The 57,671-nt window shown below is 71.7% G+C and carries 47 protein-coding genes (2 of these 47 running past the window's edge); 20 read left to right on the forward strand and 27 right to left on the reverse strand.

Annotation, left to right across the window (positions count from 1 at the left end):
* The 4 genes from ACZ53K_RS31815 to ACZ53K_RS31830 form a co-directional block, all read left to right on the forward strand.
* Positions 1–572 carry the 3' portion of a PD-(D/E)XK motif protein gene (locus ACZ53K_RS31815; RefSeq protein WP_468843440.1) on the forward strand. It extends 451 nt beyond the left edge of the window, so the window shows 572 of its 1,023 coding nt (coding positions 452–1,023); its start codon lies off the left edge, out of view; the stop codon is at positions 570–572.
* Positions 569–2,560, forward strand: a complete 1,992-nt coding sequence (locus ACZ53K_RS31820; RefSeq protein ID WP_468843443.1) for a hypothetical protein — start codon at positions 569–571, stop codon at positions 2,558–2,560. Before ACZ53K_RS31815 ends, ACZ53K_RS31820 begins: the two co-directional genes overlap by 4 nt.
* Positions 2,561–2,625: 65 nt before the next feature.
* Positions 2,626–3,453: a hypothetical protein gene (locus ACZ53K_RS31825; RefSeq protein ID WP_468843446.1), complete on the forward strand. Its 828-nt coding sequence runs from the start codon at positions 2,626–2,628 to the stop codon at positions 3,451–3,453.
* Positions 3,453–5,297, forward strand: coding sequence for a DUF6339 family protein (locus tag ACZ53K_RS31830; protein ID WP_468843449.1), 1,845 nt, complete (start codon positions 3,453–3,455; stop codon positions 5,295–5,297). Before ACZ53K_RS31825 ends, ACZ53K_RS31830 begins: the two co-directional genes overlap by 1 nt.
* A gap of 980 nt (positions 5,298–6,277) precedes the next feature.
* Here the strand turns inward: ACZ53K_RS31830 and glnA are convergent.
* Positions 6,278–7,687: a type I glutamate--ammonia ligase gene (glnA, locus tag ACZ53K_RS31835; protein WP_031004201.1), complete on the reverse strand. Its 1,410-nt coding sequence runs from the start codon at positions 7,685–7,687 to the stop codon at positions 6,278–6,280.
* A gap of 421 nt (positions 7,688–8,108) precedes the next feature.
* On the opposite strand from glnA, the gene ACZ53K_RS31840 reads away from it, so the two are divergent.
* Positions 8,109–8,576 (forward strand): RDD family protein, encoded by a 468-nt coding sequence (locus ACZ53K_RS31840; protein WP_468843452.1) that lies wholly within the window; start codon positions 8,109–8,111, stop codon positions 8,574–8,576.
* Positions 8,577–8,891: 315 nt separating this feature from the next.
* Here the strand turns inward: ACZ53K_RS31840 and ACZ53K_RS31845 are convergent, their stop codons facing one another.
* The 4 genes from ACZ53K_RS31845 to lipB form a co-directional block, all read right to left on the reverse strand.
* Positions 8,892–9,605, reverse strand: coding sequence for a DUF4191 domain-containing protein (locus ACZ53K_RS31845; RefSeq protein ID WP_468843455.1), 714 nt, complete (start codon positions 9,603–9,605; stop codon positions 8,892–8,894).
* Positions 9,606–9,615: 10 nt separating this feature from the next.
* Entirely contained in the window at positions 9,616–9,834 is a 219-nt protein-coding gene (locus ACZ53K_RS31850) for an SCO2195 family GlnR-regulated protein (RefSeq protein ID WP_468843458.1), read from the reverse strand.
* 226 nt (positions 9,835–10,060) lie between these two features.
* The gene (lipA, locus tag ACZ53K_RS31855) at positions 10,061–11,011 is read right to left on the reverse strand and encodes a lipoyl synthase (RefSeq protein ID WP_468843461.1); all 951 of its coding nucleotides are present in this window, start codon (positions 11,009–11,011) and stop codon (positions 10,061–10,063) included.
* A gap of 163 nt (positions 11,012–11,174) precedes the next feature.
* Positions 11,175–11,990 (reverse strand): lipoyl(octanoyl) transferase LipB, encoded by an 816-nt coding sequence (gene lipB / locus ACZ53K_RS31860; RefSeq protein WP_468843464.1) that lies wholly within the window; start codon positions 11,988–11,990, stop codon positions 11,175–11,177.
* Positions 11,991–12,350: 360 nt separating this feature from the next.
* Here lipB and ACZ53K_RS31865 point away from each other — a divergent pair, with 360 nt between their 5' ends.
* Positions 12,351–13,931, forward strand: coding sequence for a regulator (locus ACZ53K_RS31865; RefSeq protein WP_468843466.1), 1,581 nt, complete (start codon positions 12,351–12,353; stop codon positions 13,929–13,931).
* Between the two features lie 199 nt (positions 13,932–14,130).
* Here ACZ53K_RS31865 and ACZ53K_RS31870 read toward each other — a convergent pair whose 3' ends face one another.
* Together ACZ53K_RS31870 and ACZ53K_RS31875 are read right to left on the reverse strand one after the other, a co-directional pair.
* Positions 14,131–15,357, reverse strand: a complete 1,227-nt coding sequence (locus ACZ53K_RS31870) for an FAD-dependent oxidoreductase (protein ID WP_468843469.1) — start codon at positions 15,355–15,357, stop codon at positions 14,131–14,133.
* A gap of 351 nt (positions 15,358–15,708) precedes the next feature.
* A complete protein-coding gene (locus tag ACZ53K_RS31875; protein ID WP_468843472.1) occupies positions 15,709–16,632 on the reverse strand; it encodes a TIGR01777 family oxidoreductase in 924 nt (307 codons plus the stop codon).
* 49 nt (positions 16,633–16,681) lie between these two features.
* Here ACZ53K_RS31875 and ACZ53K_RS31880 point away from each other — a divergent pair, with 49 nt between their 5' ends.
* Complete coding sequence (locus ACZ53K_RS31880) at positions 16,682–17,173, forward strand: GNAT family N-acetyltransferase (RefSeq protein WP_468843475.1); 492 nt, start codon at positions 16,682–16,684, stop codon at positions 17,171–17,173.
* A 15-nt stretch (positions 17,174–17,188) separates the two neighbouring features.
* On the opposite strand, the gene ACZ53K_RS31885 is transcribed toward ACZ53K_RS31880, so the two are convergent.
* From ACZ53K_RS31885 to ACZ53K_RS31895, 3 genes are all read right to left on the reverse strand, one after another.
* On the reverse strand, positions 17,189–18,025 hold the full coding sequence (locus ACZ53K_RS31885) for an alpha/beta fold hydrolase (RefSeq protein ID WP_468843478.1): 837 nt from the start codon (positions 18,023–18,025) through the stop codon (positions 17,189–17,191).
* Entirely contained in the window at positions 18,022–18,615 is a 594-nt protein-coding gene (locus ACZ53K_RS31890) for a TetR/AcrR family transcriptional regulator (protein ID WP_468843481.1), read from the reverse strand. Before ACZ53K_RS31890 ends, ACZ53K_RS31885 begins: the two co-directional genes overlap by 4 nt.
* Before the next feature lie 128 nt (positions 18,616–18,743).
* Positions 18,744–19,262, reverse strand: a complete 519-nt coding sequence (locus ACZ53K_RS31895) for a DUF4240 domain-containing protein (RefSeq protein WP_468843573.1) — start codon at positions 19,260–19,262, stop codon at positions 18,744–18,746.
* 153 nt (positions 19,263–19,415) lie between these two features.
* Between ACZ53K_RS31895 and ACZ53K_RS31900 the strand changes: the two genes are divergently transcribed.
* The gene (locus ACZ53K_RS31900; RefSeq protein WP_468843483.1) at positions 19,416–20,384 is read left to right on the forward strand and encodes an SDR family oxidoreductase; all 969 of its coding nucleotides are present in this window, start codon (positions 19,416–19,418) and stop codon (positions 20,382–20,384) included.
* Positions 20,385–20,404: 20 nt separating this feature from the next.
* Here ACZ53K_RS31900 and ACZ53K_RS31905 read toward each other — a convergent pair whose 3' ends face one another.
* From ACZ53K_RS31905 to ACZ53K_RS31930, 6 genes are all read right to left on the reverse strand, one after another.
* A complete protein-coding gene (locus ACZ53K_RS31905) occupies positions 20,405–21,376 on the reverse strand; it encodes a helix-turn-helix transcriptional regulator (RefSeq protein WP_468843486.1) in 972 nt (323 codons plus the stop codon).
* A 207-nt stretch (positions 21,377–21,583) separates the two neighbouring features.
* Positions 21,584–24,244, reverse strand: coding sequence for a pyruvate dehydrogenase (acetyl-transferring), homodimeric type (gene aceE, locus ACZ53K_RS31910; protein WP_468843488.1), 2,661 nt, complete (start codon positions 24,242–24,244; stop codon positions 21,584–21,586).
* A 282-nt stretch (positions 24,245–24,526) separates the two neighbouring features.
* Positions 24,527–25,150, reverse strand: a complete 624-nt coding sequence (locus tag ACZ53K_RS31915) for a GntR family transcriptional regulator (RefSeq protein WP_365848327.1) — start codon at positions 25,148–25,150, stop codon at positions 24,527–24,529.
* Between the two features lie 177 nt (positions 25,151–25,327).
* The gene (gene sucB / locus ACZ53K_RS31920) at positions 25,328–27,100 is read right to left on the reverse strand and encodes a 2-oxoglutarate dehydrogenase, E2 component, dihydrolipoamide succinyltransferase (protein WP_468843491.1); all 1,773 of its coding nucleotides are present in this window, start codon (positions 27,098–27,100) and stop codon (positions 25,328–25,330) included.
* A gap of 54 nt (positions 27,101–27,154) precedes the next feature.
* Positions 27,155–28,543: a dihydrolipoyl dehydrogenase gene (gene lpdA, locus ACZ53K_RS31925; RefSeq protein WP_468843494.1), complete on the reverse strand. Its 1,389-nt coding sequence runs from the start codon at positions 28,541–28,543 to the stop codon at positions 27,155–27,157.
* A gap of 313 nt (positions 28,544–28,856) precedes the next feature.
* The gene (locus ACZ53K_RS31930) at positions 28,857–30,398 is read right to left on the reverse strand and encodes a leucyl aminopeptidase (RefSeq protein WP_468843497.1); all 1,542 of its coding nucleotides are present in this window, start codon (positions 30,396–30,398) and stop codon (positions 28,857–28,859) included.
* Between the two features lie 366 nt (positions 30,399–30,764).
* Here ACZ53K_RS31930 and ACZ53K_RS31935 point away from each other — a divergent pair, with 366 nt between their 5' ends.
* From ACZ53K_RS31935 to ACZ53K_RS31955, 5 genes are all read left to right on the forward strand, one after another.
* Positions 30,765–32,858 carry a hypothetical protein gene (locus tag ACZ53K_RS31935; protein WP_468843500.1) on the forward strand — a complete coding sequence of 698 codons (2,094 nt, stop codon included), beginning with the start codon at positions 30,765–30,767 and terminating at the stop codon, positions 32,856–32,858.
* Positions 32,859–33,460: 602 nt separating this feature from the next.
* Entirely contained in the window at positions 33,461–35,038 is a 1,578-nt protein-coding gene (pelF, locus tag ACZ53K_RS31940; protein ID WP_468843502.1) for a GT4 family glycosyltransferase PelF, read from the forward strand.
* A complete protein-coding gene (locus tag ACZ53K_RS31945; RefSeq protein WP_468843505.1) occupies positions 35,035–36,507 on the forward strand; it encodes a hypothetical protein in 1,473 nt (490 codons plus the stop codon). The genes pelF and ACZ53K_RS31945 overlap by 4 nt, the downstream gene beginning before the upstream one ends.
* Positions 36,508–36,650: 143 nt before the next feature.
* Entirely contained in the window at positions 36,651–37,346 is a 696-nt protein-coding gene (locus tag ACZ53K_RS31950; protein WP_468843507.1) for a spherulation-specific family 4 protein, read from the forward strand.
* Positions 37,343–38,221, forward strand: coding sequence for an endo alpha-1,4 polygalactosaminidase (locus ACZ53K_RS31955; protein WP_468843509.1), 879 nt, complete (start codon positions 37,343–37,345; stop codon positions 38,219–38,221). The genes ACZ53K_RS31950 and ACZ53K_RS31955 overlap by 4 nt, the downstream gene beginning before the upstream one ends.
* Positions 38,222–38,268: 47 nt before the next feature.
* On the opposite strand, the gene ACZ53K_RS31960 is transcribed toward ACZ53K_RS31955, so the two are convergent.
* A complete protein-coding gene (locus ACZ53K_RS31960; protein ID WP_468843511.1) occupies positions 38,269–39,081 on the reverse strand; it encodes an adenosylcobinamide-GDP ribazoletransferase in 813 nt (270 codons plus the stop codon).
* 78 nt (positions 39,082–39,159) lie between these two features.
* Here ACZ53K_RS31960 and ACZ53K_RS31965 point away from each other — a divergent pair, with 78 nt between their 5' ends.
* On the forward strand, positions 39,160–39,897 hold the full coding sequence (locus tag ACZ53K_RS31965) for a hypothetical protein (RefSeq protein ID WP_468843514.1): 738 nt from the start codon (positions 39,160–39,162) through the stop codon (positions 39,895–39,897).
* A 39-nt stretch (positions 39,898–39,936) separates the two neighbouring features.
* Here the strand turns inward: ACZ53K_RS31965 and ACZ53K_RS31970 are convergent, their stop codons facing one another.
* The 5 genes from ACZ53K_RS31970 to ACZ53K_RS31990 all read right to left on the reverse strand — a co-directional run bounded on the left by ACZ53K_RS31970 (position 39,937) and on the right by ACZ53K_RS31990 (position 45,663).
* Positions 39,937–40,635: a hypothetical protein gene (locus ACZ53K_RS31970; protein WP_468843516.1), complete on the reverse strand. Its 699-nt coding sequence runs from the start codon at positions 40,633–40,635 to the stop codon at positions 39,937–39,939.
* Positions 40,632–42,401, reverse strand: a complete 1,770-nt coding sequence (locus ACZ53K_RS31975) for a phosphatidylglycerol lysyltransferase domain-containing protein (protein ID WP_468843518.1) — start codon at positions 42,399–42,401, stop codon at positions 40,632–40,634. Before ACZ53K_RS31975 ends, ACZ53K_RS31970 begins: the two co-directional genes overlap by 4 nt.
* Before the next feature lie 91 nt (positions 42,402–42,492).
* Complete coding sequence (gene cobT / locus ACZ53K_RS31980) at positions 42,493–43,539, reverse strand: nicotinate-nucleotide--dimethylbenzimidazole phosphoribosyltransferase (RefSeq protein ID WP_468843521.1); 1,047 nt, start codon at positions 43,537–43,539, stop codon at positions 42,493–42,495.
* A 10-nt stretch (positions 43,540–43,549) separates the two neighbouring features.
* On the reverse strand, positions 43,550–44,299 hold the full coding sequence (locus tag ACZ53K_RS31985; RefSeq protein ID WP_468843524.1) for a class I SAM-dependent methyltransferase: 750 nt from the start codon (positions 44,297–44,299) through the stop codon (positions 43,550–43,552).
* Between the two features lie 83 nt (positions 44,300–44,382).
* Entirely contained in the window at positions 44,383–45,663 is a 1,281-nt protein-coding gene (locus ACZ53K_RS31990; RefSeq protein WP_468843527.1) for a bifunctional adenosylcobinamide kinase/adenosylcobinamide-phosphate guanylyltransferase, read from the reverse strand.
* A gap of 229 nt (positions 45,664–45,892) precedes the next feature.
* On the opposite strand from ACZ53K_RS31990, the gene ACZ53K_RS31995 reads away from it, so the two are divergent.
* Positions 45,893–46,099, forward strand: a complete 207-nt coding sequence (locus ACZ53K_RS31995; protein ID WP_468843530.1) for a hypothetical protein — start codon at positions 45,893–45,895, stop codon at positions 46,097–46,099.
* A gap of 106 nt (positions 46,100–46,205) precedes the next feature.
* Here ACZ53K_RS31995 and ACZ53K_RS32000 read toward each other — a convergent pair whose 3' ends face one another.
* The 5 genes from ACZ53K_RS32000 to ACZ53K_RS32020 form a co-directional block, all read right to left on the reverse strand.
* Entirely contained in the window at positions 46,206–46,889 is a 684-nt protein-coding gene (locus ACZ53K_RS32000) for a rhodanese-like domain-containing protein (protein ID WP_468843533.1), read from the reverse strand.
* 162 nt (positions 46,890–47,051) lie between these two features.
* The gene (locus tag ACZ53K_RS32005) at positions 47,052–48,152 is read right to left on the reverse strand and encodes a S1C family serine protease (RefSeq protein WP_468843535.1); all 1,101 of its coding nucleotides are present in this window, start codon (positions 48,150–48,152) and stop codon (positions 47,052–47,054) included.
* A 15-nt stretch (positions 48,153–48,167) separates the two neighbouring features.
* Complete coding sequence (locus tag ACZ53K_RS32010) at positions 48,168–49,979, reverse strand: ABC transporter ATP-binding protein (protein ID WP_468843537.1); 1,812 nt, start codon at positions 49,977–49,979, stop codon at positions 48,168–48,170.
* 112 nt (positions 49,980–50,091) lie between these two features.
* Positions 50,092–50,820, reverse strand: coding sequence for a class I SAM-dependent methyltransferase (locus ACZ53K_RS32015; RefSeq protein WP_468843540.1), 729 nt, complete (start codon positions 50,818–50,820; stop codon positions 50,092–50,094).
* An 86-nt stretch (positions 50,821–50,906) separates the two neighbouring features.
* Positions 50,907–51,503 (reverse strand): DUF3043 domain-containing protein, encoded by a 597-nt coding sequence (locus ACZ53K_RS32020; RefSeq protein WP_468843542.1) that lies wholly within the window; start codon positions 51,501–51,503, stop codon positions 50,907–50,909.
* A gap of 304 nt (positions 51,504–51,807) precedes the next feature.
* On the opposite strand from ACZ53K_RS32020, the gene ACZ53K_RS32025 reads away from it, so the two are divergent.
* The 5 genes from ACZ53K_RS32025 to ACZ53K_RS32045 all read left to right on the forward strand — a co-directional run.
* Complete coding sequence (locus tag ACZ53K_RS32025; RefSeq protein WP_365847161.1) at positions 51,808–52,608, forward strand: PspA/IM30 family protein; 801 nt, start codon at positions 51,808–51,810, stop codon at positions 52,606–52,608.
* A gap of 129 nt (positions 52,609–52,737) precedes the next feature.
* On the forward strand, positions 52,738–53,016 hold the full coding sequence (gene pspAA / locus ACZ53K_RS32030) for a PspA-associated protein PspAA (protein ID WP_468843545.1): 279 nt from the start codon (positions 52,738–52,740) through the stop codon (positions 53,014–53,016).
* A 91-nt stretch (positions 53,017–53,107) separates the two neighbouring features.
* Positions 53,108–54,445: a sensor histidine kinase gene (locus ACZ53K_RS32035; protein WP_468843547.1), complete on the forward strand. Its 1,338-nt coding sequence runs from the start codon at positions 53,108–53,110 to the stop codon at positions 54,443–54,445.
* A complete protein-coding gene (locus ACZ53K_RS32040; RefSeq protein WP_468843550.1) occupies positions 54,442–55,128 on the forward strand; it encodes a response regulator in 687 nt (228 codons plus the stop codon). Before ACZ53K_RS32035 ends, ACZ53K_RS32040 begins: the two co-directional genes overlap by 4 nt.
* A 204-nt stretch (positions 55,129–55,332) precedes the next feature.
* Positions 55,333–57,671 carry the 5' portion of an efflux RND transporter permease subunit gene (locus ACZ53K_RS32045; RefSeq protein WP_468843552.1) on the forward strand. Its footprint extends 826 nt past the window's final position, so the window shows 2,339 of its 3,165 coding nt (coding positions 1–2,339); the start codon lies at positions 55,333–55,335; its stop codon lies off the right edge, out of view.

Raw genomic sequence — 57,671 nt, forward strand, 5'->3', positions numbered from 1 at the left:
TGTTCGGTGAGCTGACGGTGCTCAACCGGCTCTTGGCGAAAGACGCGAGTGCGCACCGGTGCTGGCGTGGCCCTGAGAGGCACCGCCACGACTTCTCCGCCGGCGCCACAGCCGTCGAGGTGAAGGCCGGCACCGCCACCGTGGGCCGGAGACCGCGTATCCATGGCCTGGATCAGCTCGAGGTGCCCGTAGGCGGAAACCTCTGTCTTGCCTGGTTCCGCCTACGACGCAGCAACGGGGGTGACGGCACCGGTCTCGTGGATACCGTCGAGCACGCGTTGAGGCTCTGTGACGACGAAGGCGCGCTTCGCAGGCTCCTCGCCGCTGCCGGTTACCTGCCCTCGGATGCGACCCGCTACCACGACGTGCGCTTCGCGATCGACGAGGAGAAGTGGTACGAGGTCGATGCGACCTTCCCCGCGTTGACAGGACGGGCCCTGGCCGCGGCAGGCATACCTGTTTCGGTCGTGGACGTCGAGTACACCATCGACCTGTCCGGCGAAACCCCTGCGCCCTTGGCGCCCAGAGAGGTGTCCCGGACCATCGACAAGCTCATTCAGGAGTCCGTGTGACGGAGCCCCGGTGGGTCTCCCAGCCCTACCCTCCCGAGGGAGCGAGCGCGGCGGAGGGGATCCGCAACCAATTGGGACGACCGGAACTCGATTTGCTCACCATCCTGGTGCGCGAGTCGGCACAGAACAGCTGGGACGCCCGTGTGACGGTCTCCCCCGCTCCGGTCGACTTCGCCGTCGACATACGGACGGTCGGGCCGGCCCACGCCGGCGCGTGGCGGGAGCTGCTCCTCGAGGGGGCACCCGCACGAACGGAGAACTTCCCGCTGCGTGAGACGCTGCGACGTGGCGCGATCCGGGTCATGGCCGTCTCCGACCGCGGTACGCGAGGCCTCGGAGGCCCCACTCGCGCCGACGATGCCGTGGGCTTCGATCGAGACTTCGTTTCCTTCATCCGCAACATCGGCGAGCCGCGCGACGTTGCGTTGGGCGGCGGTACCTACGGCTTCGGCAAAGGCATCTTCTACCTGTTGTCCCAGTGCGGAACAGCCATTGTGCATTCCCGATGCCGTACTGCAGACGGGGGCCACGAGACCCGGCTCATCGGATGCAGTCTTTGGAACAGCTTCGTGGCCCCCGAAGGCGGGGGACGACGCCGCTACACCGGACGGCACTGGTGGGGCGACGCCTCCGGAGACGTCGTGGAGCCCTTGGTCGGCCGCGACGCGGACATATTTGCCCAACGTCTGGGGCTCAGACCTTTCCGGCCCGAGGAGACCGGCACGACCATCGTCGTCGTCGACCCGCACCTGGACGAGCTCCAGCCGGCTGCAGCCGCCGACTATGTGGCCGAGACCATCACCTGGCACCTCTGGCCCAAGATGCTCGCCACGGACGGCGGTGCTCCGGCCATGCGTTTCTCCGTCACCTGCGACGGCCATGAGCACCGGGTGCCGGATCCGCGGGAGACCCGCCCGCTCGACATGTTCGTTGCCGCCTACGAGAAGATGATCGGCCCGGAGGGCAGCGATCTGCTGTGTCTGAGACCCAAGCGGCATCTGGGACGCTTGGGACTGGTGAAGCGGATCATGCCACCGTTGGAACCGAGCCGTGCATCGCGCATGCTCGATATCGAGGACCTCGTCCATCACGTGTGTCTGATGCGTCCCGCAGAACTCGTCGTGACCTATCGGCCGGGTCCCAAACCACCGAGCACGAGCCAGGGGTACGCCGGGGTCTTCCGGGCCGACGAGGCCATGGACGACATCTACGCGAAGGCCGAACCGCCCACCCACGACGCCTGGAACCCGCAGTCGCTCGAAAGGCCCGGCAGCACGTTCGTGCAGACGACGTTCCGGCGTATCAATGAATCCTTGGAAGGCCTGCTCGCACTCGGAGGCGTCGCCCGTCCGGGCGCGAACAACGTCGCTCTGGGGGCAGCCAGCTCGATGTTCTCCGGGCTGGTGGGCGGCGCTTGGGGGTTCGGAGGGGCCACTGCGTACGCCAAACCGGGCAGTACCGTCACGCGGGCCTCGAAGGACGGCGACGCGGAGGAGAGCACGCCCGGGCCCGGTGGACGGACCGCTCCGTCGCCGGTGCCCACCGGTACGGGTTCGCACGCCTATGACGAGAACGCCGATCCGGCGGATCCCCGCACCGGTCGTCGGAGCTTCGACGAGTCGGGTGGCGACGGTGGTGGTACACCGTACCGTCGGCCACGTGTGCAGTACGTCGGCGACGCCTATTACGACGACCGCGGCGACACCGCGGTGCTCGTCCAGGAATTCCGGCTGCCGGCACCCGGTCCGCAGCGGGTCCGGATCGAACTGGCCGTGACGCTCCCCGGATCGGGTGGTCGCGAGAAGGATCCGCCCATCGGGGCGAGCATGCCCACGCTCGTGGGGTGGGAGGACAGTGGCGGACTCCTGTACGACTCGGAGACATGTGTGATCGAGGGCGGTGACTCCGTCTGGCGGGCTCTGGTCCGTCCTGCCCCGGACACCATGACCGAGATCGGCATCAAGGTCGAGGCGGTGAGGAACCGGTGACTCGGCGCGTTCTGCCCTACCGCAGCCCGTCGGAGGACGTGGTCGCTGCCGAGACTTGGTCGCTGGTGACCGAGGACGGTGAGGTCGTCATGCCCGAGGCACTGCCGGACTGGGACTATCAGATGGATTTGCACCTGCGCAGAGCCGTCCGCGTCGACCTGGACCGGGCGCGTTCGCAATCAGCACTCCCGAACGATGCTGCGCTGATGCTTGCGGTCGTGTGGACGGCCACGGGATCCAACCTCGGTGGGCCGGCTCAACATGTGCGTCTGTCCGCATCCGGCACCGGCACGGTGCAGTTGGACGTACGGTTGCGGGGGGCCGACCTGGGCGGTCTGCTGCTGCTCGACACGGCCCTCGTCCTGGCCGAGCGACGCAAAGATGCTCACCCCTCCTCGCCGCGTAGGGCGGGATCCGTCCTGTGGAGCGATCGGGAGTCACTGCGGCTGCAGGGCGATGCGCCGCAGTTCCCCATGGCCGTGATCGACTTCGCCCGCACCTCCTTCCCGGACGACGCGGCCTGGCACCTGCAGATCAGCGGAAGTCTCGAGAGCGCCACCATGGGATCTCTTCTGTTGCTCGTCAACGAGCGCAACACGGTCACCGCCACCGCGTTCGAGAACGCGGGCCGACCACGACCGGTGGATCGCATCGTGCTCTCGGCGGTCTACGCGGACGCCGCCAGGATCATGATCGAGCACGCACTGGGACATGACGATTTCGCAGAGGACTCCGACTTCCCCGACGGGTCGTTCGGCGCCACCCTGGTCAGTCTGTTCGACCAGCTCTTCCCAGGGCAGAAGATCGAGGACGTTCGCCTGCGCCACCGACAGTCACCTGCCTTGTTCGCCTCGGACCTGCAGGCGGCCGTCAAGATGTTCGAGGTGTCATGATGAGTTTCCTCTACCCTCGGCTGCTTGCCGAACAGGCCAGACCACTGTTCGAGGAGTACCGGCAACTGCCCGTCGCCGAGTTGGCCGGCCGATCGCGCCTGGGCCACGAGTCTGCCGTGTACGTGGCCACCGGAGGCGATCGGGTGCCTGCCGGTCGGCTCCGGGAATTGCGCGCGGGCGTGCTCGACCTCGCCGAACGGGCAGGCTTCCCCGACCGCTCCGACCGGGAGGGCAATGCCGATTTCGACCTTCGGCTCGCCGCCATGTTGCATGCCGAGATGGGGATGGTCCCGGCCGAGGCTGCTTCCCGGGACGTCTGGACCTTCCTCTCGCTGATTCTGCTCCCCGACGTCGCGTTCTGGCGTTACCCGCAACCACCCAGGGATCGTGTCCTCGGCACGGACCTCACCCGGCACGTCTTCGGCAGGCTGTGGTGGCGGGCCCAGCTCGTACGCGCCTCCGACGATCCCCAACCGTACGGTGCACTGAAGATTCTCGGTGAGGCCGCATTCGACCAGATCTACGCGCGCCGGGCCGCCCTCGGCGGAAGCCCACACATGGTCCGGGCCATCCTTCGTGTCTGGAAGGATCTCGATCTGACCGGCCTGAACGAGCGCGATACCCTTCGCGACTTCCTCAAAAGGCTGCTGCGGCTCGCTCCGTTCGTCCTCTTCGACGGCATCGAGGATTGTGCCCTGGACGAAGAGCTGCGCGCGGTCGCCCAGGAGTCCATCGACGTCCAGCGAGGCCCGTCCGCGCCGACTGCGGAGAACGGCGCACAGGCCGGGCACGGGAGGGGCCGAGGCGAGGTGACCGCTGAACCGCCTGTGAAGGTGGTGTCGGGGGACGCCGTGCTGTTTTCCCGCCCCGTTACGCAGGCGCCGGTCGCTCCCTCTGGGTTCCGATCGGTGGAGGTCTGCGCCGGGTCCGGAGCACAGGCACTCGGGCTCGAACGCGCCGGATTCGACCCGGTACTGCTCATCGACAGCAAGGCCGACGCCTGCTTCACCATCGACCTCAACAGACCCGAATGGGACGTGGTCTGCATGGATGTCGTGGAGTTCCGGCCGAGTGCGCGGGCGGATATCCGGGGTGTCGACCTTGTCAGCGGAGGTCTCCCGCGCGTGAAATCCTCCGCGACCGTCGGTCGCGCCGAGGACACTGAAGAGCGCAGAGTACTCAGGGCCGTGGCCCGGCTGGCGTGTGAGATCGGACCCAAAGCCGTGCTCTTGGAGAACGTCGCGGACCTGGTCGAGAACTCGTCCTTCGAAGCCGAGCGTGCGTGGATCGAGTCCGAGTTCCGGGACGCGGGCTACCGCTCGACCTGGCGAGTCCTGAATGCTGCGGATTTCGGTGTGCCGCAAAATCGCAGCAGCGGCTTTCTGGTCGCCTTGCAGGACCCGCACTTCTCCCGGTTCGTCTGGCCCGAACCGGACGACCTGCCGCCTCCGACCGTGGGCGAGGTTCTCGGGGCTTCCATGTCCGCAAACGGGTGGCGTGGTGCGGAGCGTTGGATCAAAGGGGCTGATCGTGTAGCGCCTGCCCTGGTCGGGGGATCCGAGCGGCGGGGCGGCGCAGACCTCGGCCCGACGGGCAGCAAGAAGGCATGGGCGGCTCTCGGAGTGAACGGAAACAGCCTCGGAGACGATGTCCCGGATGAGAGCTTCCCCGCGGATGGCCTGCCCAAGCTGACCGTCGACCAAGCCGCGAGGATCCAGGCGATCCCTTCGGAATGGCGCTTTTTCGGCGGCAAGACCTCCAGGTATCGCCAGATCGGCCATGCCATGCCGCCACCCCTCGCGACAGCTGTGGGGCGTGCCGTCGCAGCAGCTCTTCGAAACTGAGGCCACCTCATGCCCACGTCTGGCCCCTCGTTCCCGAGCCCGTCACGGTCGTCGATCCATTCTCCGGTTGTGGTGGGCTCACCCAGGGGTTCCACGAGCTCCGACGTGAGGGGAAGTGGTGACCTGGTGTTCCGTGGCTTCGCCGCCGTCGAGCAACGCTGCCGCCGCAGGCGTTCGCGCGATGGTGTATCCCGTGGTGACGGTGACCGGCGTCCGAAGAACGGAACCGGCGCCTTCTCCGAGCCGCTCGACGGCGACGATGCGGGAGTGCCGCCCCGGTAAGCCGTCGACAGCGTATTCGACGAGCCATATCCGAGAGTGGGAACCGCAAGAATCTTTCCGGCTAGCGGTACACCAAGGACGGAAACGGGTTCCGATTCTTTGACCCTCCGAACCCGAAAAGCGTGAAGACGCCGATGGGTTACTTCTCCACGGAGAGCTGGGACAATCATCGAACGGGTACGGAGAGGTCAGGGGAGGCCGCGACTGGGCGAGCCTTCTGTCATCATCCGAGCCCGAGTCCTTCGAGCGCGATGCGGGGCGCTACCCCCATCCGACGGAGCCTCGCCTCATCACTCACCACGAGGTCGCTCGCGTCCATGTGGTTTTCCTCGCGATCGTCGCTGGTACGGCTCGAAGACCGAAATCGCCGCGCAGATCGGCAAAGCTGTGCCATCCCGCTCGACAAGGCCATTGTCTCGGCGATCTGCGACTGCCCGTGCGGGCGGCCGGGACGTCCCGGTGAGGGCCGTCGTCAGGGATATCCATTCAGGGCCGGATGAACAGTGAAGGCCGCTACCCCTGCGTGGGTAGCGGCCCTCATGTTGTGCTTGCTTCAGCATCGGGGGATCAGTTTCACCGCGCGCACTCGGTGTGCGACGGCGTGGCTATCCGCCGCGAAGTGCGAGAACTCGGTGACAAGCCTCTGCTCAAACCATGGTGGATCTATCAGGGGCTGTGCAGACCACCCGCCCCGCCCTTTAGAGATCGAAGTACAGCTCGAACTCGTGCGGGTGCGGGCGGAGCTGGATCGGGGCGATTTCGTTGGTGCGCTTGTAGTCGATCCAGGTTTCGATGAGGTCGGAGGTGAAGACGCCGCCCTGCTGGAGGTACTCGTTGTCGGCTTCCAGGGCGTCGAGGACGGCCGGGAGGCTGGTGGGGACCTGGGGGACGCCCGCGTGCTCCTCGGGGGCGAGCTCGTAGAGGTCCTTGTCGATCGGCTCGGCGGGCTCGATCTTGTTCTTGACGCCGTCCAGGCCCGCGAGGAGGAGGGCGGAGAAGGCCAGGTACGGGTTGGAGGACGGGTCCGGGGCGCGGAACTCGACGCGCTTGGCCTTCGGGTTGGAGCCGGTGATCGGGATGCGCATCGCGGCGGAGCGGTTGCGCTGCGAGTAGACCAGGTTGACCGGCGCCTCGAAGCCGGGCACCAGGCGGTGGTACGAGTTCACGGTGGGGTTCGTGAAGGCCAGCAGCGACGGGGCGTGCTTGAGGATGCCGCCGATGTAGTAGCGGGCGGTGTCCGAGAGGCCCGCGTAGCCCTGCTCGTCGTAGAAGAGGGGCTCGCCGCCGGTCCACAGGGACTGGTGGACGTGCATGCCGGAGCCGTTGTCGCCGAAGATCGGCTTGGGCATGAAGGTGGCGGTCTTGCCGTTGCGCCAGGCGACGTTCTTCACGATGTACTTGAAGAGCATCAGGTCGTCGGCGGCGGCCAGCAGGGTGTTGAACTTGTAGTTGATCTCGGCCTGGCCGGCGGTGCCGACCTCGTGGTGCTGGCGCTCGACCTTCAGGCCGGCCGCGTCCAGCTCCAGGGAGATCTCGGCGCGCAGGTCGGCGAAGTGGTCGACCGGGGGAGCCGGGAAGTAGCCGCCCTTGTAGCGGACCTTGTAACCGCGGTTGTTGACCTCGGAGCCGGTGTTCCAGGCGCCGGCCTCGGAGTCGATGTGGTAGAAGGACTGGTTCGCCGACGTCTCGAAGCGGACGTTGTCGAAGACGTAGAACTCCGCCTCCGGGCCGAAGAACGCGGTGTCGGCGATGCCGGTGGACGCGAGGTAGGCCTCGGCCTTCTTCGCCACGTTGCGCGGGTCACGGCTGTACTGCTCGCCGGTGATCGGGTCGTGGATGAAGAAGTTGACGTTGAGCGTCTTGTCGCGGCGGAACGGGTCCACGCGGGCGGTGGAGAGGTCGGCGCGCAGAGCCATGTCGGACTCGTGGATGGCCTGGAAGCCGCGGATCGAGGAGCCGTCGAAGGCAAGCTCCTCGGTCGGGTCGAACGCCTCCGCCGGAACCGTGAAGTGCTGCATCACACCGGGCAGGTCGCAGAACCGGACGTCGACGAACTTGACGTCTTCGTCCGCGATGAACTTCTTGGCCTCATCGGCGTTCTGGAACATCCAACTCCTCCTAGCCCGGTCACCGGCGGTCGGCGGACGCGGGATTGCTACTCGGAGCGCGTCATGTGCGGTGGCGCGCTTGCCCGACCATAGGCAGGCGGGATTTCCCAAGCATGACCCATTTGTTTCGCCGAGGTTAACCGCCGCGCGGCCTGTTTGGGGAGGTGATGTGCGGCGGAGGGGACTGGTGGAATTGATCATTCCGGGGGAGTGGTGGGGAGGTGCCGGGCAGGATGAGGGACGGCCGGGCGCGGGCGGTGCCGGGGCTGAGCGGGGCCGGGCCGGGTTCGGAGCGGAGGCGTGTCCGTACGGTCGCGCCGCGTGGCGGGATCGACGCGCGGCGGCTCCGGGGCGGCCGGCCGAGGCTGTCGGTGGTGCCCCACGAAGGGGGGAACGTATGCGGTCGCAGTACCGTGGACGGGTGGACAACAGGCAAGCAATCGGATCGTGGATCTCCGGGCCCCGCGCGGCAGCCGAGGACATGGGCGTCGAGTTCGGCTACCGCGGGCAGCAGCTCGGGCTGCCCGAGGAAGGGCCGGGCTCGATCGCGCGTCCCGGCCGGCGCTTCGCCGCCCTCTTCATCGACTGGGCCCTGTGCTCGCTCGTCGCGTACGGGCTGCTGAGCCACGGCCGGGCGGAGTCGACGAGCAACTGGGCGCTGGCCGTCTTCGTGGTGCTCAGCGTGCTGACGGTCGGCACGGTGGGCTTCACACCGGGCAAGCGGCTGGTGGGCCTGCGGGTGGTCGCGGAGGGCGGCGGACGGCTGCCGCTGCTGCGCGTGGTCCTGCGGACGGTCCTGCTGGCCGTGGTCATCCCGGCGGTGATCTGGGACCGCGACGGCCGCGGGCTGCACGATCGTCTCTCCCGTGCGGTGCAGGTTCGGATCTGACCGCGACGTAGCCGGCCGAACCGCCTTGATCAGCTGATTCACCTTGATCAGCTGACCGGATCACCTTGCTTACGGGGCTGGGCTCGGGGCTGGTTGGCGGACTGGTTGAGGGGCTGGGTTTCGGTCCGGCTACCGGACTGGTCATGGGGGCTGGCTTCGGGCTGGTTCAGACCTGCCGGACTCAGGCCGCCTCCCGCCCCCGGCCGTATACACCCGTAAAACCCCCGAGGGGCCCGGGACCACAAGGTCCCGGGCCCCTCGGCCGTTCCGGTGACGGGCGCCGGGCGCCGCGTCGTGCTGGGCCGCGGATGCGGCTCAGCGCATCTTGCCGCCGCCGCCCTTCGGCATCCGCATGCCCTTGGGCATCGGGCCCTTCGGGACCGGCATGTTGCTCATGAGGTCGCCGAGCGCGCGGAGGCGGTCGTTGGTGGCGGTGACCTGGGGGCCGGGCAGGGTGCGGGGGAGCTTCAGGAGGGTGGTACGGATCTTCTTGAGCGGGATCTGGCCCTCGCCGTCGCCGACCACGAAGTCGTGGACCGGGGCGTCGGCGATGATGCGGGCCATCCGCTTCTTCTCGGCGGCCAGCAGGCCGCGTACGCGGTTCGGGTTGCCCTCGCCGACGAGGACGATGCCCGCCTTGCCGACGGCGCGGTGCACGACGTCCTGCTGGCGGTTCATCGCCACGGCCGGGGTGACCGTCCAGCCGCGGCCCACGTTGTCCAGTACGGCCGCCGCGGCGCCGGGCTGGCCCTCCATCTGTCCGAAGGCGGCCCGCTCGGCACGGCGGCCGAAGATGATCGCCATCGCGAGGAAGGCCAGGACGAATCCCAGGATGCCCAGGTAGACGGGGTGGCCGATCAGGAAGCCGAGGACGAGGAGTACGCCGAAAACGACGATGCCCACGCCGGCGACGACAAGACCGACCTTGGGGTCGACCCGACGGGTCATCTTGTAGGTCTGGGCGATCTGCTTCAGTCGCCCGGGGTTCGCAGCGCCCTCAGCGCTGTCTGCTTTTGCCTTCCTCGCCATGGGGCGCAGTTTACGTGGCGTTCGGACCCTCGGTCGCCGCGGCCTCCAGTACGTGCTGGGCCTCGCGCCGGTCCTTGGCGCGGCGGCGGTCCTCCAGCACCGATGTCCACGCGTTCCGGCGGGCGGTGCGCTGGCCGCCGCCCATCAGTACGGACTCCACCGCGCGCAGGGCGTCGGTGACCGAAGGGATGGGGAGAGCGGCGGTGGCGCGAGCGGGCGCGGCCTGCATGACGGGTTCCCCTTCTGGAGGAATGATGGATGCGTACTGTGAAGCCATCGTTACAGATCGGTGTTACCAACTGATGACCCACCGGTCAAACACCGATGAAACGTTGACGCGGCCCGCACCGCCCCTGCCTGGGGAGGTACGGGCCGCGTCATGACACTCTGTGCCACGTGTCACATTCCGGTCCATGGGCCGGACGGCCCTGTGCGGGGCAGCCGGCCCTGTGGGGTCAGAGGGCCTGCGCCGACTCCTCGACCTGCCGGCGCTCGATCGCCTGCTGGTACAGGCGGCCGGCGCGGTAGGAGGAGCGGACCAGCGGGCCGGACATGACGCCGGCGTAGCCGATCTCCTCGGCCTCCTCCTTCAGCTCCACGAACTCGGCGGGCTTGACCCAGCGCTCGATGGGATGGTGGCGCACCGACGGCCGCAGGTACTGCGTGATCGTGATCAGTTCGCAGCCCGCGTCGTGCAGGTCCTGGAGCGCCTGGCTGATTTCCGCGCGCTCCTCGCCCATGCCCAGGATCAGGTTGGACTTGGTGACCAGGCCGGCCTCGCGGGCCTTGGTGATGACTTCGAGGGACCGCTCGTAGCGGAAGCCGGGGCGGATGCGCTTGAAGATCCGCGGCACCGTCTCGACGTTGTGCGCGAGCACCTCGGGACGCGAGGAGAAGACCTCGGCGAGCTGCTCGGGGACCGCGTTGAAGTCGGGGATGAGCAGTTCGACGCCGGTGTCGGGCATCGCGGCGTGGATCTGGCGGACGGTCTCCGCGTACAGCCAGGCGCCGCCGTCGTCCAGGTCGTCGCGTGCGACGCCGGTGATCGTGGCGTACTTCAGCCCCATGGTCTGGACGGATTCGGCCACCCGGCGCGGCTCGTCGCGGTCCAGCTCCTGCGGCTTGCCGGTGTCGATCTGGCAGAAGTCGCAGCGGCGGGTGCACTGGTCACCACCGATGAGGAAGGTCGCCTCGCGGTCCTCCCAGCATTCATAGATGTTGGGACAGCCCGCCTCCTGGCAGACCGTGTGCAGGCCCTCCTTCTTGACCAGGCCCTGCAGGTGGTTGTACTCGGGGCCCATCTTCGCCCGGGTCTTGATCCACTCGGGCTTGCGCTCGATGGGGGTCTGGCTGTTCCGGACCTCCAGGCGCAACATCTTGCGTCCGTCGGGTGCGACAGCGGACACGTCCGGCTCCCTACGACTTCGTTTCTTCGGCGTACACCAGGGTACGCCCGTCAATTCGCACGTCTTTACGTGCAGGCCAACCCCGTATGGCAGGGGGGGCATTCCTCGCGGTCGGTTCCGGTGGCCCCGGTGGCCGGCTCGGCCGGTCCGGGAACCGGCCGGTTCAGACCGCCCGCGGGAGCAGTACGGCGTTCTCCAGCACGTCGCGCAGGTGCTTCTCGACGACGGGCAGGACGTCGGCGATGGTGATCTCCCGGCCGAGTTCGTTGGCGAGGGAGGTCACCCCGGCGTCCCGGATGCCGCAGGGGACGATCTTGTCGAACGAGGTGTTGTCCGGGTTCACGTTGATCGCGAAGCCGTGCATCGTGACGCCCTTGGCGACACGGATGCCGATCGCGGCCAGCTTGCGGTCCTCGCGGCGCTGGCCGGCGTTGGACGGAGCGTACTCCGGGCCGTTCAGCCGGGGGTCGAACTCCTCGTCGGCCGTACGGGGATCGAAGTCGAGGGAGAGGCCGCCCAGGGACGGGCGGTCGGCGACCGGGTCGCCCAGCACCCAGACGCCGCTGCGGCCCTCGACCCGGGAGGTCTCCACGCCGAACTCGGTGCAGGTGCGGATGATGGCCTCTTCGAGGCGCCGTACGTGGGCGACAACGTCGACCGGGCGCGGGAGCTTCTGGATCGGGTAGCCGACCAGCTGGCCGGGACCGTGCCAGGTGATCTTGCCGCCGCGGTCGACGTCGATGACCGGGGTGCCGTCCAGGGGGCGCTCGCTGTCGTCCGTGCGCCGGCCCGCCGTGTAGACGGGCGGGTGCTCCAGCAGCAGGCAGGTGTCCGGGACCTCGTCGGCGAACCGGGCGGCGTGCACCCTGCGCTGCTCCTGCCAGGCCGTCTCGTAATCGACGGCGTCGGTGCCGAAGCCCAGCTGGACAAAGCGCAGCCCCTCGGGTGCGGGGGTGTCCCCCCGAGAGATCGCAGTCACGGCAGCTCCTCTTCGAACTTTGATGCATCCTTCGCGCCCACGCCAACTGTACGGCGGGGGCGTACGGCGCCCGCAGGCGCCCGGGGCGGGGGCCTGGTACGCGGGCGCACGGGAGTGCTCCGGGAGCCCCCGGGCCACTCCCGGGGCCGCCGTTACGGCGTCGGGGCGGGAACGGCCGCGGACGCGTGGAGGACAGTGCGAGCCCTGCTCACACGATCGGATGAACGCGTGGCGAAGGCGGCGAGAAAGCCGCTCCAGGCCGTTACATTCACGCCGTTCCACGAGGGCAGGGAGCAGCGCCGGACAGGGTCAGCCGAACCCGGGCAGCTCGGCCCGGAAGGCAGGAGACCGGTAAAGCTGATGACGGAACGACCCCCACAGCGCACGCCCAACCGACAGCTCGCCGCGCTCATCGCGGAGGCGGGATTCTCCAACGCCGGGCTGGCCCGCCGGGTCGACCAGCTCGGCCTGGAGCACGGGCTCGACCTCCGGTACGACAAGACGTCGGTGACGCGCTGGCTGCGCGGGCAGCAGCCCAGAGGCACCACGCCCGCCCTGATCGCCGAGGTCTTCACGCGCAGACTGGGACGCCGCCTGTCGGCCCAGGACCTCGGCCTGGACGCCTGCGCGCCGGTGTACGCCGGGCTGGAGTTCGCGTCCACGCCGAGCGAGGCGGTGGACATCGTCAGCGGCCTGTGGCGCAAGGACTCCGGCAGCCACGCGGAGCTGCGCAAGATCGCTTTCACCCCCGCCGGACTGGTGGTGCCCAGCCGCGACTGGCTGATCGGGCGCGCCGACGAGCGGGTAGCCCACGGTGACGCGGCCGAACCCGCGGGCCGGCTGTCCGCGCCGGGCCGGATGCAGGTGTCGGTGCCCCGGCAGCGGCAGATGGACCGCCCGGGGCAGGAGCGCGCCGGTCATGACCGGCCCGGCCATCCCGAGCGGACGGACCGCGCGGGGACCGCCGAACGCGCCGGGCGCACGGACCGCGCCGAGCGCCCCGAGCGGACGGAACGCGCCGACCGGGCGCACGCCTACCGGGTGTCCGCCGGTGACATCAAGGCGCTCCGGTCGGTCGGCGAACTGTTCCGCGCCCTGGACCACGCGTACGGCGGCGGGCACGCACGCCAGGCCCTGGTGCGCTACCTGGAGCACGAGGTCGAGCCGATGCTCCGCGGCACGTACGGCGAAGCGGCCGGGCGGCGGCTGTTCGCGGCCGCCGCCGACCTGACCCGGCTGGCCGGCTGGACGTCGTACGACATCGCCGCGCACGGCCTGGCGCAGCGCTACTTCGTCCAGGCGCTGCGGCTGGCACAGGCCGCCGGGGACCGCGCGTACGGCGCGTACGTCCTGGTGACGATGAGCCGGCAGGCCGTCTATCTGGGGCACGGCCGGGAGGCCGTCCAGTTGGCGCGGGTCGCCCAGCAGGGCGTCGGCAGCAACGCGCCGCCCGTCGTGCAGGCGCTCCTGCACGCGTCGGAGGCGCGCGGGCACGGCGTACTGACCGAGGTGCGGGCGTGCACGGCCTCGCTCGCGCGGGCGGAACGGGCGCTGGAGACGGCGCGACCCGGGGACGACACGCCCTACTGGGCGCGCTTCTTCGACGAGGCGCAGCTCGCCGACGAGCTGGCGCACTGCCACCGCGACCTCCAGCAGTTCCGGGCGGCGGCACAGCACGCGGAGCGCTCGCTCCAGCTGCGGGGCGCCGGCTTCGCACGCAGCCGGCTGTTCTGCCGGGTGGTGCTGGCGACGGCGCGGCTGGGCCTGGGCGAGCTGGAGCAGGCGTGCGCGCTGGGGGCGGAGGCGGCACTCCAGGCGTCCGAGATGCGGTCCGTACGGGCGCACGAGTACGTCCGCGAATTCGAGCGCCGACTGGAGCCGTACCGGGACGCGGCGGCGGTACGGGGGTACCGGGACCGGGTGGCGGCCATGAAGGGGTGAAGGAGAGGGGGGAGGGGTGGAGGACGGTGGGGGCCGGTGGGGGCCGGTGGGCAGGCCCGGGGCCGGTGGCCGGTGAGGGGTGGTGGGGCGGGGCGCGTGTCGGCGGCCCCGCCCGCTTGGGTGCGCCGGGCCGGACCCGGCCAGGGGGTGTGTGTCCGCGCTGACCGGTCGGTGTGTTCGGTCCGGAGCGGTTGGTGGGTCAGGCGGCCGCGGAGAGTTCGCAGGGCTCGTGGAACGGGGGCAGACGGAGGTCGTCGAGCGCGGCGCGGGCGGCCCGGCGGCCGGAGCGCAGGGCGCCCTGGACGGTGCCGGTGTCCCGGTGGTCGCCGCATACGTACAGCCCGGCCAGCAGCCGGACGGACCGCTCCGGGGCGTGCGGTACGGGCATGGCCGGCACCGCCTCCGGGTCGTGGTGGGCGGCCAGCAGCTCCCAGGCGTCGGTGGACGTGCCGTAGATCCGGTCGAGTTGGGGGCGGACGGTCTTGTCCAGCGCCCGGGCGGGCAGGGTCGCCGGGGCGCCCAGCACGGTCGTGGTGACCAGGGCGCGGCCCGCCGGGGCGCGGGAGGGGTCGGTCTCGCTGGCGACGTAGGTGTGCGCGACCGGGCCTTCGGCGGGCAGGAAGAGCGCCGGTTCGCGGGCCGGGGGACTGTCAGTGGTGTGGTGCACGATGGTGACCGGGTGGAAGTCGGGGACCCGCAGCCCCGGGAGCAGCCCTGCCGCGTCGCGCGCCCCGGTGGCCACCAGCACGGAGCGGCAGGGGAGCTGTCCGTGGTCGGCGGTGCCGACGCTGGTGGTCGAGACGGAGACGGCGCGTACGGAGGTGCGCACAGTGCCGGGGGGAAGGGAGGCGGCGAGGAGTTCGGGCAGGGCCGCGGCCCCGCCGGCGGGCAGACACAGCCGTCCGCGGGCGAAGGCGCGCAGCGCCCGGGCGGCGCTGCGGCCGGAGCCGGTGAGTTCGGGGTCGCACAGCAGGGCGGACAGGAGGGGGCGCAGGAACCCGTCCGGGATGTACGGGGGGAAGGCCGGGCGGGCGGCCAGCGCCTGGGCGATGGGGCGGTCGGCACGCCGTTCGGAGCGCGAAAGGGCGCGCGCGGCTGAAAGTGCGCCCCTTGTGCTCCGGGGCGCACCGACCCGCTGTGTCCGCTGGCCGTTGTGGAGACAGAGCCCGGGGGCGAAGTGACGCAGAACGAGGCCGTTGAGGCCGGGGGTGGTGCGCAGTTCGGGATACGAGGTGACGAGTAGTTGGCCGGTGCGGTCCAGCCGGAAGCCGTCCAGGTGATCGGTGGTGGTCCGGCCGCCGGTGCGCGGGGCGGCCTCCAGCACGGTGACCGTGGCTCCCGCGCTGGTCAGATGGTGGGCGGCGGCGAGACCGGCGAGGCCGGCCCCGACGATGACGACGTCCACGGTCGATGCGGTGCGCAGCACGTGCCCTCCCGAGGTCGGTCCCGGTGCCGGCGCTACGGAGGCTCCTGCCCCGTACCGGCGCGCGGGATGCCGAGTTCGTGAGGTTGGAACCATAAGAAGCGCGGCGGTGGGGGCGCGATCGCGCGTAGACCGCGCACGGGCGCATGCTGCGGCACGGCTGCGGCACGGAGTGCCGCGAAGGGGTGGGATGGTGCTGTCCGTTGCTGTGTGCGGGTCGCCTTCGGCGGGGTGAGGGGGTGGGGCGGGGCCCGCCGCTGGTGTGGGTGGTGCGGGCGGAGCCCCGGCCCCTCGGTCTCGTGGCGGGCCTCGCCCCGGTGGGGGGAAAGAGACAGGACGTGGGCGCCACCCGGGTCAGGACGTGAGGGCCGACCGGATTGCCTCGTCCACGGTGGGGTGGGTGAAGGTGAAGCCGGAGTTCAGGAGGCGTTGGGGGATGATGCGCTGGCTGGCCAGGACGTTGTCGGCGAACTCGCCGAGGGCCAGGCGCAGGGCGGGGGCCGGGACGGGGAAGGGCGTGGGGCGGTGCAGGACGCGGCCCATTGCTGCCGTGACCTCGCGGTTGGTGACCGGTTCGGGGGCGGTGAAGTTGACCGGGCCGCTCAGGTCCTCGGTGTCGATGAGGTGCCGGAGGGCGGCGATGTGGTCGTGCAGGGAGATGAAGCTCCAGTACTGGCCGCCGTTGCCGAGCCGTCCGCCCAGGCCCAGCTTGAACAGGGGGAACAGCCGTCCCCAGGCGCCGCCGTGGCGCCCCACGACCAGCCCGGTGCGGGGGAAGACCGTACGGATGCCGGCTTCGGTGGCGGGGGCGGCGGCCTCTTCCCAGTCGACGCAGACGCGGGCCAGGAAGTCGTCGCCGGGCGGTGCCGACTCGTCCGTCCGCCGGTCGCCGGTGTCGCCGTAGTAGCCGATCGCGCTGCCGCACACGAAGACCCGCGGCGGGGTGTCCAGGGAGGCGATGGCCTCGGCGAGGGCCGCCGTGCCGAGGACGCGGCTGTCCCGGATCTCGCGCCGGTACGCGTCGGTCCAGCGGTGGTCGCCGACGCCCGCGCCCGCGAGGTGGACGACGGCGTCGCAGCCCGCGAGCCCGGCGGCGTCCACCGTCTGGCGTTTGGGGTCCCACTGCACCTCGTCGGCGGCGCGCGGCGGGTGCCGGACGAGCCGGACGATGTCGGGGCGCTCCCCGGTGTCCGACGGGCCGGTGGGGCTCGTCTCGCGCAGGGAGCGCCGGAGTGCCGTTCCGATGAGACCGGCCGAGCCGGTGATCGCGATCCGCATGGGGCCATACTGCCCGTCCCCGGGGCATACGCATGGCACAGTGGCACGCATGTCCGAATCGTTCGTCCGTACCGCCGTTTTTGCCGATGAGGAGCCGCTCGCGGTCATGGACCGCCGTACATGGTCGACGCTGCACTCCGTGACGCCCCGGCCGCAGCCTCCGTACGACCGGTTCTTCGACAACCGGCATCGGCCCGAGGATCTGCTCGTGGCGGAGATCGCGGGGCAGCTGGCGGGGTATCTGCGGCTGGTGCCTCCGACGGGGCTGCCCTGCAACGCCCACGTCCGGCAGATCCGCGGGCTGGCCGTGGACACCTGGGCGCGGGGCCGGGGCGTCGCCCGCACGCTGCTGGAAGCGGCCTGCGCGCAGGCGACGGACGAGGGGGCCCGCCGCATCACGCTGCGCGTCCTCGGGCACAACACCCCGGCGCGCAGGCTCTACGAGTCGGCGGGCTTCGAGGTGGAGGGTGTGCTGCCCGAGGAGTTCCTGCTGGAGGGCGCGTACGTGGACGATGTGTTGATGGGGAAGAAGCTGGTCTGAGCCGCCGGGGGGCCGCTAGGCGGTCAGTGCTTTCAGGAGGACTTCGGCGAACTCGGCCGGGTGTGTGGTCAGGCCGGTGTGGCCGCCGGGGAAGTGCAGGAGTTCCGTGTCGAAGCGCTCGGCCAGGTGGGCGGCCGGACGGTAGGCCAGTTCGCCGCGTGAGTCATGACCGCCGGCCAGTACGAGCCGGTCGGTCAGCTCGGCCAGGCGTCGGGTGTCCGGGGCGTAGGACATGAAGGCGGGGACGATGCGCCCGACGAAGTACGGCAGGTTGGCCATCGTCTGCTCGGCCCGCGCCGCGGCCTGCGGCGGGAGTTTCATCTCGGGTTGCGGCGCGGTGGTGCTGCCGTCCCTCTTCAGCCCCGCGGCGAACACGGCCATCGCCGGCATGAGTCCCTGGGTGTGGAACGTCTCCTGTACGCGGGTGACGAGCGCGCGGTGTTCGGGGGCGTCCGGGAGGACCTCCACCACCGGCGGCTCGTGTGCCACGAGGCGCGCGACGCGTTCGGGGTGGGTGGTGAGCAGGTGGAGGGCGGCGATCGCGCCCGAGCTGATGCCGAGTACCCGGGCGGGCTCGCCGGGCGAGAGCAGTTCCAGCATCCGGAACGCATCATCGGCGTGTCCGGCCACGTGCTGCTCGGCCTCGGGGTCGTCCAGCACGCTCCGGGAGATGCCGCGGGGGTCGTACGTCGCGACGGTGTACGCGGCGGCCAGGTCGTCGGCCATGCCGTCGAAGGAGGCCGCGCCGCCCGCCCCGCCGGGTATCAGCAGCAGGAGTGGGCCCCGGCCGCGTACTGCGTAGTGCAGGGTGGCGCCGTTCACGCGCAGGCTGCCGGTGGTCGGGCCGTTCATGAGGGGTCTCCTTCTGGGGCTGCGGGCCAGTGCTCCAGGGCGGTGTGGAGGGCGTCGAGGACGCGGGCCCACGAGTCCAGCGGCGGACGTCCGTGCTGGAAGCCGCCGGCGGCTTCCAGGGCGGCGAAGCCGTGGAAGGTGCTGCGCAGCAGGCGGACCGCGTCGGTCAGGTCGGGTTCGGCCAGGCCGTAGCCGCGCAGCATGCCGTAGGTCAGTTCGACCGCGCGCCGTGGTCCGGGCGCGTTCGCGGCCAGTTCCGGGTCGATGTTCATCGGTGTCTGCGTCGCCATGTAGCGGCCGGGGTGGCTGCCCGCGTACTCCCGCCAGGCGTTGGCGAATGCGATCAGGGCTTCCCTGCCCGCGAGTCCGGCGGTGGCCTCCGCAATGCGGATGGTCTTCTCGTCCGCCGCCAGCAGCGCGATCCGGCCGCGCAGGTCGTCCAGGCCGCGGACGTGCGTGTACAGGCTGGCGTCCTTCACGCCGAGCCGCCGCGCCACCTGCGACATGGTCACCTGTTCCAGCCCGACCTCGTCCGCCAGCTCGGCGCCCGCGAGCGTCACCCGCTCTGCCGTCAGTCCGGCCCGTGCCATCTGTCCACTTCCCGTGTTCCTGGGTGGCCCCTGGGGATGACGACATCCCTAGGGGCCCTAGGTTTTTCCTAGGGCCCCTAGGTTTAGTTCATGGAGGGCGGGAGCGGCAAGGGGTTTTCGCAGCGCCGTCAGGTGCCGAAGCGCTCCCACAGCCGGGGGAAGCGTTCCGCCAGGACGCGGTCGTCATCGAGGTCGAGATAGGTGCCGAGCGGTTCGCGGGGCTGCGGCGGCAGGCCGAGGTCCGGCATCTCGGCGCCGGTGAGCTGCTCGTACGCCTCGTCCGCCGCGTAGCCCAGTTCCTCCGCGTCGCCGTCCACCTCGTCGTCGAACGCGTCCAGCAGCTCGGCGAGGTGGTCGGGGTCGTGCAGCGCGCCCTCGAAGACCTCCCGGCCCTGGCCGATCAGCCAGCTCCGGAAGCAGTCGAAGGCGTCGTCGCCGGCGCCGCCGAGCAGAATGCCGGCCGCGGCCCACAGGTCCCAGCTGTAGGCGCGGTTGTCCCGGGACTCGAAGTGCCGGGCGAAGTCCACCACCGAGTCCGGGTCGAGTGCCACCAGTCGTTCGACGAGCGCGTCCGCCTGCTCCTCCGGGTCGCCCTCGGCGGCCTCGCGAGAGCTGTCGATCAGCTGCCAGAACTCCGTCTCGTCCATCACGGGTCCAGCATCGTTCCTGGCGCACGGCGCCGCACGCGGAGTACCCCAGATGCGACGGTGTCGTTATCCGCGCTCCTTCGCGCGGAAAAGCGGACACAAGGTGTCGGGTATCCGCGCGAAGGTCGTGCCATGCGAGAAGGAGAACTCACCATGGCCGGAACAACCACCCCCCAGGGGCCGCTGACAGGGAAGGTCGCACTGGTCGCCGGTGCCACGCGAGGCGCCGGCCGGGCGATGGCGGTGGAACTGGGCCGGGCCGGCGCCACGGTCTACGTCACCGGCCGGACGACCCGCGAACACCTCAGCGAGGTCGGCCGGGCCACGGAGACGATCGAGGAGACCGCGGAGCTGGTGACAGCGGCGGGCCAGGCGGCCCGGCAGGACGCGGACCGGGCGGGCGGCACCGGTATCGCGGTGCCGACGGACCATCTGGACCCGGGCGCGGTACGGGCGCTGACCGGGCGGATCGACCGTGAGCAGGGCCGGCTGGACATCCTCGTCAACGACCTGTGGGGCGGGGACGTGCATGTCGAGTGGGGCAAGAAGATGTGGGAGCACGATCTGGAGAAGGGGCTGCGGGTCCTGCGGCTGGGGGTGGAGAGCCACATCATCACCAGCAGTTACGCGCTGCCGCTGCTGATCCGCCGGCCCGGCGGGCTGCTGGTGGAGGTGACGGACGGTACGGAGGAGTCCAACCGGCGCTACCGGGAGCCCTTCTTCTACGACCTGGCCAAGAGCGGGCCGATCAGGATGGCGAAGGGTCTCGCCCAGGAGTTGCCGGAGTACGGGTGTACGGCGGTGTGCCTGACGCCGGGCTGGCTGCGGTCGGAGGCCATGCTGGACACCCACTTCAAGGTCACCGAGGAGAACTGGCGGGCGGGCTGCGCGCAGAACCCGCACTTCGCGATCTCCGAGACGCCGGTGTTCGTGGGGCGGGCGCTGGCGGCGCTGGCCGCCGATCCGGACGTCGCGCGGTTCAACGGGCAGGCGCTCTCCAGCGGCGGCTTGGCGAAGGAGTACGGCTTCACGGATGTGGACGGGTCGGCGCCGGACGCATGGCGCTACATCACCGAGGTCGAGCAGGAGGGGAAGCCGGCGGACACGACCGGATACCGGTAGGCGGCACCGGGAGCCGTCCGTCACGGCTCCCGGTACAGCTCGTACGCACGGGTCGCTGCCGCGGCGAAGCGTTCCCGCAGTTCCGGCGGCGCCAGTACCTCCGCCTCCGGGCCGAGCCCGAGCAGCTGGCCGAAGGCCACGTCCAGGGACTCGACGGGCAGGGTGACGGTGGTCCGGCCCTGCTCGTCGGGTTCGCCCGCCGCGGCCAGCGCCTCCTCGGCACCGGCCCGGTCGGTCACGTGCCGCAGCCGCCGGGCGCCCGCGGGCGTCAGCCGTACGGTCACCTCGTCCCGCAGGAGCGAGCGGGCGAACTGGGCGGCGCGTTCCGCCCAGAAGGCAGGCAGGTCGAAGTCGGCGCTGCGGGTGAAGCGGTCGTCGAGAGGGGTGACGGACGTGAAGCGGTCGATGCGGTAGACGCGCATGTCCGCACCGGCCCGTGCCGTGAGGTACCAGACGCCCGCCTTGAGGACCAGGCCGTACGGTTCCAACTCCCGCTCCACCTCGGTGTCCTTGCGGCGGTAGCGGGTGGTGACGCGCCGGTCGTCCCAGACCGCGTCCGCGACGGCGGGCAGCAGGGCGGGGGTGGCCGGCTCGCGGTACCAGGCGGGCGCGTCGAGGTGGAAGCGCTGGGCGGCGCCGTCCGCGGCGTCCCGCAGCTCGGGCAGCAGCGCGGCGGACACCTTCAGGCGGGCGGCGGACCCGGCGTCCGCGAGTCCCATGTCGCGCAGCGCGGCGGGCACGCCGGACAGGAACAGGGCCTCCGCCTCGCTGCGGCCGAGGCCGGTCAGCCGGGTGCGGTAACCGCCGATGAGACGGTAGCCGCCGGCCCGTCCGCGGTCCGCGTAGACGGGCACTCCGGCCTCGGAGAGGGAGAGTACGTCGCGGGCGACGGTACGTTCCGACACCTCCAGCTCCCGTGCCAGTTCGGCGGCCGTCATCGACGGGCGGGACTGGAGGAGCAGCACCATTCTGATCAGCCGGGCAGCGCGCATGGCTGCATCATGCCGCCCTGAAGAAGATCCCGTGCGGAGACCCCGGGCGCGGATGAGGTGGCCTCCGCACGGGAGCCGGGGGGCGCCGGACCGGGGTCCGGCGCGGGGTGCGGACGCGGCGGGGACGGCCCGCCGCGTCCGGGGTGGTGGCCGTGGAGCCGTACGGCCTACAGGCCGTACCGGTGGTTCGGCGGCCGTACCGCTGTCCTACAGGCCGTACCGCTCCTTGGCCTCCTTGACCGTCTCCGCCTTCACGTCGCCGCGGCGGGACAGCGCGGCCAGGGCCTGCACCACGACCGACTGCGCGTCGACGCCGAAGTGGCGGCGGGCCGCCTCGCGGGTGTCGGAGAGGCCGAAGCCGTCGGTGCCGATGGAGGTCCAGTCCTGCTCGACCCACGGGGCGATCTGGTCGGGCACGGCCCGCATCCAGTCGCTGACCGCGACGACCGGGCCGGGGGCACCGGCCAGCGCGCGGGTCACGTACGGGATGCGGTCCTCGCCGTCCAGGCGGGCGGCGTCGCACTCCAGCGCGTCGCGGCGCAGCTCCGTCCAGGACGGCGCCGACCAGATGTCCGCCGCCACGCCCCAGTCGCGGGCCAGGATCTCCTGGGCCTCCAGAATCCAGTGGATGGCGGTGCCGGAGGCCAGCAGCTGGAGACGGGGTGCGTCGGCGGCGGCGGGCTCGGCCTCCTGGAAGCGGTAGAGGCCCTTGAGGATGCCTTCCTCGACGCCCTCCGGCATGGCGGGCTGCACCTTGGTCTCGTTGTAGACCGTCAGGTAGTAGAAGACGTCTTCCGCGTCCGGACCGTACATCCGGCGCAGGCCGTCCTTGACGATCACCGCGACCTCGTACGCGAACGCCGGGTCGTAGGAGAGCGCCGCCGGGTTGGTGGAGGCGATCAGGTGCGAGTGGCCGTCCGCGTGCTGGAGGCCCTCACCGGTCATCGTCGTACGGCCGGCGGTGGCGCCGATGACGAAGCCGCGGCCCAGCTGGTCGGCGAGCGCCCAGAACTGGTCGGCGGTGCGCTGCCAGCCGAACATCGAGTAGAAGATGTAGAACGGGATCATCGGCTCGCCGTGGGTGGCGTACGAGGTCGCCGCCGCGGTGAAGTCGGCCAGCGAACCGGCCTCCGTGATGCCCTCGTTGAGGATCTGGCCGTCCTTGGCTTCCTTGTAGTACAGGAGCTGGTCGCGGTCGACCGGGTCGTAGGTCTGGCCGACGGGGGAGTAGAGCCCGGCGGACGGGAACAGCGACTCCATGCCGAAGGTACGGGCCTCGTCGGGCACGACCGGCACCCAGCGCTTGCCGGTCTCCTTGTCCCGCATCAGGTCCTTGACCAGGCGGACGAACGCCATGGTGGTGGCTATCTCCTGCGTGCCTGAGCCCTTCTTCAGCGCGTCGAACGCCTTGTCGGCGGGCATCGGCAGTGGCTTGGCGACGACCTTGCGGGCCGGGGCCGGACCGCCGAGGGCGGCGCGCCGCTGGCGCAGGTACTCCATCTCGGGGGAGTTCTCGTCCGGGCGGGCGTAGGGCACCACGTCGGCGTCCAGGGCGCTGTCCGGGATGGGCAGCTCCAACAGGTCGCGCATGGCGCGGAACTGCTCGCCGGTGAGCTTCTTCATCTGGTGGTTGGCGTTGCGGGACTCGAAGCCCTCACCGAGGGTGTAGCCCTTGACGGTCTGCGCCAGGACGACGGTCGGCGCGCCCTTGTGCTCGACGGCGGCCTTGTACGCGGCGTAGACCTTGCGCGGCTCGTGGCCGGCGCGGGAGGTCTGGAACAGCTCCAGCAGCTTGGCGTCCGACAGGCCCTGGGCGATGCGGCCCAGCGACGGGTCCGAGCCGAAGAAGTGGTCGCGCAGGTAGGCGGCGTCGCGGGTGGCGTACGTCTGGAACTGCGCGTCGGGGGTCTCGCGCAGGCGGCGCAGCAGGGCGCCGTCGGTGTCCTGGGCGAAGACCTCGTCCCAGGCCCGGCCCCAGAGGGACTTGATGACGTTCCAGCCGGCGGCGCGGAACTGGGCCTCCAGCTCCTGCACGATCTTGAAGTTGGGGCGGACCGGGCCGTCCAGGCGCTGGAGGTTGCAGTTGATGACGAAGGTCAGGTTGTCCAGGCCCTCGCGGCCGGCCAGTGCCAGTGCGGCGGTCGACTCGGGCTCGTCCATCTCGCCGTCGCCGAGGAATGCCCACACGTGGGAGTCGGCGGTGTCCTTGATGCCGCGGTGCTCCAGGTAGCGGTTGAAGCGCGCCTGGTAGATCGCGGAGAGCGGGCCCAGGCCCATGGAGACGGTGGGGAACTCCCACAGCCAGGGCAGGCGCCGCGGGTGCGGGTAGGAGGGCAGGCCGTCACCGGCCGCCTCCTGGCGGAAGCGGTCGAGCTGGTCCTCGGTGAGGCGGCCTTCGAGGAAGGCGCGGGCGTAGATGCCGGGGGAGGCGTGGCCCTGGATGTAGAGCTGGTCGCCGCTTCCGTCGGCCTCTTTACCGCGGAAGAAGTGCTGGAAGCCGGTCTCGTAGAGCCAGGCCGCCGAGGCGAAGGTGGCGATGTGGCCGCCGAGGCCGAGGCGGGAGCCGCGGGTGACCATGGCGGCCGCGTTCCAGCGGTTCCACGCCGTGATCCGGGCCTCCAGCGCCTCGTCACCCGGGAACTCGGGCTCGGCGGAGGTCGGGATGGTGTTGACGTAGTCGGTTTCGAGCGGCGCGAGGCCCGGGGCACCGGTGTGCTCCACGGCGCGGCGCATCAGGTAGGCGGCGCGGTGCGGACCGGCCGCCTTCGTGACGGCGTCCAGGGACTCGCGCCACTCGGCCGTCTCCTCCGGGTCGCGGTCCGGGACCTGGTCGAGCTGGCTGTACGGCATACGTACGGGATCGGGCATGGGTGGCCCCTTTCCGGACGGAGGAGGGAGGTGCGATGAGTGCTTGGCAGGCAGGGGTGTCGCGCCCCACGCATGACGATACGCCCCTGATCGATGATCGATCAATGCAGGTTGAAAGAAAAACCGCAGGTCGGCACGGGGTGCCAGCCTTTCGGGCACGGGGTGCCAGGCTGTCTGCGGCTCCGAATCGTAGGTGAAAGGGCTGCGGACCTGCGGAATCAGCCTCGGTGCGCGCAGTCGGGTACGCGAGGCCCCGGGCGCGGGGCGCTCACCGGAGAATCCTCAGACCCGGGGTGCGCAGCTGAGCACATGCGTCTTCAGCAGCTCGCCGATCCTGGGGTCCCGCCGCCGGAACGCGTCCACGATCTCCTGGTGGTCCCGGGCGTGCGACCGCGGCTCCGGGCTGAACCAGCGGATCGACAGCGTCGTCCACACCTCGACGCCCAGCGACTCCCAGGTGTGCAGCAGGACGGCGTTACGGGCGGCGCGCACGATCTCCCGGTGGAAGGCCACGGTGTGCCGCACCTGTGCCTCGCCGTCGCCGTGCCGGTCCGCCTCGCACAGCGCGGCGACCTCCCGGTCCAGTGCCGCGGTGTCCTCGGCCAGCCGCCCGGCGGCCAGCTCCGCGGCCACCTGCTCCAGGCCGGCCCGCACCGGATAGCTCTCCTTGAGGTCGTCGGCGGTCAGATTCCGTACGCGTACGCCCTTGTTCGGCGCCGACTCGATCAGCTGGAGCGACTCCAGCTCGCGCAGTGCCTCCCGTACGGGCGTCTGGCTGACCTCCAGCTCGACCGCGATCCGCCGCTCCACGATCCGCTCACCGGGCTGCCAGCGGCCGCTGACGATCCCTTCCAGGATGTGCTCGCGGATCTGCTCGCGGAGCGAATGGACGACGGGCGGGGTCATGACGTGCTCCTTCAGAGCGTGCGGCAGGCGGGCGGCCGGGAGCCCGCACCACGAGGCGGTACGGGAGACCACCGCAGGACGGCCATTATCCGTGCAACGAAAACGGGTCGGCCCCGGTTCGTACGAACTTGTACGAACCGGGGCCGACCCTGCACACCTACGCGGTGGCTGCCGTGCTCAGAGACCGATCTCGGTCTCGAACTCGCCGGCCTCCAGGATCTGCTTGACCGTCGTCAGGTAACGGGCCGCGTCGGCACCGTCCACCAGGCGGTGGTCGTAGGAGAGCGCCAGGTAGGTCATGTTGCGCACGGCGATGGTCTCGCCCAGCTCCGGGTGGTCGATGACCACCGGGCGCTTGACGGTGGCGCCGATGCCCAGGATGCCGACCTGGTTCGGGGGCACGATGACCGTGTCGAACAGCGCACCGCGCGAGCCGGTGTTGCTGATCGTGAAGGTCGCGCCCGACATGTCGTCCGGGCTGATCTTGTTGGTCCGGACCTTGCCGGCCAGCTCCGCGGTCTTACGGGCGATGCCGGCGATGTTCAGGTCGCCCGCACCCTTGATGACCGGGGTCATCAGGCCCTTCTCCGCGTCCACCGCGATACCGACGTTCTCGGTGTCGAAGTAGGTGATCGTGCCCTCGTCCTCGTTGATCCGGGCGTTGACGACCGGGTGGGCCTTCAGCGCCTGGACAGCGGCCTTGACGAAGAACGGCATCGGGGAGAGCTTGACGCCCTCACGCTGCGCGAAGGCGTCCTTGGCCTTGTTGCGCATCCGCATGATCTTGGTGATGTCCACCTCGACCACGGAGGTCAGCTGCGCCTGGCCGTGCAGGGCCTTCATCATGTTGTCGCCGATGACCTTGCGCATCCGCGGCATCTTGACGGTCTGACCGCGCAGCGGGGAGGCCTCGATCGCAGGGGCCTTCGAAGCGGCCGGGGCGGCGGCAGCGGCAGGCGCGGCCTGCTGCTTGGCGGCCTCGGCGGCGGCGATGACGTCCTGCTTGCGGATCCGGCCACCGACACCGGTGCCCTTGACCGAGCCCAGGTCCACGCCGTTCTCCTGGGCCAGCTTGCGGACCAGGGGGGTGACGTACGCGGCGTCCGCCTCACCCGCGGCCGGGGCCGGGGTGACGGGTGCTGCGGCCGGAGCCGGCGCCGGGGCCGGAGCGGCCGGGGCCGGGTCCGGGGCGGGGGTGGTGACCTGCTGCGGCGCGGGGGCCGAGGGGGCCTGGGGGGCCGGAGCCTCCTGCTTGGGGGCCTCCTGCTTCGGGGCCTCCTGAGCGGGGGCCGGAGCCGGAGCCGCGGGGGCCTCGGCCTGCGCCGGAGCGGCACCCTTCGCGCCGATGACGGCCAGCTTGGCGCCGACCTCGGCGGTCTCGTCCTCGCCCACCAGGATCTCCAGCAGAGTGCCGGCGGTGGGGGCGGGGATCTCGGTGTCGACCTTGTCGGTGGAGACCTCCAGCAGCGGCTCGTCCTCGGCCACCTCCTCGCCGACCTCCTTGAGCCAGCGGGTGACGGTGCCCTCGGTCACGCTCTCGCCGAGCGCGGGGAGGACGACGTCGGTGCCCTGGGCGCCACCGGCGGGGGCCGCGGGGGCCTCCTGCTGGGGGGCTTCCTGGGCGGGGGCCTCCTGAGCCGGAGCCGCGGCGGGCTCGGGCTCAGCAGGCGCCTCGGCCTGGGCCGGGGCGGACTCGGCCGCGGGCGCGCCGCTGCCGTCGTCGATGATGGCCAGCTCGGCGCCGACCTCGACGGTCTCGTCCTCGGCCACCTTGATGGAGGCCAGCACGCCGGCGGCGGGGGCGGGGATCTCGGTGTCGACCTTGTCGGTCGACACCTCCAGCAGGGGCTCGTCGGCCTCTACGCGCTCACCCTCGGCCTTCAGCCAGCGGGTGACGGTGCCCTCGGTGACGCTCTCGCCGAGCGCCGGAAGGGTTACGGAAACCGCCATGGTTTCTCTTGCTCCTTACAGAAAAGTGCGGATGTGGTCGCGCCCGGACCGGGATCAGTCGTGGGAGTGCAGAGGCTTGCCGGCCAGGGCCAGGTGGGCCTCGCCGAGCGCCTCGTTCTGCGTCGGGTGCGCGTGGATGAGCTGCGCAACCTCGGCCGGCAGGGCTTCCCAGTTGTAGACCAGCTGGGCCTCGCCGACCTGCTCGCCCATACGGTCACCGACCATGTGGACGCCGACCACGGCACCGTCCTTGACCTGGACGAGCTTGATCTCGCCCGCGGTCTTGAGGATCTTGCTCTTGCCGTTGCCCGCGAGGTTGTACTTCAGAGCGACGACCTTGTCGGCACCGTACAGCTCCTTGGCCTTCGCCTCGGTGATACCCACCGAAGCGACCTCGGGGTGGCAGTACGTCACGCGCGGCACGCCGTCGTAGTCGATCGGCACGGTCTTGAGACCGGCCAGCCGCTCCGCCACCAGGATGCCCTCGGCGAAGCCGACGTGCGCGAGCTGGAGGGTGGGGACGAGGTCACCGACGGCCGAGATCGTCGGCACGTTGGTCTGCATGTACTCGTCGACCAGGACGTAGCCGCGGTCCATGGCGACCCCGGCCTCCTCGTAGCCCAGGCCCTGGGAGACCGGGCCGCGGCCGATGGCGACCAGCAGCACCTCGGCCTCGAAGGTCTTGCCGTCGGCCAGCGTGACCTTGACGCCGTCCTGGGTGTACTCGGCCTTGTCGAAGAAGGTGCCGAGGTTGAACTTGATGCCGCGCTTGCGGAAGGCCCGCTCCAGCAGCTTGGAGCTGTTCTCGTCCTCGACCGGGACGAGGTGCTTCAGGCCCTCGACGATGGTCACGTCGGTGCCGAAGGACTTCCACGCGGAGGCGAACTCGACGCCGATGACGCCGCCGCCCAGCACGATCGCGGACTTCGGCACGCGGTCCAGCTTCAGCGCGTGGTCCGAGGAGATGATGCGGTCGCCGTCGATGGTCAGGCCCGGCAGGGACTTCGGCACGGAGCCGGTCGCCAGCAGGACGTGGCGGCCCTGGACGCGCTGGCCGTTGACGTCGACGGAGGTGGGGGAGGACAGCCGGCCCTCACCCTCGATGTAGGTCACCTTGCGGGAGGCGACCAGGCCCTGCAACCCCTTGTACAGGCCCGAGACGACCTCGTCCTTGTACTTGTGGACGCCCTCGATGTCGATGCCTTCGAGGGTGGCCTTGACACCGAACTGCGCGGCTTCGCGGGCCTGGTCCGCGATCTCGCCGGCGTGCAGCAGGGCCTTGGTGGGGATGCAGCCGTTGTGCAGGCAGGTGCCGCCGAGCTTGTTCTTCTCGATCAGGGCGACGTCCAGGCCCAGCTGCGCCCCGCGCAGGGCAGCGGCGTAACCGCCGCTACCGCCTCCGAGGATCACTAGGTCGAAAACGGTGCTGGCGTCGTTCGCCACGTCACGTCCTCCATGCATGGGTACGCCGGAGCCGGTCGTCGGTGACCGGGCGGCGGCTGTTGATCGGCCGCTGGTTGGTTCGGCCCTGGGTAAGGGGGGCCCTGTCCTGCCAAGAACCCATCTTCGCACTTGTTGAACGCGGGCGGGACGGCGGGCCGGGCTGCGGGGCGGCTCGATGGCCGTTCCGGGGGGTTGCGCGTGCGGTTACCCAGGCGTACGGGCGTACGGATTTCGTCGAGGGCGAACACGCGGGTACGGCCCCGGGCGCCGGGCCCGGGGCCGTACTAACAAAGCGGGAGCAACCGCGACAGGATCAGCCGAGGTCGCCGTCCGCGGTGCGCTCGGCCAGCCGCACCAGGGTGCGGACCGCGGAGCCGGTGCCGCCCTTGGGGGTGTAGCCGAAGGGCGCGCTCTCGTGGAAGGCCGGGCCGGCGATGTCCAGGTGTGCCCAGGTGATGCCCTCGCCCACGAACTCCTGGAGGAAGACGCCGGCCAGCAGGCCGCCGCCGGCCCGCTCGCCGATGTTCTTCAGGTCGGCGATCGGGGAGTCCATGGTCCGGCGCAGCTCGGACGGCATCGGCATCGGCCAGGACGGCTCGCCGGCCTCCTCCGCGATCTCGTGCAGGCTGGCGCGGAACGCGTCGTCGTTGGCCATGATCCCGAAGGTCCGGTTGCCCAGCGCCAGCACCATCGCGCCGGTCAGCGTCGCGACGTCCACGATGGCGTCCGGCTGCTCCTCCGAGGCGCGGGTCAGCGCGTCGGCCAGCACCAGGCGGCCCTCGGCGTCGGTGTTCAGCACCTCGACGGTCTTGCCGTTGTACATGGTCAGCACGTCGCCGGGGCGCATCGCGTTGCCCGACGGCATGTTCTCGGCGAGCGCCAGCCAGCCGGTGACGTTGACGGCGAGGCCCAGCCGGGCGGCGGCCACGACCGCGGCGAACACCGCGGCGGCGCCGCTCATGTCGCACTTCATGGTCTCGTTGTAGCCGGCCGGCTTCAGGGAGATGCCGCCCGAGTCGTAGGTGATGCCCTTGCCGACGAGCGCCAGGGTCTTTTCGGCCTTCGGGTGGGTGTAGGCGACCCGCACCAGCCGCGGCGGGTTCTCCGAGCCCTGCCCGACGCCCGTCAGGCCGCCGTAGCCGCCCTTCTTCAGGGCCTTCTCGTCCAGCACCTCGACCTTGAGGCCGAACTCCTTCGCGGCGGCCTGGGCCTGCGCGGCGAAGCTCTTCGGGGTGAGGTCGTTGGAGGGGGTGTTGATCAGGTCGCGGGCGCGGTTGACCTCGGCGGCCAGCGTCCCGGCGCGCTCGGTGGCGGCCTTGAAGGCCTTGTCGCGCGGCTTGCCGCCGAGGAGGGCGATCTCGGCGAGCGGTGCCTTGCCGTTGCCTTCGGCCTTCTTGGTTCCGCGGGCGGTCTTCGCGGCGTCGCTGCGGTACGCGGTGAAGGTGTACGCGCCGAGCAGCGCGCCCTCGGCGACCGCCGCGGCGGGACCGGCGTCCCCGGCGGGCAGCGCGAAGCCGGCCTTCTTGGTGCCGGCCAGGGCGCGGGCTGCGGAGCCGGCGGCGCGGCGCAGCACCTCGGGGTCGTACTCCTCGTCCTCGGCCGGGGCGTCGCCCAGTCCGACCGCCAGCACGACCGCGGCCTTGAGGCCGGTGGCGGGCAGCTTGGTGACCTCGCCCTCGGCACCGCTCGCGCCGAGGGTCTCCAGGACGGCGGCGAGCCCGCCGTCGAACGCCTTGTCCACGGCTTCGGCGCCGGGGGCCAGTACGACGCCCTTGGCGCCCTTGGCCACGCCGACGACAACGGTGTCCGCACGCAACGTCGCGGCGGAGGATGTGCTGAGGGTCAGTGCAGTCACGGTGATGAGAGTCCTGTTCCGTCCGGGTGTCCGTTCGCGCACGAGGGCGCTGCTGCGGCTGAGCCTACGCTCGGGGGCGCCGCCCGTAACCGCTTGCTGCCGTATCGGCCTGGACTGTCACATCCGTACCACCCGTCCCAGTGGCCCCAACGCCTCCTGGTGTCCATGGAGTTGCCGGTTCCGCGGCGGGACGGCCCGGCCCGGATGCCGGACCCCGCCGTCAATTCCCCTGCGCCGAATGAGGCGTGCGTCACAGTCGTGGCGACAGTGGGATAGACGGTCGTCAACCTTCGCATGATGTGCACGAGCCTGCCCGGTACCACGTCCGGAAGCAGGGGGGACTTCCGGGGGGAAGGGACTGCGCCCATGGGCAGCAACAACACGCCGGCCGTCGGACCGGCCAAGGTCTTCACCGCGCTCGCCGCGGCGGTGATCACGGCACTGCCACTGGCGGTGAGCGCACCCGCCGCGCAGGCGGCCGTGCCCGCCGCGGCGGACCAGGCGCCACGCATCGACCTGCGCGTCCTGGTCGTGAGCGACGGCGGTGAGTCCACCGACGCCATCGTCGCGGAACTGCGCGGCCAGGGCGTCCCGTACACCACCGTCGACCTGACGGCCCCCGGCCGCCCGGTGATCGACGCGGCCTTCCTCAGCGACACGGTGGACGGCCGGCCACGCGCCAAATTCCAGGGCGTCGTCCTGCCGAACGACAGCCCGTTCGGCACGGACGCCTCCACGGAGCTGGCCGCCCTGAAGGCGTACGAGACCACGTACAAGATCCCGCAGGTGGACGCGTACACCTACGCGCGGCCCGACGTCGGCCTGCGCACCCCCGACGACGGCGGATACGCCGGGGTGCTGGACGGCTTCGCCACCCACACCACCGCCGCCGGCAAGGCGGGCCCCTTCGGCTACCTCAAGGGCGCGGTGCCCTTCGAGAACGCCGACCCGCAGGTCTCCGAGAGCTACGGCTACCTCGCCCAGCCGCTCGCCAACCCGCCCGCCGGCGCCACGTTCACGTCGTATCTGGACGCGGCGGTGCCCGGCACGTCCGCGCGCGGCACCCTGGTCGGCGAGTACGCCCGCGACGGCCGCCGCGAACTGGTCGTCACCTTCGCGCAGAACCGTTACCAGCAGCAGTTCCGGCTACTCGCCCGCGGCATCGTGGACTGGCTCACCCAGGGCGTCCACCTCGGTCAGAGCCGCAACTACTTCTCCGTCCAGGTCGACGACATCTTCGCCCCCGACGCCCGCTGGGACGTGCAGAACAACTGCACCCCCGGCGACTTCGACTGCCCCTCCGGTGTCCCGGACACCACACCGATCCGGATGGACGAGGCGGACGCCGCGTACGCCGCCCAGTGGCAGCGCGACCGCGGCTACCGGCTCGACATGGTCTACAACGCCGGCTCCGGCGAGGAGTGGAAGGCGGAGCACGGCGGGGTGGACGCGATGGCCGACCGGCTGGTCGCCGACAGGGCCGAGTACCGCTGGGTCAACCACACCTACACCCATCCCTTCCTCGGCTGTGTCCAGGACACCTCGGCCGTGCCCTGGCGCTGCGCCAAGGACTGGTTCGGCAACACCCGGTGGACCAGCCGCAGCGAGATCACCGCCGAGATCGAGAAGAACCACGCCTGGGGCGTGGCCAAGGGCCTGGACGTGGACCCCGGGGAACTGGTCACCGGCGAGCACTCCGGCCTGAAGTCCCTGCCGCAGCAGCCGCAGGACAACCCCAACCTGGCGCCCGCGCTCGCCGCCACCGGCGTCAAGTGGCTGGCGAGCGACAACTCGCGGGAGTCCGCGCAGCGGCCCGCCGGTACGGCGCTGACCGTGCCGCGCTACCCGATGAACGTGTACTACAACGTGGGCAAGGCGGCCGAAGAGGTCGACGAGTACAACTGGATCTACACGAGCAAGGCCGACGGCGGCAGCGGGATCTGCGAGACCGACCCCAACTCCACCTGCATGTCCGGACCGTTGCCGACGTCCACCGGCTACGCCTCGTACATCGTCCCGCAGGAGGCGCGGACCGCTCTCGGGCATGCTCTGGCCAACGATCCGCGCCCGCACTACCTCCACCAGTCCAACCTCGCCGAGGACCGGATCGCCTACCCGGTTCTGGACAAAGTTCTGGCCGACTATCGGGGGTTCTTCGAGGACGACACCCCCGTCGTCAACCAGCGCCACCGGGACATCGGACGCGAGATGCAGCAGCGTGCGGCCTGGCAGAAGGCCCTGGACGCCGGTTCGGTGACGGCATACAGAATTGGCGGCGTTGTCACCATCACGTCGCCGTCCGGGGTGGCCGCTGCGGCTACGATGCCCGACGGAACCAGAACAGAACTCTCCAACGGGACCGCGGAATTCGGCGAGAGGTATGCCGGACGGGTATCGGAGTGGGCCACAGCGCAGTCGCCCGGAGCGGCCATCACGCTCAAGCTCCCGACGGCCGCCTGACGCGTTCCCCGCACCGCCCGGTCCGCACGACCGACCGGGCGGGCGGGGACCGGGCGGCGGGTGTCCGCCGCGTACCGCCACCGCCGGCACCGATGTCCCGCACTGCTCCCTGCCCGCCCGCCGGCACGCCACCACCCCTGACGGTGCACGGCACCCGCACCCGCGCACCCGCAGCACAACTCTTCGTACGCAGCTCCCGCACCGATGCACCCGATCACCGTACGGAACCACCGCGCCCGCACCGGCGTACCGGTGTACGACGGCGTACCCGGGCACCTGGACCGACGCGCAGGTACGGACGCGTCCGCACAGGTGTCCCGTGGCTGTGCCCGCACACCGGCACGGCCCACCGCACCCCCGTCCCCGTTCCCCGGGCGCGCCCCGCAGCCCCATGCGTCCCCACAGCCCCATGCGTGCCCACAGCTCAGCACCCACGTTCCGCACATCAGCACGTGCCCGTCCCCGCACCACCGCACGCGCCCACCGCACCAGGCCGGCACGGCCGCCGGCCGCACGACGCGCCCGCACGGTGTCCGCAGCACCCGTGCCCGCGTGCTCCGTACCGCTCCACCCAGCACCTATTTCCCGGGGGGAATTTCGCCATGAACGCAACCCTGTACGAGGTCGGCAGCCGAAGTCGGCAGGCCGGTGACGCGCCACCGCCCGGCAGGCATGTCACCATGCTCACCGAAGGCACCTACCCGCACGTCCACGGCGGCGTCTCCACCTGGTGCGACCAGCTCGTACGGGGTATGCCCGAAGTCCGCTTCAACGTCATCGCGCTCACCGGCAGCGGCCGTGAACCGGTGACCTGGGACCTGCCCGACAACGTCTACGCGCGCTCCTCCGTCCCCATGTGGGGCCCGCCGCCGGGCCGGCGCACCGCCGGGCTGTTCCGCGGGCGCGAGCGACGCCGCTTCATCGACATCTACGAGCGCTTCCTGCTGTCCATGCTGGACCCGCAGTCCTGCACCGACTTCGGCACCGAGCTGTACGCCCTGGCCGCGCTCGCCCGCGAAGGGCGCCTCAGCGCCGCGCTGCGCACCGAGTCCGCGCTGCGCTCCCTGATGTGGATCTGGACCCTGCCGCACGTCGCCACGCGCGCCGCCGAGCCCACCGTGCACGACGCGCTGACCGCCACCGACCTGCTGGAACACGCGCTGCGTCCGCTGTCCGTACGCGTACCGGAGGACAGTGTCGCGCACGCGGTCAGCAACGGCCTGGCCTGCCTGCCCGCGCTGGCCGCGAAGAAGTTCGACGACGTACCGTTTCTGCTCACCGAGCACGGCATCTACCTGCGCGAGCGCTACCTCGGCTACCGCCGCGACGCCCAGCGCTGGCCCGTCAAGGCCCTGATGCTCGGCTTCTACCGGCAGCTCACGGTCGAGAGCTACCGGGCCGCCGACCTCATCACACCGTGCAACAAGTACAACAAGCGCTGGGAAGAGCGCGGCGGCACCCCGCCCGAGAAGATCCGCACCGTCTACAACGGCGTCGACGTCCAGCTCTTCCCGCACGCCGAACAGGAGCCGGACGCGCCCACCCTGAGCTGGGCCGGACGCATCGACCCCATCAAGGACCTGGAAACCCTCATCCGTGCCTACGCGCTGTGCCGCGCCGAGGTCCCCGACCTGCGGCTGCGGCTGTTCGGCGGCGTACCGGCCGGCGGCGAGGCGTACAAGACCCGCTGCGAGAAGCTGGCCGCCTCGCTCGGCGTGACCGACGGGATCGGCTGGGAAGGGCGCATCGACGACGTGGCCCGCGCCTACGCCGCCGGCAGCATCGTCATGCTCTCCAGCATCTCCGAAGGCTTCCCCTTCAGCCTCATAGAGGCCATGTCCTGCGGCCGGTCCACCGTCTCGACCGACGTCGGCGGGGTACGCGAGGCGGTCGGCGACACCGGGCTCGTCGTACCGCCGCGCGAACCGGAAGCGATGGCCAAAGCCACCCTGGAACTGCTCAAGGGCGGCTGGGAGAAGCGCGCCGAACTCGGCAGCCGGGCCCGGCAGCGGGTCATCGACCAGTTCACCCTGCGCCGCTCCGTCGACGGCTTCCGCACCATCTACCGCGAACTCGACGGCGCCGGCCGGCCGGCCGAGGAGCAGCCGCAGGACGAGTGGACCCTCCAGCTCCGCGGCCCCTGGACCGCACCCCTCGCCGCCGACGGGGCCGGCTGGTGAGCGGATCCCTGTGGCTGGTGCCGGGGGAGGGCGGCAAGGACCGGGCGGACGACCTGCCGGACATACCGCGGCCCCCGCGCCCGCACTGGGCCGCGCCCGACCCGGTCGACGAACTCGCCGCCCGCATGGGCGACCTGATCGCCGCCGCCGTGCACCCCGACGAGATCGCCGCCATCATCGAGTCCGACGGCATGAGCGACGACCAGATCAAACTCGCCTACGGGCGCGAGAACTCCTTCGCCCTCGCCGAGGAACTGTACGAGCGGGTGCCCCGCCGCTACCCCGAACCGGACCGCGCGAGCACCGACCCCTGGCGGGTCGGCCTGCTCGGCTGCCTGCTGCGCGCCGTGGTCTTCGCCCTGCCCGGACTCGCCTACGTCGTCGGCTCCCACCTGCTGACCGGCCCGCCGGACGCCCGCGGACTGCCCGCAGGAACGATGCCGCTGCTCGCGGGCGCCCTGGCCGGCTGGGTCTGGAACCAGGCCCTCGCCCACCGCGCGTACTCCTGGCTCGGCCTGGGCGCGCGGTGGCCCGCGGCCCGCGCCCTCGCCGTCGGCGCGCCGCTCGGCGCGCTGGCCGGCGCGGCCGTCGCCTGGATCGTCGGCACCGCCGACGCGGACGCGCCCGGCTCGGTGGCCTTCGCCGCGGGCCAGGCGGCCTACCTCGGCGCGGCCACCACCCTGCTCGTCTTCGGCCGCGAACGGTGGCTGCTGTGCGCGCTGGCCCCGGTCGCGCTCGGCGCCGCGCTGATGGCGGTGTACGTGCCGCCGGACGCCGTACGGAACGCCCTGCTCGTCCTGTCACTCGGCGCGGCCGTCGCGCTGGCCGCCGTCACCGTCCTGCGCTGCCGCCGCGAGCGCGAGCCCGGGCAGGACGGGCCGGCTCCACGGGCCGTGGCCTCCCTGCCGTACGGGCTCTTCGGCCTCGCCATCGGGGTGCTGGTGCTGCTCACGGCGCTCGGCGACGTCCTGCGGTACGGGGCCCACGCCGAGGTCGCCGCGCCCGCCGCGGTGGCCCTCACGCTCAGCATGGGCCCGGCCGAATGGCTGCTGTACCGCTACCGCAGCCGGGCCGTCGCCGGGCTGCGCGCCAGCACCACCCCCGCCGGGTTCTGGCGCGCCACCTCCGGCGCACTGGCCCGGTGCCTGCTCTCCTACCTCGCCGTACTCGCCCTGCTCGGCGGCGTCGGCAGCCTGCTGTGGCGGCAGGGACCGCCGATGGACGCGGCACACGCTTTGGGCCTGCTGTGCCTGGGCACGGTGCTGTGGACCGCGCTGCTCCTCCAGGCGTTCGGGGCGGTGCCGGTCGCGGCGGCGGTGTGCGGCCTGGCCGCGGCCGTTCAGACCACGGTCCTGGTGACCGGGCCGCTCTCCCCGGCCGTCACCCAGCTGACGGTCTGCGGCGCCGCAGCGCTGGTCCTGGCCGCCGTGGGCTCCGCGCTGCTGGGACGGGTCACGGCGCACCGCTGAGGCCGGCGGCGGGTCCGGGACCCGACCCACCCGAACCCTCTCCCCGCCCTCCCCTTGGCCGGTATCCGACGCCGGGTCCGCGTACCGTCACCCACCCTCGTATCCTCAGCATCTCGCCCCATTTCCGACAGGAGCCCCGAAACATGACCCGGCCGTCCTCGGGGCAGCCCCGTCCGCCCTCCCGCCAGTTGCTGGTCCCGCTCTACGAGCACCCGGCCGAACGCCCCGACGCCTGGCGGCGGCTGGTCGCTGCGGCACCCGACCTGTACGGCGTGGTGCTCAACCCGGCCAACGGCCCGGGCACCGCCCCCGATCCGCACTTCGCCGAGGTCGCCGGACAGCTTCGGGCCGCGGGCGTACGGCTCCTCGGTTACGCCGACACCGATTACGGCCGCCGCCCGCACGCCGCCGTCGTCCAGGACCTGCTGCGGCACCGCGACTGGTACGAGGCCGACGGCGCCTTCTTCGACCAGGCCGCGTCCCACCCCGAACTCCTCACGCACTACAGCCGCCTGACGGTCGCCGCGCGCGCCGCCGGAGCCCGGACCGTCGTCCTCAACCACGGCGTCCACCCGCACCCCCGCTACCTCGACTTCGCCGACCTCCTGGTCACCTTCGAGAACAGCTGGGCCGCGTACGAGGACGCCGAGATCCCGCCGTGGACCGCTCACCACCCGCCCGAACGGTTCTGCCACCTCATCCACGGCCTCCCCGAGACCTGCGCGGAGACCGCCGCCGAGCTGGTCAGGCAGCGCGGGGCCGCCGTGCACTGCGCCGTCCCCGGAACCGCACCGCACCCCTGGGACGCCCTTCCGCCCTACCTGGAGACCCCCCGATGAACCCCCCGCACCACCGCAAGAGACTCCTGCTCCTCCTCGGCACACTCCTGCTCGTCAGCACCGCTTGCTCACAGATCCCGTCGGACCCGGACGACAAGCCCGGCCACAGCGCGAGCCCCGGCACCGGCAGCCCGAGCAGCCCCGGTACGCCCAGCACCCCCAGCGGCAAGCCGCGCCCCATCTGGCACCCGAAGCCGGGCATCGACTGGCAGTGGCAGCTCACCGGAAAGCTCGACCTCTCCGTGGACGCCCCCGTCTACGACATCGACGGCTTCAACCAGAAGGCGTCCACCGTCGCCGACCTCCACCAGCGCGGCCGCAAGGTCATCTGCTACGTCAGCGTCGGTGCCTACGAGGACTTCCGCCCCGACGCGCGCCACTTTCCCAAGGACGTCATCGGCGAGGAGAACGGCTGGGAGGGCGAGAAGTGGCTCGACATCCGCCGCCTGGACGTCCTGCGCCCGCTGATGGCCAAGCGCTTCGACATGTGCCGCGACAAGGGCTTCGACGCGGTCGAGCCGGACAACGTCGACGGTTACAAGAATGACACCGGCTTCGACCTGACGGCCGACCACCAGCTCGCCTTCAACCGCATGATCGCCAAGCTGGCCCACGACCGCGGCATGTCCGTCGGCCTCAAGAACGACCTCGACCAGATCCCCCAGCTCGTCGGCGACTTCGACTTCGCCGTCAACGAGCAGTGCGCCCAGTACGACGAGTGCGCCACCATGACCCCGTTCATCAAGGCGGGCAAGGCCGTCTTCCACGTCGAATACGAACTCCAGACGTCCCGCTTCTGCCGCAACTCCGAGCGCCTGGGCCTCAGCTCCCTGCAGAAGCGCCTCCATCTGGACGCGTGGCGCCAGGCCTGCTGACACCCGGGGTCCGGCCCCTGATGGCTACGGGGGCCTCGCCGTGCCCGTCACCCCAGCGCCAGCACCACCGCCGCCGCCAGGCCCGTCGTTTCCGCGATGGCGCCGAAGACGTCGCCGGTGATGCCGCCGAAGCGGCGGCGGCAGCGGCGGAGGGTCGCTTCGCCTGTGGCGAGGGCAAGGAGGGCGGCCAAGGCGCTGTGGAGGGCGCCCGGCAAGCCCGTGTGGGTGCCGAGGGCGGCGGCGAGGGTGAGGACGGCGGCGGCGGTGGCGGCTGCTGCGGGGAGCGGTACCGTGCCTGCCACCGCGGCGCCGAGGCCGTCCGGGCGGGCCGGGGGGACGCCGGGGCGGGCGGCGAGGGTGAGGGCACAGCGGGTGGTGACGGCCGCGATGACGGCGGCCGCGGCTCCGTCGGCCCAGCCGCGTTCGTACAGGTGAGTGAGGGCGGCGACCTGGGCCAGCAGGGTGAAGAGCAGGGTGATCACGCCGAACGGGCCGATGTCGGACTGCTTCATGATGCGCAGCGCGTCCTCGGCGGGCTTGCCGCTGCCCAGGCCGTCGGCGGTGTCGGCGAGGCCGTCCAGGTGGAGGCCGCGGGTGAGGACGGCGGGTACGGCGGTGGTGGCGACGGCGGCGAGGAGGGGGCCGCTGTGCAGGAGGAGGAGCAGGGTGCCGAGGGCTGCGGAGGCCAGGCCGATCACCAGGCCCGCCACCGGCGCGCAGAGCATGCCGCCGCGGGCGGCCGGCCGGTCCCAGCGGCGGAGCCGTACCGGCAGCACGGTCAGGGTGCCGAAGGCGAAGCGCATGGCGTCCCCGAGGGTGGGGGAAGGCGAGGGGCCGGAGGGGGCGGCTGCGTCGTTCATCGCGGCAGGCTAACCCGGCCGTCCTTGACCGTACGGCGCTAAATTGCCCCTATACGCGACAAACGGGGAGTACGTGGCATGGGTCACTGGTGGTTCCGCAACATCATCGAGCCGGGCAAGCTCCCGCTGCTGCTCGCGCTCGTCTCCTTCGTGCTGACCTTTGCCGTGACGCGGGTGATCACCCGGCTGATCCGGGCCGGGAAGGGGCCCTTCCGGAACATCTCGCCCGGCGGGCTGCACGTCCACCACGTCGTGCCGGGGGTGGTGCTCATGGTGGTCGGCGGCTTCACCGCCCTGGCCGGCGGGCGGCACGGGTACGGGTCGGGGATGGCGGCGGTGCTGTTCGGGATGGGCGTCGGGCTGGTGCTGGACGAGTTCGCGCTGATCCTGCACCTGGACGATGTGTACTGGAGCGAGCAGGGCACCAAGAGCGTGGAGATCGTGATCGTCACGGCCGCGCTGGTGGCGCTGATCCTGAGCGGCGCCCTGCCGTTCGGGGTGAACGAGCTGGAACCGGACGAGCTGCACAGCCGCTTCCGGGTGGTGCGGACGGTGGGGATCAACTTCCTGTTCGCGCTGGTGGCGCTCTTCAAGGGCAAGGGCCGGATGGCGGTGATCGGGGTGTTCGTACCGTTCGTCGCGCTGTTCGGGGCCGTCCGGCTGGCCCGGCCCAACTCACCGTGGGCGAAACGGTTCTACCGGCGGCGCCCCAAGGCCCGTGCCAAGGCGAAGGTCCGTGCCTTCCGGCACGACCGGCGCTGGAACGGGCTGCGCCGCCGGGTGAACCACGTCATCGGCGGGACGCCGACGCATTGAGGGGCCGCGTGCCGGGCGGACGAGCGCCCGGCACGCGGCTCAGCCGGCGGCCCGCACCTGCTGCTCGTCCCGCGGCTTGCGGCGCCGGTGCAGCACCTCCCACACCCCGCACAGCGCCAGCACCGCCACGACCGCGGCGATGTGCTCCCGGCCCGCCAGGTTGTTCTTGATGAACACCACCTCGTAGACCATCGCCAGCACCACCAGTGCGCACGTGAACCACGCCCTATAGACCCAGCACACGAAGATGCCGAGGCCGACCACGGCCGCCGAGGGGCCGGTGTCGTGGACGAAGGCGTCGGTCGGCGGGAGGCCGAGGGGATGGTCGGGGCCGAGCCAGATGCCGATCCGCGCGTACATCGTCCCGGCGAGCGTGGCCGCGTACGCGATCAGCAGCGTCCGGCCCCGGCCCAGGCAGATCTCGCAGATGCCGAAGACCAGCAGGAGCTGCGCCAGCGCGCCCCACACCGGCAGGTCCAGCGCGGGCACGAACAGCGACAGCGGCGTACGCAGCAGCGCCAGCCACAGGTGCTCGTCGGCCTGCACGGAACCGATGTTCTGGACGAACTGGTAGCCCCAGGACTGGTTCTGGACGATCTGGAAGAGGGAGGTGAGCAGGACGGCGGCGATGGTCATGGGGATCGCCGGCAGTTTCTTCGTACGGAGGCCGGACCACACGGTCCGGGCCAGCAGGCCCCACTCGGCACGCACGGCGCGGCGCAGGACCGGCTCGCTCATCTCTTGGTCTCCAGGTGTTTGCGGTTGAGCCACTTCGGCAGGCCGGGGGCCTCCAGGAACCCCTCGGCGCGGGCCGCGGCGATGCCGATGCGCAGCAGGTCGGTGCTCTTTTCGAAGAGCATGTACCGGGGCTCCCAGATGGGCCGGTATTTCGCGTTGGCGCGATAGAGCGATTCGATCTGCCACCACCGGGAGAAGAAGCTGAGCAGCGAGCGCCACAGGCGCAGCACCGGACCCGCGCCGAGCCGCGAACCGCGTTCGAAGACGGAGCGGAACATCGCGAAGTTCAGTGAGACCTGCGTGACGTCCACCTCTTTCGCCCGCTGGACCATTTCCAGCACCATGAACTCCATCAGCCCGTTCTCGGAATCCCGGTCGCGGCGCATCAGGTCCAGCGACAGCCCCTTGGCGCCCCACGGCACGAAGCTGAGCAGCGCGCGCAGCTCACCGTCGGCGTCGGTGCATTCGAGCATCACGCAGCGCCCGTCGCCGGGGTCGCCGAGCCGGCCCAGCGCCATGGAGAAACCGCGCTCGGTCTCGCCGTCGCGCCAGTCGTCGGCCAGCTGCAGCAGCCGGTCCATCTCGGCCTCGGGGATGTCCTCGTGGCGGCGGATGCGGACGGTGTAACCGGCCCGCTTGACGCGGTTGTACGCCTGCCGGACGGTGCGCATGGCGCGGCCCTCCAGCGTGAACTCCCCGGTGTCGACGATCGCCTCGTCGCCCAGCTCCAGCGCGTCCAGGCCGTGCCGGGCGTAGATCGTGCCGCCCTCCTCACTGGCGCCCATCACGGCCGGTGCCCAGCCGTGCGAGCGGGCCTCGGCGAGCCACAGGTCGATGGCGCCGGGCCATGCCTCCGGGTCGCCGATCGGGTCGGCGGAGGCGAGCGAGACCCCGCCGACGACGCGGTAGGTGACGGCGGCCTTGCCGGTGGGGGACCAGATGACGCTCTTGTCACGGCGCAGCGCGAAGTAGCCCAGCGAGTCCCGGTCACCCTGGCGCGCCAGCAGGCCGCGCAGCCGCTCCTCGTCCTCGGTGGTGATCGGGTCGGTGCTGCGTACGGAGCGGAACGCGGCCCACAGCACGAGCAGCAGCAGGACGGTGCTCATGACGTTGATGGCGACGTTGGCCCAGTTCGGCGTGGCGATGCCGGGGAAGCGGTCCTCGTCGGCGGCGATGGAGACCAGCCGCATGACGCCGTAGCGCCAGCGGTCCGGGAACGACGCGTGGTGGCCGTCGTGGGCGGTGTTGGCGACGGTGACCAGGAACGCCGCGAGCAGCGAGGTGACCAGCAGGCCGCCGAGCGCGACGGCCGCGGCCAGCTTGGGGTTGGAGCGGTCGCCCTTGGCGTAGAACTCTTTCCTGCCCATGAGCAGCGAGACGACGAACAGCAGCGTCACGACGAAGGAGAACCAGTTCTGCCCGTGCTGCCGGAACTCCGGCGCGGCCACCATCGCGAACGCGAACAGCGCGAGGAAGAGCCCGGACAGGATCAGGTTCAGTATCCACGCGGCGCGTTTGCGGCGTCGCATGGTGACCGCGAGGAACAGCGAGAAGACGCCGGCCGCGAAACCCGCGGTGAGCAGGTACGGGGTGAAGAACTCATCGACGTTGTGCCGGCGGATGTCCTGTCCGAACGACACCCACACGGCGCTGAGGAAATTGATGAAGGTGACGGCGCGCAGATACCAGACGGCGTACGCGGCACCGCGCTGTGACCACCGACCGCGGCTGCGGTCCTCATCCGGGCTCAAACGGACTACTCCCATAAAACTTGATCATATGGGGGCGTCGTCGATGCCCGGATCCGTTGGAATCCGGCCGATTCACAGAGCCGCGGCCGTCGCCGGCCGGCGTCCCTCAGTCGCGTACGGGCAGGTCTGCCGCCAGGGCCGCGGCCGCCTGCACCAGTGGCAGAGCGAGCAGCGATCCCGTCCCCTCGCCAGCAGTGACGCCGTGATCGAGCAAAGGGTTGAGCGCGATCCGGTCCAGTGCCTTCGCCTGCGCCGGCTCGCCGCTGACCTGCCCGGCCAGCCACCAGTCCGGCGCCCGGAACGCCACCCGCTGCGCCACCAGCGCACACGCCGCCGAGACCACCCCGTCCAGGATCACCGGAGTACGCCGGACCGCGCTCTGCAGCAGGAACCCGGTGATCGCGGCCAGGTCGGCGCCCCCGGTGGCGGCCAGCAGCTCCAACTGGTCGCCGAGGACCGGCCGGGCCCGGCGCAGCGCGTCACGGATCGCCGCGCACTTGCGCATCCACGCCAGATCGTCGATGCCCGCGCCGCCGCGCCCGGTGACCACCGATGCGTCGGTGCCGCACAGCGCGGCGATCAGCGCGCTGGCCGGGGTGGTGCCGCCCACGCTCAGGTCGCCGAGCGCGACCAGGTCCGTACCGGCGTCCGCCTCCTCGTCGGCGACCGCCATACCCGCCCGGAAGGCCCGCTCGGCCTCTTCGGGCGTCAGCGCGTCCTCGATGTCGATACGTCCCGAACCGCGCCGCACCCGGTGCCGGGTGACGTCCTCCGGCAGCTCCGCCGGGTCGCAGTCCACCGCTATGTCCACGACCCGCACCGGGACCCCGGCCCGACGCGCGAGGACCGCCGCCGGACTGGCCCCCTCCAGCACGTCCTGGACGAGCTTCCGCGTCGTACCGGCCGGGCGGCCCGAGACGTCCAGCGACGCCACCCCGTGATCGCCCGCGAAGAGCACCGCGCGCGGCCGCTCGATCGGCCGCACCGGAACCTGCTGCTGCGCGGCGGCCAGCCACTCACCCAGGTCGTCCAGCCGCCCCAGGGCCCCCGGCGGCACCGCCAGCCGCTGCCGGCGCTCCTCGGCATCGCGGCGCGCACCGCCGTCGGGGCGCTCGATCAGGTGGGCGAAGTCATCGAGGTTCAGGGCGCTCATTCGGCGCAGATTACCGGGAACGGTGCCCGGCGGCCTGCTCCGGGTCGGCCGGGGCGCCGCCGGAGCCGGGAGCCCCGGCGGCTCGGCGGGCGCCGCCGGGGCCGGGGCCCGGGGCGGTCCGGCGCGTGCCGAAACGGATCTCGGTGACCGTGCGGGCGGGGGTGTGCAGCAGCGGTACGTGCTCCCGCCACCGCGCCAGGTATCCGGTGAGGGGCCCGCGGCCGGGAGGCGGCACCTCGCGCACGGCGACGATGTTCGGGTGCGCGCTCGCCACCTTGGGCCGGTCGGCGGCGTTCAAGCCCCAGCGCAGCGACGGAGCGCTGGACGCCGCCCGTACGCCCGTACGCGGCCGCTCCCGGCCCGCACACCAGCGGGGCACCGCGTCGAAGACCAGCGCGCCGCCCGGAAAACGCTCCGCGCACACCGCGAACAGGGCACGCACCTCGGGCGGCCGCAGGAACATCAGCAGCCCGCGCGCGGTCACCACGACCCCGCGCTCCGGCACGCGGACCGCGTCCAGCCAGCCGGGGTCGGTCACCGGACACGCGAGCGTCCGCCGCCGGGGCCCGTCCGGCAGCAGCATCCGGCGGACCGCGGCGGTCTCCGGCGGCTCCACGGCCAGCCAGTCCAGCCGCCCGTCGTCCAGCCGCCAGAAGGCGGCGCTGCCCGGGCCCTCGCCGAGCGCGACGACCGTGGCGTGCGGGTGCCGCCGTACATAGGCGCGCACGGCGGCGTCGAAGCGGCGCGACGTGCTGGTCACCGGGCCATCCGTAACGGTCACACGCCAAGATCACCCGCCCCCGCGGGCGCGGGCAAGAGGACACGGGCGCGGCCCGGCGCGTGTCATCCGCGCAGCGCAAGCGCCTGCCCGGCGACGACCAGCAGGACGTGTTCGCACTCGGCGCCGAACATCGCGTTCAGCCGCCCCAGTTCGTCCCGGAAGCGGCGGCCGGACGCGGTCGCCGGCACCACCCCCGAACCGACCTCGTTGCTCACCGCGACCACCGGACGCCGGGTGCCGCGCACCGCCGCGACCAGCTCGTCCACCCGCGCGCGCAGCTCCCGCTCACCGCCCGCCGCCCACTTCTCGTCGTCCCACGCGCCGACCTCGTCCATGGCGTGCGTCAGCCACAGGGCGAGGCAGTCGATGAGCAGGGGCGAGTCGTCCGGGGCGGGCAGCGCGGCGGGCCCGCCCGGCCAGTCCTGCGGACGGTCCTCGGGCCGGGCGCCGCCGTCCAGCAGCGGCAGCAGGTCACAGGTCTCCGTCGTACGCCAGGACGCCGGTCGGCGCTCGCGGTGGGCCGAGACCCGCGCGGTCCACTCCGTGTCCCCGTCCCGGGTGCCGCCGGTCGCGACGTACAGGACGTCGGGGAAGGCGGCCAGCCGCCGCTCGGCCTCCGCCGACTTGCCGCTGCGCGCGCCGCCCAGCACCAGCGTGCGGCGCGGCAGGTCGGGCACCGCGTGGTACTCGCCGACCAGCAGCGACGTGCCGTCCGGCACGGTACGGGCGCCCGCGGCGGCCAGCCGCCGGTGCAGCTCGGGGCCGGGCGGCACGGTGTGGTCCAGGTGGACGCCCAGGACGTCGGTCGCCGCGTCCACCGCGCCGCTCGCGCGCAGCCGCGCCAGCGCGTCGGGCCGCCCCAGGACGTCGAGCAGCACCATGTCGTACGGGCGGCTGCCCCGGCCGTGCCCCTCGCCCTCGACCGCACCGGCCGGCGCGGCGCCCGGCGGCAGGTACAGCAGCCGCTCGCCTTCGGCGCCGCCGACCTCGTAGCCGGTGCCCGGCACGTCCACGGCGACGGCCCGCACCCGGTGCCCGTCCAGCAGCGCCAGCTCCCGGCCGTCCGCGACCCGTCCGGGTTGCGGCAGCCCGGCGGGCACCTCCATGGCGGGCCCGTCGTGCGGGTGCGAGAGCAGCACCTGCCGTACGGCGGTGAGCGAGTGCCCGGCGCGGGCGGCCGCGAAGGCCGGGCCCGGCGTCAGGTCCAGGAGCAGTGCCCCGTCGACGAGCAGCGCGGTGGCCGCCCGAGCCTCGTCGCCGACGGCGGAGGCACAGGCGGCGCAGGGGCAGCCGGGGCGCGGCAGCCCGCGGGGGGCTCCGGTGCCGAGGAGAGTCAGTTCCACCCGCCGATTTTCTCCCGCCCGCGCCGAGCAAGCGCGCGGGGGCCCGTCTCGACACGGCCGTTAGGCTGCGGAACAGCACGTACGCGGGACGTACGCCGCGCGTTCGCGGGGAATACGCCGCTCGTACGGCGCTCGCACGGGGGACAGGAGCAGGGCGGCACCGCGGCGCGCCGTGGTGCGGCAGCGGTACGCGAACCAGCAGGCACTCGGTGGGACCCAGGAGGCGGACATGGCGTGGATGTGGCGGTTCGAGAAGGCCGACGGTACGGAGACGGAGCCCGTGGTGCAGCCGGAGGACTTCACCACCCAGGGGGACGCGGAGTCCTGGATCGGCGAGGTGTGGAAGGACCTCCTCGAAGGGGGCGCCGACAAGGTGACGCTCTTCGAGGACGGAACCGAGATCTACCAGATGAGCCTGCACGCCGACGCGGGCTGAGCCGCGGAACGGCGCCGGCCGGGCCGGACCCGGCCGGCGCCCCGACGGACGTTCCAGGGCCTGGGGGATGTCCTGATCAGGCCCGGGGCGGGGATTCCTTGACCGCTCACCACGCCACACGTGCCTGTCCGTGGGTCTCCGCACCCTCGCGGCCAGGGAGAATCACCGGAAGCTCTGCGGCTTCCCATGCCTCAAGGCCGCCCGCTACGTTGTAGACGGAGGACCGGCCCGCGCGGATCGCCTGCGCGCCGCCTTGCACGCTGCGGGTGCCCGTGCGGCATAGGAAGGCCAGCGGGCCGTCGGGCAGATCCGACAGCGAAGCAGGCAACGTGCCGAGCGCGGCGTGGACGGCGCCGGCCGGGTGGCGCGCTGCCCATTCATCGTCCTCCCGGACATCGACCAGCGTGAGTTTCCCGTCCACGACGCGACGGTGTGCCTCGGCAGGGGACAGGTCGGCGGGCGGGTGAGCGCCGCCGGAGCTCAGGCTCTGTGGCGTGGCGGGCAGGACCGTCCGGACCGCCTCGTAGTTCGAGGCATGGGCGACGGCTATCTGTTGTCCCATCATCGGGCAGACCTTCATCGCCTCTTCCCAGTGAGCGGTGGACTCCCATTCCGCCACATTGACGAGAGGGAAAGTGCTCCCCGGAACGATCGTGCGGAACATGTAGGTCCGGATGAAACCGGGTTGAGCGGCCATCACCATCGCCGCGTCCTGCCAGGCGTCGAGATATGAGCTTTCCTTCTCCTTGCCGATCTCGATCGGAATGATGACGACATGGCGATTTTCCATCTACTGCCTCCTCCGCTCTGCAAGGCGATTGCGCCTTCGGCCGTGCTGCTTTCTGGTTGCAGATTGCGCACGCGCACTGCGGAGCGGCAAGCAGAATTGCTGAACTGGCAAGTGGATCGGCGTCGTCAGGAGGGCCGCGCAGTCGAACGCCTGATCGGCGTCCTAAATCGTTCCCAGCGACACCTTCACCGTCTTCCGCGCGCCGTCCCGGTCGACCGTGACATCCACCCGGTCGCCCGGCTTGTGGCCCGCCAGCGCCTCCGAGAGGGCCTGCATCGTACGGACGTCCGTCCCGTCGAACTTCACGATGACGTCGCCGGCCTCGATGCCCGCCCGGTCCGCCGGACCGTCCTCCTTGACGCTCGCGACGCTCACCCCGGCGCCCTCGAAGCCCGCGCCGACCAGGGTGCGGCCGGTGATGCCGAGCGCCGCCCGCCCCGAGTTGGTGACCTTGCCGTCCTTGATGATCTGGTCGGCGATGTTGCGCACGGTGGACGCGGGGATCGCGAAGCCGATGCCGGCGGCCGCGCCCTCGCCCATCTGCGGGTCCGTGGCGGCCAGCGTCGGGATGCCGATGACCTGGTCGGAGAGGTTGACCAGCGCGCCGCCGCTGTTGCCGGGGTTGATGGCGGCGGAGGTCTGCACCATGTTCGCGAGGGTGGCGCCCGTACCGCCGCCGCTGCTGGGTTCGCTGACGGTGCGTCCGGTCGCCGAGACGATGCCCTGGGTGACGCTGCCGGACAGGCCCAGCGGGCTGCCCATGGCGAGCACGATCTGCCCGATCTCGACCTTGGCGGAGTCGCCGAAGGCGGCCGGCTTCAGGTCCTTCGGCGCGTCGTCGATCTTGATGACGGCGAGGTCCTGCTCCGGGTAGGAGGCGACCAGCGACGCGTTCAGGGAGCGGCTGCCGCGCGCCGTGGTGACCTTGAACTTCTTGTCCTCGCCGACGACGTGCGCGTTGGTGACGACATGGCCGCGCGCGTCGTACACCACCCCGGAGCCGAGCCCCTCCCCGGTGGTGATCTGGACGACCGACGGCAGGACGTCCCTGACCACCTTCTGGTACGCCTCCTGGAGGTCGTTGCTGACGCTGGGGGCCGCCGCCTTCGCGGGGGAGGTGGCGGCGGCCGCGGGGGCCGACGAGGAGACGTCCTTGCCGGGCCCGGAGGCGGAGCCGGAGCAGCCGGCCACCGGCGCGGTCACACACAGGACCGCGGCCACGGCGACCGCCGCCCGGTGACGGGAGGTCAGTGAAGGCGTCATGACTGAAGTGTCCCGTCAGGGTGCCTGGTCCGCCTCCTCATCGGGCGCCGTGGCGAGAAACTGCGTCGCCGCCAGCTCCCCGTACAGCGGGTCGGCCGCCACCAGCTCCGCGTGCGTACCGACCGCCCGCACCCGTCCCGCCTCCATCACCACGATGCGGTCCGCGAGCGTCACCGTGGAGAGCCGGTGCGCCACCACCAGCACCGTCGTCGTACGGGCCGCCTCCGCGACGGTCTCCCGCAGCGCCAGTTCGTTGACCGCGTCCAGCTGCGAGGTCGCCTCGTCCAGGAGCAGCAGCCGCGGCTTGCGCAGCAGCGCTCGCGCGATCGCCACTCGTTGCCGCTCGCCGCCCGACAGCTTGCTGCCGCGGTGCCCCACCAGGGTGTCCAGGCCGTCCGGCAGCCGTGCGACCAGGCCGTCCAGCCGGGTCCTGGCGAGCACCCCGGCCACCTCCTCGTCGGTGGCGCCGGGCGCCGCGAACAGCAGGTTCTCGCGCAGCGTGCCGGCCAGGACGGGTGCGTCCTGCTCGACGTAGCCGATCTGGGACCGCAGCAGGTCCAGCGGCCAGTCCTGTACGTCGGTGCCGTCGACCAGCACCCGGCCGCCGTCCGCGTCGTAGAACCGCTCCAGCAGCCCGAAGACGGTGGTCTTGCCGGCGCCGGACGGGCCGACGAACGCCGTCATCCCGCCGCCGGGCACCGCGAAGTCCACGCCGTGGTGGACCGGTGGCAGGCCGGGGCGGTAGCGGAAGGTCACCTGCTCGAAGGCGACGCTCGCGGGTTTCGCGGGAGCGGCGGCCCGGCCTCCGGCCGCCTCCGGCTCCGATGCCTCCGTCTCCAGCTCCTCCGCCTCCGTCATCCGCGCGATCGCCGCCGCCCCCACCTGGTAGGACGCCGCGGCGTCCACCAGCCGGGATATCGGTTCGATGAGGTAGAAGAGGTAGAGCAGGAACGCGATCAGCGTGGCGATGCCGGTGGTCCCGGAAGCCACCCGCGCGCCGCCGACGCCCAGGACGGCCAGGAACGCGAGCTGCACCGCGAGCCCCACCGAGGACATGGCGACGGACTGCCACTTCGCCGCCCGTATACCGCCGCGCCACGCCTCCTGCGCCGCCGCCTCGATGGCCGCGGCCTCCCGCGGCTCCGCGCCGGACGCCTTGATCGTCCGGAACGCCCCGAACGTGCGCTCCAGCGCCGTGGAGATCTCTCCCACCGCCTCCTGCGCCCGCTTCGTCGCCTTCTCTATGCGCGGTAGCACCAGCGCCTGCGAGCTGCCGATCACGGCGATGACCGTGAGCGTGACGCCGAGCAGCACCGGGTCCAGCAGGGCCATCAGCGTGATCGTGCCGATCAGGGTGAGGCTGCCGGTGCCGGCCGAGACCAGCGACTGGGTGGTGATCGCGCGCAGCAGTGTGGTGTCCGCGGTGACCCGCGACATCAGGTCACCTGGGCTGCTGCGGTCCACCGCGGACATCCGCAGCCGCAGCAGCCGTGTGACGAGTTGCCGCCGGGCCGCGAGCACGACGGACTCGGCGGTGCGCTCCAGGACGTACGCGCCGAGCGCGTCGGCGGCCGTGCCCGCCACCACCAGGACGGTCAGCAGCACCAGCAGCATGGTGATCGGATCGCCGTCGCCCAGCCGCTCGACCAGCACCTTGGCGGCCATCGGCTGGGCGAGGCCGGTGGCCGCGCCGATCAGGGTGAGGAGCCCGCCCAGGGCGATGGCGGGGCGGTGCGGCCTGATGTGGCCGTACAGCACCCGCCAGGTCGAGCGGACGGGCGGTCTCGGAGGTGGTGGCCCCTCGGGGGCGGTCTCGGCAGGCGTCACGCAGGACAGGACGCAAGGGGAGGGCGGTCACCTGACGCCGGAGAGGGCCCGGAGGCGCGCGGCCCGTTCGAACGCGCCGCTTCCCGCTCCCGTACGCCCCCCGCTTCCTCCGCTACCGCCCCTCGCCGCCCGGCCCGCCCCGTACGCCGCACAGGTGCAGCAGGGCCGCCACCGCGCGGTACGGGTCGGTGCGCCCGGCGCGGTCCTCGGCGGCCAGCAGCCGTTCCATCTCGCCGTCGGCCGGCGGCGGAGTGCCGTCCGCCGCGAGGTCGGTGAAGGTCCGTACGCCGTACCAGGTCTCCAGCGGCGCGCCGATCCCGTCGAGCGTCGCGGTCAGCGCCGCCAGGCGGTCGGCGCGTGCCTTCAGGCCGATGCGGTTGACGTACTCGGCCGTGTCGAAGGCCGCCAGGGCGGCGTTCCAGTCGCCGGACAGGCCGGGCCGCATCGCGAGCGCGTCGGCGTTGCGCACCACCAGGGACAGCAGTCCGCCGGGTGCCAGGACGCGCGCCAGCCCGGCCAGCATCGGGTCCGGCTCCGCCACGTACATCAGCACGCCGTGGCACAGCACCACATCGAAGGCGCCGGGGAGGAAGTGCACGCCGGTGTCCCGGCCGTCCCCCTCGATCAGTTCCATCCGGTCCTGGATGCCGGCCGGTTCCGCGGCCAGCGCCGTACGGGCCGCGGCCAGCATCGCCGGGTCGGACTCCAGGCCGGTGACCTTGTGCCCGGCCCGGGCCAGCCGCAGGGCCTGGGTGCCCTGGCCGGCGCCGACGTCGAGCACCCGCAGCCGCTGCCCTACGGGGAAGCGTGCCGCGATCTGCTCCTCCAGCTGACGGGCCACCAGCTCCTGGCGGACCGTGTTGCGCAGTCCGCCGAGCCCGCCGAGCCATCGCTCAGCACCGGGCGAGAAGCCCGCAGAGGTTGCGTTCAGGGCCGCTCTCCGCGCTTGACCTGCGGCTTCGGCAGACGCAGTCGGCGCATCTGGAGGGTGCGCATCAGGGCGTAGGGCTTGGCGCCCTTGTGGTTCTCGTTCGGGAAGCGCTCCTTGAGGCGCTTGCCCAGCGAGAACCACAGCACGAACGAGTCGACGACGATCAGCACGATGATGAACAGCCACAGCAGCAGCGCGATGTTCTGGATCCCCGGCTGGCGCAGCATCGTCAGCACCAGGATGATCACGGCCATCGGCAGGAAGAACTCCGCCACGCACCAGCGCGAGTCGACGAAGTCGCGCGCGAATCGGCGCACCGGGCCCTTGTCGCGGATCGGCAGGAACCGCTCGTCACCCTTGGCCAGCGCCTCGCGCTGCCGGGCCATGTCGGCGCGGCGCGCCTCACGCGACGCCTTCGCCGCCTCCTTGCGGTTGGCCGGCGTCTGCGCGCGCGTACGGCGCTGCGACTGCGCCTGGCTGCGCTTCGGCGTCGGGCGGCCCTTGGGGGCCTGCGGGTCGCGGGGCTGCTTCGGCTCGGACGCGGTCACCTTGGCGGTCGCGGCCTGCTCATCCTTCGAACGGCTTCGGAACACACACGCAAGAGTACGGGTAGGCCGCGCATGGACCACAGCGGCATGGGGAACGATCCGGCAACGGCGTGCGCCCGTGGTTGACGCCACGCGTGGGACATTCGGTACGAAAGGGGCGCGGTGTGGGTTTCCAGGGCCGTCCCTACTCCTTGCGCCGGATACCGGCGGCACCCTGATCGTCCTGCAGGAGGAGCGCATCCGGGCCCGAACAGTGCGGTAATGGAACCGGGGCCCGTACTGTGGGGTCTGTAGATGTGCTGGAGCCGAAGCCCGATGTAACTCGGTCAGAAGGGGGCGCGCGAGGCCCATGAGCGGTGTCATGAAGCGGATGGGGATGATCTTCCGCGCGAAGGCCAACAAGGCCCTGGACCGGGCCGAGGATCCGCGCGAGACCCTTGACTACTCGTACCAGAAGCAGCTGGAACTGCTGCAGAAGGTCCGCCGCGGCGTCGCCGACGTGGCGACCTCCCGCAAGCGCCTGGAGCTGCAGCTCAACCAGCTCCAGAACCAGTCCTCCAAGCTGGAGGACCAGGGCCGCAAGGCCCTCTCGCTCGGCCGTGAGGACCTCGCCCGCGAGGCGCTCTCCCGCCGGGCCGCCCTGCAGCAGCAGGTCACGGACCTGCAGACGCAGCACCAGACGCTGCAGGGCGAGGAGGAGAAGCTCACCCTCGCCGCCCAGCGCCTGCAGGCCAAGGTCGACGCCTTCCGTACGAAGAAGGAGACGATCAAGGCCACGTACACCGCCGCCCAGGCCCAGACCCGGATCGGCGAGGCGTTCTCCGGCATCTCCGAGGAGATGGGCGACGTCGGCATGGCCATCGAACGCGCGGAGGACAAGACCGCGCAGATGCAGGCCAGGGCCGGAGCCATCGACGAGCTGCTGGCCTCCGGCGCGCTCGACGACCCGACCGGCATGGCCAAGGACGACATCACCGCCGAGCTGGACCGGCTCTCCGGCGGTACGGACGTCGAGCTGGAGCTCCAGCGCATGAAGGCCGAGCTGGCCGGCCCGGGTGCCGACAAGCAGGCCATCGAGGGCGGCCAGGCGGGCCAGGGGCAGCAGACCCCGCAGGCGCAGCCCGGGCAGCCGCGTTTCGACAAGCAGTGACGGCCGGCGGCGGTTAGCCTCGTCGGGACCGCCGCACCGCACCGGACCGTCGCATCGGACCAGGTCGCGGCACTGGCCCGGACCGCCGTCGCGGACCGGGCCGTCGCACCGGACCAGAAGGAGACCGTCGTGATCGTACGGATCATGGGGGAGGGGCAGGTGAAGCTCGACGACGCGCACTTCGTCGAGCTGAACAAGCTGGACGACGAGCTGCTCGAAGAGATGGAGAGCGGCGATGAGGAAGGTTTCCGCCGCACCCTCGGGGCCCTTCTGGACGCGGTGCGCCGCCTCGGCGCCCCGCTGCCCGACGACTCTCTGGAACCGTCCGAGCTGATCCTGCCCGCCGAGGACGCCAGCCTCGACGAGGTCAGGCAGATGCTCAGCGACGACGGCCTGATCCCGGGCTGACCCGCCGCCCGGCCCGCCGGGCGGCGCGCACCACCTCCAGCGCAGGTAGCGCCCCGGACCCCGCTCGGGACCGGGGCGCTACCGTTTTCCCGTGACCCCCCTCGCCCCCGGGCAGCCCGGTCCGCGTCCGGGCGGCGGCCGGCTCGCCTGGATACGCGCCCACCCCTACGCGTGCGATGTCGTGCTGGCACTCGCCGTCATCGTGACGATCCTGGTCGGTTCGGTGGCCGACCCGCACGGACTGCACGGATCGTGCGGCCCGTACGGCACATACGGACCGCACGGCCCCCGGCCCGGCGAACGCGAACTGACCGCCACCACCGTGGCCCTCGCCATCGCCGCCGGCGGCACCCTCGTACTGCGCCGCCGCTTCCCGCGCAGCGTGCTGGCGGCCACCGGCATCTGCACCGTCCTCGAACTGGTCCTGGAGACCGAGACATCGCGCGCCCCGGTCTCCTGCGCCGTGGTCATCGCCCTGTGCACCCTCGCCGCCCGCACGGACCGCTCCACCACCTGGCGCGTCGGCGCGCTGACCGTCGTCGTGCTCACCGCCGCCGCGATGCTCTTCGGGGCCCGCCCCTGGTACGCGCAGGAGAACCTCGGCATCTTCGCGTGGACCGGCATGGCCGCCGCGGCCGGCGACGCGGTCCGCAGCCGGCGCGCCTTCGTCACCGCCATACGGGAACGGGCCGAACGCGCCGAGCGCACCCGCGAGGAGGAGGCCCGGCGCCGCGTCGCCGAGGAGCGGATGCGCATCGCCCGCGAACTGCACGACGTGGTCGCCCACCACATCGCCCTGGTCAACGTGCAGGCCGGAGTCGCCTCACACGTCATGGACAGCCGCCCCGACCAGGCCAAACAGGCGCTGGCGCACGTACGCGAGGCGTCCCGCTCCGCACTCGACGAACTGCGTGCCACCGTCGGCCTGCTGCGCCAGTCCGACGACCCGAAGGCACCCACCGAACCCGCGCCGGGCCTCGGCATGCTGGACCAGCTCGTGGACGGCTTCGTACGGGCCGGCCTGCCCGTCGCGCTCGACGCCCCGGGACCGGCGGACGCGCTGCCCGCCGCCATCGACCTCACCGCGTACCGCATCGTCCAGGAAGCGCTGACCAACGTGCACAAGCACGCCGGTACGGGCGCCCGCGCCACGGTCCGCATCGCGCGGGACGCCGGCACCCTGACCGTCACGGTCCTGGACGACGGCGGCACTCCCGACCCGGACCACGGCCCCCGCACCCAGGAACCCGGCGGCGGGCACGGCCTGATCGGCATGCGCGAGCGGGTCACCGCGCTGCGCGGCACGGTCGAGACCGGCCCCCGCCCGTCCGGCGGCTTCGAGGTACGCGTACGCCTGCCGCTCCAGACAACCCAGAACACCCGGGCCGAAGCGCCCGCCCGCACCTGCCGCACGGGGGACACCGGATGACCATCAGAGTTCTGCTCGCCGACGACCAGGCACTGCTGCGCAGCGCCTTCCGCATCCTCGTCGACTCCGAGCCCGACATGGAGGTGGTGGGGGAGGCGTCCGACGGCGCCCAGGCCTACGAACTGGCCCGCGCCACCGGCGCCGACGTGGTCCTGATGGATATCCGGATGCCCGGCACCGACGGCCTCGCCGCCACCCGCATGATCAGCGCCGACCCGGACCTGACCGCCGTACGCGTGGTCATCCTGACCACCTTCGAGGTCGACGAGTACGTGGTGCAGTCGCTGCGCGCGGGTGCCAGCGGCTTCCTCGGCAAGGGCGCGGAGCCGGACGAACTGCTGGGCGCCATCCGGATCGCGGCGGCCGGCGAGGCGCTGCTGTCACCGGTTGCCACCAAAGGGCTGATCGCCAAATTCCTCGCCCAGGGCGAGGACACCCCCGACGCCGGGCCCGGCCGTCGCGGCGACGCCGAGCTGGCCACCCTCACCGGCCGGGAGCGCGAGGTGCTGGTCCTGGTCGCGGGCGGCCTGTCCAACGACGAGATCGCCGGGCAGCTCGCGGTCAGCCCGCTCACCGTCAAGACGCACGTCAACCGCGCGATGGCCAAACTGGGCGCCCGCGACCGGGCGCAGCTCGTCGTCATCGCGTACGAGTCGGGGCTGGTGCGCCCACGGGTGCAGTAGCGGCTGCTACGCCCAGGGGTGCAGGGCAGGTGGAGACCGCCGTACTCCGAACGCTGTACTGCGGGTGGGGCGGAAACCGACCTGGGAGCGAGGAAAAGCGTCCGGGGCATGGCGGATCGTTTAGTCGGGCCCGTGGTGCCCGCCCGCCGGAACGCCGTGCAGACCCGCCGGAACGCCGTACAGAAAAGAAGAGAGACCCCACCCATGTCCTGGCTGTCCCGACTCAGCCTCGTACAACGGGGCCTGGTAGCGCTGATGTCGATCGTCGCGATCGCCTTCGGCGCCATCGCGATCCCCCAGCTCAAACAGCAGCTCCTGCCCACCATCGAACTGCCCATGGTGTCCGTCCTGGCGCCCTACCAGGGGGCCTCGCCCGACGTCGTCGAGAAGCAGGTGATCGAACCGCTGGAGGACGGAATCCAGGCGGTCGACGGCATCAAGGGCGTCACCTCGACGGCGAGCGAGGGCTCGGCCGTCATCATGGCCCAGTTCGACTACGGCAACGACTCCAAGCGGCTGGTCGCCGACGTGCAGCAGGCCGTCAACCGGTCCCGGGCCAAGCTGCCGAAGGACGTGGACCCGCAGGTCGTGGCCGGTTCGACGGACGACCTTCCGGCCGTCGTGCTCGCCGTGTCCGCGACGGACCAGGACGAGCAGACGCTGGCCGGCCGGCTCGACCGCAGCGTGGTGCCCGGCCTGAAGAACATCGACGGCGTCGGCCAGGTCACCGTGAACGGCGTCCGGGACCGCGTGGTCGCGGTCACCCCCGACGACGCCAAGCTCGCCCGGGCCGGGATGACGGCCGCGGCGCTCGGCCAGGCACTGGAGGCGGGCGGCGCGTCCGTACCCGCCGGTTCGTTCGCCGAACAGGGCCGCAGCAACACCGTCCAGGTCGGCTCCGGCTTCACCTCCGCGCAGCAGATCCGCGACCTGACGGTCACCCCGGCGGCCGGGCCCGGCGGCTCCGGCGGCGCCTCGGCGGGCAAGCCGGTACGTCTCGGTGACGTCGCCACCGTCAAGGAGGAGGCGGCCACCCCCACCTCCATCACCCGCACCAACGGCAAGCCCAGCCTCGCCGTCACGGTGACCATGGGCCAGGACGGCAGCGCCGTCGACATATCCGAGGCCGTCAAGGACAAACTGCCCGGCATCCGTACCGCGCTCGGCAAGGGCACCGAGGTCACGGTCGTCTCCGACCAGGGCCCCGCGGTCTCCAAGTCCATCGACTCGCTGACCACCGAAGGCCTCCTCGGCCTGGTCATGGCCGTGATCGTCATCCTGGTCTTCCTGCTCAGCCTGCGCTCGACGCTGGTCACCGCGGTCTCCATCCCGCTGTCCGTCGTCATCACCCTGATCGTGCTGTGGACCGGCGACCTGTCCCTGAACATGCTCACCCTCGGCGCGCTGACCATCGCCATCGGACGCGTCGTCGACGACTCGATCGTCGTCCTGGAGAACATCAAACGGCACCTCGGCTACGGAGAGGAGCGCCGCGAAGCCATCCTGACCGCCGTCCGCGAGGTCTCCGGCGCGATCACCTCCTCCACCCTCACCACGGTGGCGGTCTTCCTGCCCATCGGCGTGGTCGGCGGCATGGTCGGCGCCCTGTTCGGCTCCTTCTCCATCACCGTGACGGTCGCCCTCCTCGCCTCCCTCCTCGTCTCCCTGACCGTCGTACCGGTCCTGTCCTACTGGTTCCTGCGCGCCCCGAAGATCCCCGAGGGCACCGACCCCGAGGAACTGCGCCGCGCCGCCGAGGCCAAGGAGAGCGGCAGCCCGCTCCAGCGGCTGTACGTCCCCGTACTCCGCTTCGCCACCCGCCGCCGCGTGACCAGCGTCGTCATCGCCGTCGTCGTCCTCCTCGGCACCTTCGGCATGGCTCCCCTCCTCAAGACCAACTTCTTCGACCAGGGCGACCAGGACACCCTCAGCGTCAAACAGGAACTGAAGCCCGGCACGAGCCTGGCCGCCGCCGACGCCCAGGCGAAGAAGGTCGAGAAGGCCCTCGGCAGCATCCCCGAGGTCGAGGACTACCAGGTCACCGTCGGCCCCTCCGGCTTCATGGCGGCCTTCGGCGGCGGCAGCGGCGCCAACCAGGCCTCGTACCAGCTCAAACTGAAGGACGCGGCGGACTCCGCGAAGGTCACCGACAAGCTCCGCGCCGAACTCGACAAGCTCGGCAAGGACATCGGAGAGACCACCGTCTCCTCCGGGGGTGGCGGCTTCGGCAACCAGGACCTGAGCGTGGTGGTCAAGGCCGCCGACGCGGACGTACTGAAGAAGGCATCGGAACAGGTACGGGCCACCGTCGCCGGGCTCGACCACGTCACCGACGTACAGAGCGACCTCGCACAGAGCGTGCCCCGCATCTCCGTCCAGGCCAACGAGAAGGCCGCGGCGGCGGGTTACAGCCAGGCCGCCCTCGGCCAGGCCGTCGCCCAGGCGGTGCGCGGCACCACCAGCGGCAAGGCGACGATCGACGACACCGAGCGGGACATCGTCATCAAGTCCGCCCACCCGGTCACCTCCGAGGCCACCCTGCG

The sequence above is a fragment of the Streptomyces sp. NPDC033221 genome, assembly GCF_055577005.1.

What these genes read in the sequence shown, in the direction of transcription:
- ACZ53K_RS31950 (WP_468843507.1), top strand. Translation starts at nt 36,651, where the DNA reads ATGACCCGGCCGTCCTCGGGGCAGCCCCGTCCGCCCTCCCGCCAGTTG.
- ACZ53K_RS31915 (WP_365848327.1), bottom strand. Translation starts at nt 25,150, where the DNA reads ATGACCCCGCCCGTCGTCCATTCGCTCCGCGAGCAGATCCGCGAGCAC.
- ACZ53K_RS32000 (WP_468843533.1), bottom strand. Translation starts at nt 46,889, where the DNA reads ATGGAAAATCGCCATGTCGTCATCATTCCGATCGAGATCGGCAAGGAG.
- ACZ53K_RS31970 (WP_468843516.1), bottom strand. Translation starts at nt 40,635, where the DNA reads ATGAGCGAGCCGGTCCTGCGCCGCGCCGTGCGTGCCGAGTGGGGCCTG.
- ACZ53K_RS31965 (WP_468843514.1), top strand. Translation starts at nt 39,160, where the DNA reads ATGGGTCACTGGTGGTTCCGCAACATCATCGAGCCGGGCAAGCTCCCG.
- ACZ53K_RS31975 (WP_468843518.1), bottom strand. Translation starts at nt 42,401, where the DNA reads ATGGGAGTAGTCCGTTTGAGCCCGGATGAGGACCGCAGCCGCGGTCGG.
- ACZ53K_RS31850 (WP_468843458.1), bottom strand. Translation starts at nt 9,834, where the DNA reads ATGCAGGCCGCGCCCGCTCGCGCCACCGCCGCTCTCCCCATCCCTTCG.
- ACZ53K_RS31905 (WP_468843486.1), bottom strand. Translation starts at nt 21,376, where the DNA reads ATGCGCGCTGCCCGGCTGATCAGAATGGTGCTGCTCCTCCAGTCCCGC.
- ACZ53K_RS31890 (WP_468843481.1), bottom strand. Translation starts at nt 18,615, where the DNA reads ATGGCACGGGCCGGACTGACGGCAGAGCGGGTGACGCTCGCGGGCGCC.
- pelF (WP_468843502.1), top strand. Translation starts at nt 33,461, where the DNA reads ATGAACGCAACCCTGTACGAGGTCGGCAGCCGAAGTCGGCAGGCCGGT.
- ACZ53K_RS31955 (WP_468843509.1), top strand. Translation starts at nt 37,343, where the DNA reads ATGAACCCCCCGCACCACCGCAAGAGACTCCTGCTCCTCCTCGGCACA.
- ACZ53K_RS31880 (WP_468843475.1), top strand. Translation starts at nt 16,682, where the DNA reads ATGTCCGAATCGTTCGTCCGTACCGCCGTTTTTGCCGATGAGGAGCCG.
- aceE (WP_468843488.1), bottom strand. Translation starts at nt 24,244, where the DNA reads ATGCCCGATCCCGTACGTATGCCGTACAGCCAGCTCGACCAGGTCCCG.
- sucB (WP_468843491.1), bottom strand. Translation starts at nt 27,100, where the DNA reads ATGGCGGTTTCCGTAACCCTTCCGGCGCTCGGCGAGAGCGTCACCGAG.
- ACZ53K_RS31935 (WP_468843500.1), top strand. Translation starts at nt 30,765, where the DNA reads ATGGGCAGCAACAACACGCCGGCCGTCGGACCGGCCAAGGTCTTCACC.
- ACZ53K_RS31845 (WP_468843455.1), bottom strand. Translation starts at nt 9,605, where the DNA reads ATGGCGAGGAAGGCAAAAGCAGACAGCGCTGAGGGCGCTGCGAACCCC.
- ACZ53K_RS31960 (WP_468843511.1), bottom strand. Translation starts at nt 39,081, where the DNA reads ATGAACGACGCAGCCGCCCCCTCCGGCCCCTCGCCTTCCCCCACCCTC.
- ACZ53K_RS31895 (WP_468843573.1), bottom strand. Translation starts at nt 19,262, where the DNA reads ATGGACGAGACGGAGTTCTGGCAGCTGATCGACAGCTCTCGCGAGGCC.
- ACZ53K_RS31865 (WP_468843466.1), top strand. Translation starts at nt 12,351, where the DNA reads ATGACGGAACGACCCCCACAGCGCACGCCCAACCGACAGCTCGCCGCG.
- ACZ53K_RS32025 (WP_365847161.1), top strand. Translation starts at nt 51,808, where the DNA reads ATGAGCGGTGTCATGAAGCGGATGGGGATGATCTTCCGCGCGAAGGCC.
- ACZ53K_RS31995 (WP_468843530.1), top strand. Translation starts at nt 45,893, where the DNA reads ATGGCGTGGATGTGGCGGTTCGAGAAGGCCGACGGTACGGAGACGGAG.
- ACZ53K_RS31900 (WP_468843483.1), top strand. Translation starts at nt 19,416, where the DNA reads ATGGCCGGAACAACCACCCCCCAGGGGCCGCTGACAGGGAAGGTCGCA.
- glnA (WP_031004201.1), bottom strand. Translation starts at nt 7,687, where the DNA reads ATGTTCCAGAACGCCGATGAGGCCAAGAAGTTCATCGCGGACGAAGAC.
- ACZ53K_RS31875 (WP_468843472.1), bottom strand. Translation starts at nt 16,632, where the DNA reads ATGCGGATCGCGATCACCGGCTCGGCCGGTCTCATCGGAACGGCACTC.
- cobT (WP_468843521.1), bottom strand. Translation starts at nt 43,539, where the DNA reads ATGAGCGCCCTGAACCTCGATGACTTCGCCCACCTGATCGAGCGCCCC.
- ACZ53K_RS32040 (WP_468843550.1), top strand. Translation starts at nt 54,442, where the DNA reads ATGACCATCAGAGTTCTGCTCGCCGACGACCAGGCACTGCTGCGCAGC.
- ACZ53K_RS32005 (WP_468843535.1), bottom strand. Translation starts at nt 48,152, where the DNA reads ATGACGCCTTCACTGACCTCCCGTCACCGGGCGGCGGTCGCCGTGGCC.
- ACZ53K_RS31830 (WP_468843449.1), top strand. Translation starts at nt 3,453, where the DNA reads ATGAGTTTCCTCTACCCTCGGCTGCTTGCCGAACAGGCCAGACCACTG.
- ACZ53K_RS31885 (WP_468843478.1), bottom strand. Translation starts at nt 18,025, where the DNA reads ATGAACGGCCCGACCACCGGCAGCCTGCGCGTGAACGGCGCCACCCTG.